The organism is Microbacterium thalli (assembly GCF_028737325.1).
Taxonomy (GTDB): Bacteria; Actinomycetota; Actinomycetes; order Actinomycetales; family Microbacteriaceae; genus Microbacterium; species Microbacterium thalli.
The window spans coordinates 57,308-114,798 of record NZ_JAQZCH010000003.1; the positions used below are offsets into that span (position 1 = coordinate 57,308).

Sequence of the window (57,491 nt, forward strand, 5' to 3'; positions counted from 1 at the left end):
TCGGCGACGGCATCCCGTGGCTCGTCTGGCCGCTCGTGGCCGTCGGTCTGCTGATTCTCGTGTTCATGCCACGTCTGACCCGCGTGGTGCCCGCCCCGCTCGTCACGATCGTGCTGCTCACCGCCGCGGTCGTGGCATTCGGATGGCGGGTGCCGACCGTGGGCGACCAGGGCGAGCTGCCCGACAGCCTGCCCGCGCTGCTGTTCCCCGACGTGCCGCTGACGCTCGAGACGCTGCAGATCATCGCTCCCTACGCCCTCGCGATGGCGGTGGTCGGGCTGCTCGAGTCGCTCATGACCGCCAAGCTCGTCGACGAGATCACCGACACCCGCTCGCGCAAGACGCGCGAGGCCCTCGGTCAGGGTGCGGCGAACATCCTCTCGGGCGCGTTCGGCGGCATGGGCGGCTGCGCGATGATCGGCCAGACGATGATCAACGTCAAGGCGTCGGGTGCGCGCACGCGTATCTCGACCTTCCTCGCGGGGGTCTTCCTGCTGATCCTCGTGCTCGTGCTCGGCGATGTCGTCGCGATCATCCCGATGGCGGCTCTCGTCGCGGTGATGGTGATGGTGACGGTCGCGACGTTCGACTGGCACAGCGTGCGCCCGAGCACCCTGCGCCGGATGCCGAAGAGCGAGACCGCCGTCATGCTGATCACGGTCATCGCGACGGTGTGGACGCACAACCTCGCCATCGGCGTCGTGCTCGGTGTCGTCGCCGCGATGGTGATGTTCGCCCGTCGGGTCGCCCACTTCGTCACCGTCACGCGGTCGGTCGCCGTCGACGCGGACGGGTCGACGGCGCACTACGTCGTCGACGGCGAGCTGTTCTTCGCGTCGAGCAACGACCTCACCACGCAGTTCGACTACGCCGCCGACCCCGAGCGCGTCGTCATCGACATGAGCCGGTCGCACGTCTGGGACGCCTCGACCGTCGCCGCGCTCGACGCCGTGGTGAGCAAATACGAGCGGCTCGGCAAGACCGTGACGATCGCGGGCCTGAACCCCGCGGCATCCGCTCTGCACGGACGCCTCACCGGCGCCGTCGGCGGGCACTGAACCCGCGCCACCAGCGGGGCCGGGGGCGCGTCCAGGGTGCGCGTGCGAGCGGGTGGGAAGATCGAGGCGTGACCGCGCCCAAATACCGCGAGCTGGCCGACATGCTCCTCGAGCGCATCGGCACGTCCGCGATCGGCGCGCCCGTGCCCAGTGAGCGCCAGCTCGCCGACGAGACCGGCGTCTCGCGCATGACCGCCCGCCGCGCGATCGACGAGCTCGTGCGTCAGGGGCTGCTCACCCGCGAGGTCGGCCGAGGCACCTTCGTCTCGCGCCCCGCCGTCTCGATGCCGCTGCAGCTGACGAGCTTCACCGAAGACATGCGGGCACGCGGACACGAGCCGTCGAGCACCGTGCTGCGACTCGAGACCGTCGACGCGGATGCCGCCGAGGCCGCGGTCTTCGGGATGGCGCCGGGCGATCCGGTGCTCGTGCTCGTCCGCCTGCGCCTGGCCGACGGTACGCCCATGGCGATCGAGCGCACCCACCTGCGCGCCGACGTCGTGCCGGGCCTCGAACGCTACGACTTCGCCGCCGACTCGCTGTACCGGGTGCTGCTCGAGGAGTACGACGTGCGATTCGACGCCGGCGAGCAGGTGATCCGCGCCGGCATCGTGCGCGACGACGACGCGGCCACCCTGCGCCTGGCCGCCGGCGCACCCGTGCTCGAGCTCATCCGGACCTCCGAGTCGCAGGGCGTCGTCGTCGAGCGGACCGTGTCGACCTACTCGGCGGCGCGGTTCGAGCTGTCGGCGCAGCTCGCGCCGATCACAGCTCGGGGATCCGCCCCGCGAAGCGCGCTGAGAGTTCGCGGTTGACCTCGTCGTTGCCCGGCACATTGGCGCTGCGCCACCGCGGCGCCTCGGGCGCGAGCTCGTAGACCCGGCGGAGCACGAGCGTCCACACGGTGTTCGTCGCCAGGCTCGACACCGGCGCCGTCACCGGGGCCTCGGGCGGCCACGTCGCGTCGCCCGGGGGTACCGCCGTGTCGATGACGATGTCGGCCACGTCGATGAGACGGTGCGCGGCGCGGCGGGGCGCCGCCTCGTTCGAACGGCGGGACGTGACCGCGATCACGGTAGCGCCGGCCGCCCGACCCGCCTCGGCGACCTCGACGGGGAACGGGTTCGTGCCCGAGTTCGAGAACACGACGACGGTGTCGCGCGCCTCGATGCCCGCGGCGCGCGCCGCCTCGGCCCCGAGGCCCACCTCGCGCTCGGCAGAGGTGGCGGCGGCCGCTCCCGTCAGCGGCAGGATGCGCGGGTGCCAGATCGGCCGTACGAACGCGAGTCCGCCGGCGCGGAAGAACGTCTCGAGCACCGCGGCCAACGAGTGACCCGCGCCCGTGGGACGGACGAGGCCGCCGGCGGCGGCGGTGTCGGCGATCGCTCGCGCCGCCTGATCGATCTGCGCGGCGTTGCGTTCGCCGACGCCGTCGACGAACTCTCCGAGGCTGGTCATCACAGCCATCCCTTCTTCTCGAGTCCTGCGCGAAGCTGCTCGCGCACATGAGCGACGTCCACGAAGTGGGTGATCGCGACCGTCACGGGCGCGATGTCGCCGACCTCGGAAAGATACGACGTCTGCCCGATCACGACATCCGGTCGTTGGCCGCGCGCCGAGCCGATGTCGGTGTTGTCGACGGATGCCGTCACGCCGAGCTGCTCGAACGCGCGCTGCGTCGTCGTGCGCAGGATGAGGCTCGACCCCATGCCTGCGCCGCAGACCGCGAGCACCGTCAGGGTCTCGGGGCGGTCGGTCACGCGCGTCGCGGCGGGCGTCGGTGCGGACTCGCCGGCGGTGGACGGACGGGACGCGGTCGCTGTGCCGGGCACGTCACCCGCGGTGACCGGCACGTCGGACGCGTCGATGGATGCCCTGCCGGGCGTCTGCCGCGAGCGGCGTCCGAGGACCAGGAGGACGGCGACCGTCGCGGCGACCACGATCGCCGCGAGGATCCATAGCGCCGCGGTCGTGCCCAGCGGAGCGAGCAGGCCGCCCAGCCCGCGCAGGGTCCACCCGACGACGAACCAGTCGGCATCGGCGAGCGTCGCCAGCTCGGGGGCCGTGCCGCCCCAGACGCCCCACCCGATCCATTGACCGAACGCGAGCACGACGCCGTTGAGGACGCCGCCGAACACGGCGCCGCGCCAGCCCGCCACCGCGTTGCCGAACACGCCGCCGGCGCCGCCGCCGAAGAACAGCATGATCATCGGCGGAACGAGCACGAACCACCCGGCCCCGGCGAACAGCATCATGAGGGCGAGGAACGTTCCGGTCGACGCGAGGAAGCCGATCATGACGGACGTCGGCGCTCGCGTGAAGGTCACCGGCAGGTCGAGGGCGGGCTTCGCGCCCGGCAGTGCCCGCTCGGAGAGTCCCTTGAAGGCGGGGACGATCTCGGAGAGGAACATGCGCACGCCGAACAGGAGGATCGCGATTCCGGCGGCGAAGCGCAGCGCCTGCAACAGGGCCCAGACGCCGGGGAGCACGGTCGCGTCGCCCATCTGCTCGGCGACGATCCCCTGATCGGCGAACACGATGGCGATCAGCATGATGACGCCGATGACGAACGCCGTCGAGACGTTGATGTCCTTGAAGAACGACAGGGCACGGGGCAGCTTCAGGTTCTCGGAGTCGTGCTTCTTCGGGTCGCCCAGTCGCAGCGCGCGCGCGCCGTACCCGGCCGCGATCGCGATCGTCGAGTCGGTGTGCGCGAGGCCCACCTCGTCGTCGCCCATGACGCGCCGCATGAGGGGCGCCGTCCACAGGGGCTGGAGCACCCAGTAGCAGCCGATCAGCAGCGACCCGACACCGGCGAGCACCCAGCGGTTGACGTCACCGAACGCCTCGACGAGGCTCGCGGCGATCACGACGCTCATCCAGTACATGAGGTGGCCCGTCAGGTACACGAACCGTGCGGCCCGGAAGATCCGCACGAGGACGAGATGCACGACGAAGCCGCCCGCGATGATGAGCGGCACGACGGAGCCCTGGCCGGCCGTGAAGTCGGAGAGCGTCGCATCCGACGTCGGCGGGTCGAGGCCGAGGGCGCTCGCGACGATCACCTGGAAGCTCGCGAGGCCCCCGGTGAAGATCTCGACGCCGATGTTCAGCACGACGACGCCGATCGTCGCTCGCAGGCCGCCGGCGATGACCTGTTCGACGGGCTTTCGCTGCAGCGCCAAGCCGACGATCGCGATGATCCCGATGAGGACGGCGACTTGGCCGAAGAGATTGTTCGTGATGACCTCGACGAGGTCCTCGAAGGTGGGCATGCTTCCCCTGACGTCGGAGCGGGTGCGGACGATGATGGAGCCTGGCGCAATGGTATAGCCCAATTCGAGACCGCGCATCATATTCGACCTGCCCCGGCCCGCCAGACGCCGCCTAGGCTGGCCCGGTGGGCAGATTCTTCTACGACAACGCGACCAACTCGGTCGAGATGGACGACCGCGCGCTCGCGCATCTGCGCTTGGTCATCATGACGAAGCTGCGCCGCGGCGAGCCCCTCATGTTCGAGACGACTTCTCCCCACGGCACGAGTCGTCGCGACTTCTGGCTGCACCCGACGATCTCGGTGCAGTTCCAGTTCGCCGGCAGCCGGCAACCGCAGATCAACCCGCGCTGGATCGACGCCCTGATGGAGTCGGCGAACAGTGCCGACGGCTTGCGGATGGTGCCCGAGCCCCAGGGCTGATCGCCCCGCGCCCCGCGCCATCCGGCCAATTTCGGCCGCACATGCCCCGTTCGGGCCACATATCGACCGTGCCTTGACCGGCGGGCGTGCACCATCGATGGAGAACGTCGATGGGGTGGTGCATGGTGAACGTCGGCGAGAACCGAACGCTCGATCTGGGACGCTGGGCGGCAGCGGCCGCCGGCGAACGTGTGCTGGGCCGGCGGCTGCGCAGCGACAGTCGTGCCGTCGACGCCGGTGACGTGTTCGTCGCCCTCGGGCGCGGCGACCGGGTCGGCACGCACATCGCGCAGGCGCTCGACCGCGGCGCAGCAGTCGTGCTCGTCGACCTCGAGGTCGTGGAGACCGGCGGCGCGAGCGGCGACCCGCGCGTTCGCGGCGTCCGGGGACTCCGTGACGTCATCGGGGCGCTCGCCGACGACTACACCGGCCGCCCGTCTGCGGATATGACGCTCGTGGGCGTGACGGGCACCAACGGCAAGACCTCGACGGTGCAGCTGCTCGCGCAGAGCTGGGACCGCCTCGGCATCACGGCCGCGAGCATCGGCACCCTCGGCGCCGGTCTGCACGGAGCCCTCGTGCGGACCGCCCTCACCACGCCGTCGGTGGTCGAGATGCACGAGCTGCTCGCCGACCTGCGAGCCGCAGGAGCCCGCGCCGTCGGCATCGAGCTGAGTTCGCACGCGCTCGCGCAAGGGCGGGGGAACGGATGCCGCTTCGACATCGCCGCGTTCACCAACCTCACCCGCGACCACCTCGACTATCACGGGTCGATGGATGAATACGCCGCCGTCAAGCGTCGGATCCTTACGCTGCGCGGCATCCGAGCGGCCGTGCTCAACCTCGACGATCCATTCGTCGGTTCGCTCGTGCCGCCCGCGGGGGTGCGACGGGTCGGAGTGTCGACGATGAGACGCGGTGCCGCCGAGGTCAGCGCCGGCGACATCCGGCTCCGCGGCGACGGCGCCGACTTCACGCTCGACATCGACGGCGAACGAATCGAGGTGCGCTCGCCGCTGATCGGTCGCTTCAACGTCGACAACATCGCGATGACGGCCGCGATTCTCCACGCCCACGGAGCGCGTGCCGCGGACATCGCGACGGCGGTCGGCGACATCGCTCGCGTGCCCGGACGCATGCAGGTCGTCCATGCCGGAGGCGACGGCGCGCCCCGGGTCGTCGTCGACTACGCGCACACGCCCGACGGGCTGCAGCAGGCGCTCGCCGCGTTCGCGTCACGGGCCGGCCGGCTCGTGCTGGTCTTCGGCTGCCGCGGCGATCGCGATCGTGGCAAGCGACCCGAGATGGCGCGGATCGCCGAGGTCGGCGCCGACCTCGTGGTGCTCACGGACGACGACGTGCACCACGAGGACGGCGACGCCATCATCGCCGACGTGCTCGCCGGATTCCGGCGGGCGGATGCCGTGCATGTCGACCGCGACCGGGCGTCCGCCATCCGTGACGCCATCGCCGCCGCCGGTCCCGACGACACCGTCCTGATCGCCGGGAAAGGGCACGAGACCTCGCGCCTTGTCGGCGACGAGGTCGTTCCGTTCGACGACGTCAGAATTGCCGCATCCGCGCTGCCCTGACCACCCGCCTGATGTGGCATATTCGTCTCGATGAGTGACGACGCGCCACGGGTTCCGGTGAGGACCAAGACACTGCTCGAGGAGTGGGTGTCGGAGTTCCTTGCGCAGGAGCAGACGCAGGAGTTGTCGGTGAAGGTCGCGATCCAGGACGGCTCCGAGGGCCTCGACACCGGCCTCGTGATCATGCATCTGCGCAATGCGCCGGCCGAGGTCTACATGCAGCCGCGCGGGATCGACGAGCTCGAGTGGGAGGCGACCCTGACGGCGCGCACGGACGACCTCACGCTCAAACCGCAGCAGATGTCGGGCCTTGCTGCCGAAGTGGCCCTGGCTGCGAACCTCTGCACCTTCCTGCAGTTCAAGTCGATCGAATGGGACCGCATGTCGGGGATGCGCTGAGCGCGTTCCTGCCCGCCCGCACCTAGACCATCGACGGTCGAGGTGCAACCGGTCCCTCGTCGCGCTCGCGGCGACCAACAATGGTCGCGAGATCGCGAGTGTCCACCGTGGATATCTCGGTGGAGGGAATCGTCATGGCTCAGGCAGAAGGACGCGGCGTCGCCGTCGTCACCGGCGGAAGCGCGGGACTGGGACGCGCCATCGTGCGCGAGCTCGCGGACCGCGGATGGGATGTCGCTGTGCTGGCCCGCGGCCGCGACGGCGTCGACGCCGCGGTCGCCGAGGTCCAGGCCGCCGGTCGTCGGGGCCTCGGCGTCTCGGTCGACGTGTCGGACAACGACGCGGTCGAGCGCGCTGCCGACGAGGTCGAGCGCGGTCTCGGACCGATCGACCTCTGGGTGAACAACGTCATGTCGGGAGCGATCTCGACCTTCCTCGACACCTCGGCTGACGATTTCGACCGCGCGACCGCCGTCACCTACCTCGGGGCCGTCAACGGCACCCGCGCGGCCCTGCGCCGCATGCGAGCCCGCGACCGCGGTCACATCATCCAGATCGGCTCGGCGCTCGCGCACCGCGGCATCCCGCTGCAGGCCGCGTACTGCGGGGCGAAGCACGCCGTCCACGGCTTCACCGACTCGGTCGTCTCGGAGCTCACGCACGAGGGCAGCCAGGTGGCCGTCTCGATCGTCGACATGCCCGCCCTGAACACGACGCAGTTCGGCTGGGTGAAGTCCGACTTCCCGCACCACCCGCAGCCGGTGCCCCCGATCTACCAGCCCGAGGTGGGCGCCCGCGCCGTCGCCGACGTGGCCGACAAGCCCCGCCGGCGCACCTGGGTGGGGGAGTCGACCGTCGGCCTCATCCTCGGCACGCGCGTCGCGGGACGTTTCCTCGACTGGTACCTCGCGAAGAATGCGTGGGAGGGCCAGTTCGCCCCGGATTCGACACCGTCGGGCGCGGCGCCGAACCTGTACGAGCCGGTGCCGGGTGACCACGGCGCGCACGGCGCGTTCGACGATCGCGCGCGTTCGGGCAGCATCCAGACCTGGGCCATCCGGCACCGCACGCCGCTGTACGCCGCTGCCGCGGCCGCCGCGAGCGGCGTCGTCGCGGGCGCGGTCTCGCTGCTGCGCCGGCGCTGAAGGGGAGCGGGCACCCGCGGGCGTCGCAGCCGAGTGGCAGGATCGGAGAGTGAGTGAACCCGGCCTGTCTTCGCAAGCACTGCCGCTCGACGTCGACGCGGCCGCGGTGATGTGGGAGCAGTACCGGTCAGTACATCCCGAGGCCGTCCGGGCAGCGCCGGAGTACACCGTCGAACACTTCGGCGACTCCGCGCGGCTCGCGGACGAACTGCTTGAGATCGTGCTGTCGGGACGCAAACGCGCCACCGCTGAGCTGGTCGCCGACTTCGTGAGCCGCGGCGATCTCGTGCCCCGCATCGGGTCGCACTGGATCGCGTGTGACAGCTCCGGCGCGCCGCGCCTCATCATCCGGACGACCGAGCTGCGGCTCGGCGACTTCGCCAGTGCCGACGCCCCGTTCGCCGCCGACGAGGGCGAGGACGACGGCACGCTCGAGAGCTGGCGGCGTGAGCACCGACGGTATTGGACACGGGTCGCCGCAGCGCGCGGCGCGGAATGGTCGGAGGACGAGGAGATCGTGTTCGAGCGCTTCGCCGTCGTCTGGCCGCCCGCGCACGCGGACGACCTGACGGCCGCGCGGCCCTAGCCGTCACGACGCGCGGACGGAACCGAACCAGAGGGCGAAGTAGTACGCGAAGTTGCGGTTGCCGTACGACGAGCACGGGCCGCCGCTCGCCCAGCCGGACTCGAGCGCCGCAGCGTCCGGCTGGTAGGGCGTGTAGTTGTACAGCGCCGCCGTCGCGTCGTTCTCGATCGCGACATCCGTGCCGCCGCAGTCGCTGTTCGGGTGGTAGGCGATGAAGTGCGTGCCGGGCTGGCGCATGAAGTTCGACGCCCGGTACGAGGCGAGGTCGGTGGTGCCGGCGACGATCTGCGCGCCGACGCCCTCGTACTGCGGGTCGCACGGAGCGGTGTCGGGGCAGCTTGCACCCATCGCCGCACGCAGCCGCGCCTCCGAGGGCGCCCGCGCCGCGCGGCCCTCGACGAGCGACTGCTCCTTCTGCAGCGTCACCAGGATCACCCGCGCCGAGATGTCGCACGCTTGCTGCACGCGGTAGATGATCTCCGAGACCGGCAGCTCGCCGCCCTCGATCGCCCGGCAGATCACCTCGCCGGTGCGCTCGGACACCCGCTCCTCGCGCGACGAGATGCCGGCGGTCGCGACGTCCAGACACTGCCCGTTGGCACAGTCCCCGATCTTCTCGTCGAGGAAGCGCTGGATCTGCTCGGCCGACAGGGCGTCGCGATCGAAGAAGAGCTCGTCGTCGATGAGGTTCCCGGGCTCGATCTGGCCGGCGTTGGGCGGCAGGGCGCGCGGTTCCTCGCCGAGCAGCGGCGTCGCGCCGAGACCGGGCGACGACAGCACGCTGGCAGCCGTGACTCCGATCGCGACGATGAGGGTCACAAGCAGCGCCGGCACCGCGATGAGCGTCGCGATGATCGCGATGCGCCGACGTCGTCGTTGCATCCCGGATCGCGCGGCCATGCATCGATCGTCGCGTACGCGCGCCCGAGAAACCTGGGAGCGACCGGATGCCGTAGCGTGGCGCCGTGGCCGCTCAGGGGCCCATCGAGAACGGGGCACCGATGACGAACAGAACCGTGATGATCCTCGCCTTCGCCGCAGCCGTGCTGTTCGCGCTCGCCGGCATCCTGTCGCTCGCGAACGGATCCACCGGGACGGGCGCGCTGAACCTCATCGCGGCGGCGCTCTTCGTCGTGGTGGGCGTCATCCGCCTGCGCGGTGGACGCCGCGGCGGACGCGGCGGGGACGGTCCGCCTCGCCGCTGAGTGACATCAGCGGCCGGCGGCGGTGGACTGCCGGACGATCAATCGCGTCGGCAGCGGAGTCGCCTCGGTCACGACGTCGGGCTGCTCGACCACGAGCAGCACCTTCTGCATGATGAGCGCACCCAGCGCGGGGAAGTCCTGCTCGACCGTCGTCAGCGCCGGGTAGAGGAACGCCGCCTCGGGCACATTGTCGAAACCGACGATCCCGACGTCCTCCGGGACCCGCAGTCCCCGCTCGCGTAGGGCGGACAGCACGCCGATCGCCATGTGGTCGTTTCCGACGAAGATGGCGTCGCCCGGAGCGATCTCGCTCTCGACGGCGATCGCGAAACCGCTCGCGGCCGACCAATCCCCGTGGACGAGCGACGGCACGTCGAGTCGGCGTGCGACGAGCTCGTCGCGCCACCCGCGGATGCGCTCGGCGGCGTCGGGATTGCGCACCGGCCCCGCGATGTGGTGGATGCGTCGATGGCCGCTCTCGGCCAGATGCCGTACGGCGCTCCGCGCGCCGTGGTACTGATCGATCGCGACGAGCTGCGGATGCGGGCGGCTGGTGGCGGCCACCGCGACCAGCGGCACGTCGAGCTCGAGCCCCTGCACGGCCGCGAGCACGTCGAGGTCGACGACGATGAGCACGATCGCGTCGACGCGCTGGCGCAGCAGCCCGTCGATGGCTGCGCGCACCGCGGCGACGTCGCTCTCGGGCGAGCTGATGGCGTCGACGTTGTAGCGCTCCGAGCGCGCAGCGAAGTTGAAGTGCGTCGCGACGGACGTCGGACCGTACTGAACGGTTCCCGGCGTGATCAGCCCGATCGTGCGGGTGCGGCGCGTCACGAGAGCACGGGCGGCGGGGGAGGGGCTGTACCGCAGCTGTGCGATGGCCTTCTCGACCCGCTCCCGCGTGGCCGGTCGCACGTTGGGCATGTCGTTCAGGACGCGTGAGACGGTCTGATGCGAGACCCCGGCGAGGCGGGCGACGTCGAAGATGTTGGCGGAACGGGGCGTGCGCGCGTCAGTCATCCGTGCCCCCAGCCCCATCGTCCCGGTCGTCGTCGTCGTCGGCGCGGGCGACGAGAGCGATGAGGCCGTCGGTCGTGAGATCGGCGCTCGGGATGACGTGGGCGATGCGTCCATCGCGCACCACGGCGACCGTGTGCGAGACCCGCAGGACCTCGTCGAGCTCCGCCGAGATGTAGACGACCGCGACGCCGTTGTCGGCGAGCTCGCCCACCAGGCGTTGGACCTCGGCTTTCGCCCCCACATCGATCCCGCGGGTGGGCTCATCGAGCACGACGACGCGCGGCGAGAGGGCGAGCAGACGAGCCAGCAGCACCTTCTGCTGGTTGCCGCCCGACAGCTCCCGCACCGGCCGATCGATGTCGGCGGGGCGGATGCTGAGCGCCTCGACCCAGCTGCGGGCGAGCTCCCGCGCTCGTGCCGCGCCGACCGGCCGCAGGATGCCGCGCTGCACCTGCAGGGCGAGGGTGATGTTCTCGAGCACGGTGAGATCACCCAGCACGCCCTCGCTGCGACGATTCTCGGAGGAGTACACGATTCCGCGCCCGATGGCATCCCGTGCGCCCCCGCCCCCGAGCGGAGCCCCGTCGAGGAAGACGCGCCCCTCGTCCACGGTGTCGACACCCGAGAGCGCCCGGGCGATCTCGGTGCGGCCGGAGCCCAACAGCCCCGCGAAGCCGATCACCTCGCCCTCGGCGACATCGAGGTCGAACGCGTGGCGGATGCGACTGGTCCGGGCGGCTCGAGCCGACAGGACCAGCGGGCCATCGGCCGGGGGAGCCGCGTCGTGATCGATCGCCGCGAGCCGTGCCGCCGACTCGCCGAGCATCTTCTCGACGAGATCGACGCGGAGCAGTTCCGTGGTGGAGTACTCGCCGACGAAGCGGCCGCCGCGCAAGACGGTGATCCGGTCGCACAGTTCGTAGACCTGGTCGAGGAAATGAGACACGAACAGCACCGCGGTTCCGCCGGCGGTGAGCTCGCGGACGACGCGGAACAGCTCGGCCACCTCGTCGGCATCGAGGCTCGAGGTCGGCTCGTCGAGCACCAGCACCCGCAGCGCCGGTCCGGACACCGCCCGCGCGATGGCGACCAGCTGCTGCACCGCGAGCGAGTGCGACGACAACAGGGAACCGGGGTCGATCGCGAGGCCGAGTGACGCGAGCACCGTCGCGGCGCGGCGCTGCATCTCGGCGTGGTCGATCAGCCCGAAGCGCCGCGGCTCGCGGCCGAGCGAGACGTTCTCGGCGACCGTGAGGTTGGGGAGGAGGTCGATCTCCTGATAGACGGTCGAGATCCCGGCGGCGATGGCATCCGCGGGGCGTCCGAGGCGTGCCGGCTCGCCGCCGATGAGGATCTCGCCCGCGTCGAGCCGCAGCGCGCCGGTGATGGCCTTGATGAGCGTCGACTTGCCGGCTCCGTTCTCGCCCATCAGCGAGTGCACCTCGCCCGGGTACAGGCGCAGATGCACGTCGGCCAGCGCCTGCTCGGGCCCGAAGCGCACCTCGGCGCCGCGCACCTCGAGCGTCGGCACCGCCTCGGGATCCATGCGCACCATCATGCCGTCCCGCCGCCACCGCCCCGGGTCGGCCGCGCCGGATGGGGGCGCGGCCGACCCGTGAACACGGTCGAGACGGTCGTCACCGCCGGGTGGCGGACCGGCCGACGATCAGGCGCTGCACCACGACGAACACGAGCAGCAGCGCGCCCACCGAGATGCGGGTCCACGACTGCTCTGCGCCGAGGAAGGAGATGATCGTCCGGATGAGGCCGTACACGAAGACGCCGATGAGCGACCCGGCGACGAATCCGCTCCCGCCCGTCAACAGCGTGCCGCCGATGACGACGGCGGCGATCGTGTCGAGCTCGGTGCCGATGCCGTTGAGCGGGTACCCCGCCCCCGAGTAAGCCGTCAGCACGATGCCGGCGACGCCGGCGCACACTCCGCTGATCACGTAGACCAGCAGCCGGGTGCGCACAACGGGCAGACCCATGAGCCGCGCCGACTGCTCACTGCCGCCGATCGCGTACACCGTGCGTCCGAACCGGGTGTAGCGCAGCACGAGCGCCGCCAGCAGGACGGTGAGCAGCGCCAGGATGCCGGTGGGTGTGATGTACCAGTCGCCCACGGCGAGGCGCGTCGACTGCAGCCACAGCAGCCCGTCGTCCTCGACCTTGATCGACTCCAAGCTGACCACGAAGGCGAGACCCCGGGCCAGGAACATCCCGATGAGCGAGGCGATGAACGGCTGGACGTCGAAGAACTGCACCAGCACCCCGATCAGCAGCCCGATCGTCCCGCCGATGGCGATCATGGCGGGAACCGCGACCGCGACGGGGATCCCCTCCGACAGCAGACGGGCGCACAGGATGCCGGTGAAGGCCATCACCGCGCCGACCGAGAGGTCGATGCCTCCGGTCAGGATGACGAAGGTCATCCCGACGGCGAGGACGAGCAGGTACGCGTTGTCGAGCAGGATCGACGACAGGATGCGCGGCAGCTGGAAGTTCGGGAAGTTGATCATCGCGCCGACGATCATCACGACGAGGATCGCGGCGGCCGCGAACACCGGCACGAGGGCGACGTGGCGCGACAGGAAGCGGTGCCAGGGGCTGAGCGTGCGCTCGTGTGCGCGGGGCGGGGCGGTCAGCGAGGTCATGAGAGCACCTTTGCGTCGGAGCGGGGCGAGGTCGATCGCGCCGAGGAGCGAGCGCCGGCGGCGAACCAGCCGCGCACGCGGCGCGACTGCAGCAGGACGACGACCAGCACGGCCGCGGCCATGAACACCGGGCTCACCGCCGGCGGCACACCCAGGAAGGTGATGGTCGTCTTGAGGGTCTGGATGGTGAACACGCCCACGACGGTGCCGGCGAGGGTGAACTTGCCGCCCGCCAGCGAGGTGCCGCCGAGGACGACCGCGAGGATGGCGTCGAGCTCGATGTACATGCCGGCGGCATTGGCGTCCGCCGCCATGATGTTCGAGCTGTACAGGATGCCGGCCACGCCGGCGAGCGTGCCGCTCGCGACGTACGTGCCCCAGATGATGCCGCGTGAGCGGACCCCCGCAAGGCGGCTCGCCTCCGGGTTGATGCCCACCGCCTCGGTGAGCATCCCCAGGGCGGTGCGGCGCTGGGCCAGCGCGACCACCGCGATGGCCGCGAGCGAGACGCAGAAGGCGAACGGCAGGCCGAACACGTAGCCCTGCGCCATGAACTGGTAGGGCTCACTGTTGATCGTCGTGATGAAGCCGCCCGTGATCAACAGCGCGACGCCGCGCCCTGCGAGCATGAGCACGAGGGTGGCGATGATCGGTTGGATGCCGAGGACGGCGACGAGGAAGCCGTTCCAGACTCCCAGGACCAACGAGGTGCCGACAGCGGCCGCGATCGCCAGGGCGACGACGCCGAGGCTGCCGGGCTCGGGTGAGGCCTCGATGATCGTCAACGCCACGGCTCCCGAGACGGCCATGATGGCGCCGACCGAGAGATCGATGCCGCGCGTGGCGATGACGAGCGTCATGCCGAGGGCGACGAGCATGAGCGGCGCGCTGTTGCGCAGGATGTCGATGAGCGAGCCGTAGAGCTGCCCGTTCTGCACCGTGACGCTCAGGAACGATGGTCGCGACACCGTGTTCACGGCGATCAGCGCCACCAGGGCGAGGATCGGCCAGACGAGCCGGTGGGTGATCAGCTTCTTCACGCGATCTTCTCCTTACCCGAGGAATTCTCGGAGTCGCCTTCGGCGATGAAGGCGACCAACGTGTCGACGTCCACATCCTGCGTCATGAGCTCGCCGATCTTGCGGCGATCGCGCAGCACGGCGACGCGTTGCGCGATGCGCAGGACCTCTTCGAGCTCGGACGAGATGAAGACGACCGCCAGCCCCTGCGCGGCGAGCTCGGCCACCTTGCGCTGGATGTCGGCCTTCGCACCGACATCGATGCCGCGCGTGGGCTCGTCGAGGATCAGCAGCTCGGGCGCCGTGGCGAGCCAGCGCGCCAGCAGGACCTTCTGCTGATTCCCGCCCGAGAGGTTGCGGACGAGTGCATGGGGATCGGCCGGCCGCACGCCCAGGGCGGTGAGGTATTCGCTGACGATGGCGTCGCGTTCGCTCTGCGGAACGCGGCGGAGGGCGCCGCGTCGGGCTTGCACGCCCAACACGATGTTCTCGGCGACGGTGAGGTCGCCGACGACACCCTCGGAGCGGCGGTCCTCCGACGAGAACGCGATGCCGCGATCGAGTGCGAGGCGGGGCGTGGTGAGGCGCGTCGGTGCTCCGTTGACCTCGATCGTGCCGGCATCCGATCGGTCCGCGCCGGCGAGCAGCCGTGCCAACTCCGTCCGTCCCGAGCCCAGCAGGCCGGCGAGGCCGACGATCTCACCGGCGTGGACATCGAGATCGGCGGCCTCGATCACGCCGCGGCGTCCGATGCCGGTGGCCCGCAGGACCGGCACCGCGGTGCGATCGATCTCGCGTTCGGCGGTGGACGAGAGTGCGTCGAGCGCGCTGAGCTCGCGCCCGATCATGCGGGCCACCAGCGCCTCGCGGCCGAGCTCGGCGATCGGGTACTCGCCGACGAGCCCGCCGTTGCGGAGCACCGTGAGGCGATCGGAGACCTCGTAGATCTGGTCGAGGAAGTGCGAGACGAACAGGATCGCGACGCCGCGGTCGCGGAGCCGTCGCATGACGGCGAAGAGCTGCTCGACCTCGCCGCGGTCCAGGCTCGACGTCGGCTCGTCGAGGATGAGCACGCGCGTGTCGATGACCATCGAGCGGCTGATGGCGACCAGCTGCTGCACCGCGATGGAGTGGCTCGCCAGGACGGATCGAGTGTCGATGTCGACGCCGAGCTCGGCGAGGTGACCCGCCGCGGCCGTGTGCGTGGCGGCCCAGTCGATGCGGCCGCCGCGGCGGACCTCGTGTCCCAGCATCACGTTCTCGGCGACCGAGAGGTTGGCGCAGAGGTTGACCTCTTGGTAGACGGTGGAGATGCCGGCGGCTTGCGCGTCGGCGGTGCTGCGGAACGAGCGCTCCTCGCCCGCGACGACGATGGTGCCGTCGTCGATGGCGTACACGCCGGTGAGGGCCTTGATCAGCGTGGACTTGCCGGCGCCGTTCTCGCCCATCAGGGAGTGGACCTCGCCCCCGTAGAGGGTGAGGTCGACGGCGTCGAGGGCTTTCACCCCCGGAAACTGGATGGTGATCCCGCGCATCGCGACCGCGACCGGGCGTTCAGTGGTCATCATCGACCCGCTTTCTGGAGTGGGGGTGGCGGCCGTTGCTCCGGCCGCCACCCGGTGTCGGATCAGTAGGGGCGGCTGTCGAGGACTTCCTTGGCCTGCTCCTGCGTGAAGCTCTGGTCTTCGACGATGTACTGCTTGTCGACCGTCTCTCCGGCCAGCACCGACTTCACGACCTCCGCGGTCTTCTCGCCCAGCAGCGGGTTGCATTCGACGATGAAGTTGAACTCGCCGTCGGCCAGGGCGGTCATGCCGTCCTTGACGGCGTCGATGGTGACGATCTGGATGTCGGTCCCGGGCGTCATGCCCGCCGCCTTGATCGCGTCGAGTGCGCCGAGGCCCATGTCGTCGTTGTGGGCGAAGAGCATGTCGATGTCGGAGCCGAACTTCTGCAGGAAGCCCTCCATCACCGTCTTGCCCTCGGCGCGGGTGAAGTTGCCGGTCTGCGAGTCGAGCACCGTGATGTCGCTGCTCGCGATGGCGGCGTCGAACCCGGTCTGCCGGTCGGTCGCTGCGGACGAGCCGGTGGTGCCCTCGAGGATCACGAGGTTGGCCGGCTCGGCGCCGACGGTCTCGGCGACCCATTCGCCCGCGGTCTTGCCCTCCTGCTCGAAGTCGAGGCCGACCCAGCTGGCGTAGAGGTCCTCCGACGCCGACACGGTGCGGTCCTCCAGGATGACGGGGATGCCGGCATCCTTGGCCTCCTTCAGCACGTCGTCCCATCCGTCGCTGACGATGGGTGCCAGGACGATCGCGTCGACGCCCTGGTTGATGAAGCTGCGGACGGCGGCGATCTGCGCTTCAGGCTTGTTGTCGGCGGCGTTGAAGATCAGGTCGAAACCGTTCTCGGCCGAGAAAGCCTCTTTCATGGACTCGGTGTTGGCGCTGCGCCAGCCGCTCTCGGAGCCGGTCTGTGCGAACCCGACCGTGATGACGTCGTCACCGCCCGAGCCGCCGGGTGAGCTGGAGCTCGCGCACGCGGTGGCGCTCAGCGCGACCACGCCGAGCATGGCGACAGCGGTGATGACGGACTTCACCTGGGACATCGGAAACCTCCTCGTTTCGTCCGGCAACGTCGCCGGATCTCTGATGCGTGTCTGCCTTGCGGCGACGCTCGAATGTTAGCGCTCACATTCCCGGTGCTGTCAAGAGTTCTCCGTATCACGAATGGGCAACGGCGGGCCCGGCAGTGCATCGCGACGCGCGAGGAACCGCTCGCGAGGTGAGCGCTCACACGGCGCTCACGCGCACCGTTGCGGGTGGACTGGCCGCGCGCGTCTACCTCATTCGCCGCGGGAACGCGAGTGGGTGCACGCGCGGATCGACGCGATCTACCGTGTGATGACCGGGATGAACCGTCCCGGCATCCGGGCATACAGCCCCGGACGCAGATCGAGGGAAGGGGCCGATTATGGGACTCGACGACAAGATCAAGAACGCCGCTCAGGACGTTGCCGGCAAGGCGAAGGAAGCCACCGGCAAGTCGACCGACAACGAGCGTCTCGAAGCCGAAGGTCACAAGGACCAGACCGCCGCCAACGTCAAGCAGGCCGGCGAGAACGTCAAGGACGCCTTCAAGTAAGACGCTCCTTCGCGCGAACACCCCGGGTCATCTCGACCCGGGGTGTTCTGCGTGTGCGGGGGTGACGGCGCCCGCGATACCGCACCACCGCTGCCCGAGGCAAGCGGGCGGCGCCCGCGACTGCCGCTCGGGAACACTGGAGTATGGCCTTCATCGGATACCACGCTTCGCACGAACAACTCGCGCCCAGCGCGCTGCTGGATGCCGTGATCGCTGCCGAACGGGTGGGGTTCGACGGCGCGTTCAGCGCCGATCACATCTCGCCGTGGACACCGCAGCAGGGGCATTCCGGGAACGTCATCGCCTGGCTCGGCGCGGCCCTCGCGTCGACGCGATTCCCGATCGGCTCGGTCGCCACGCCCGGACAGCTCCACCACCCCGTCCTCAGCGCGCACGCCATCGCGACGCTGTGCGAGATGTTCCCCGGACGGTACTTCGCCGCCCTCGGCAGCGGTGAGCTGCTCAACGAGCACGTCACCGGCGACCCGTGGCCGTCCAAGGACGAGCGCACCGCCCGACTCGGGGAATGCGTCGAGGTCATGCGGGGACTGCTCGCCGGAGAGACGGTCACGCACGAGGGACGCGTCCGTGTGCACGAGGCGCGGCTGTGGAGCCTGCCCGCCGGACCGACGACCCTGATGGCGACGGCCGCGTCGCCCGAGACCGCGCGGTGGGCCGCCGGCTGGGCCGATGGCCTCGTCACCGTGGGGACCGAACGCGCGCAGGTCGCCGAGATCGTCGACGCCTACCTGGATGCCGGCGGGCTCGGGCCGACCTGTCTGCAGGTGCACATCTCGCTCGCCGGGTCGGTCGACGAGGCGATCGCCGTCGCCCGGGACCAGTGGGTGCACGGCGTCGTCGCCCCGCCCGAGGCGTGGGACATCGCGCAGCCCGAGGAGTTCGCGGCGCGGGCGGGCAACCCGACCGACGCCGAGCTCGCCGAGCACGTCATGATCGCCGAGGAATCGGCCGAAGGCATCGCCGCGCTCGCCGACCGCCTCGGCGACCTCGTCGATGCCGGGTTCGACCGGTTGTACATCCACGAGATCGCACAGGACCAGCGCGCCTTCCTCGGCGAACGCGCGACCCGCCTGCTCGCCGCCCTGCGGGAACGCTTCAGCGGGTGAAGGTCTCGACCCGGTCGCCCGACCAGACGATCAGGATGTCGTCGAGCGCGGCGACCGCGGTCGGGACGGCGGGATCGGCCGCGTCGAGGCATCCCGCCGGGGTGACGGCGTCGTCGTCGTCGATCCACGCCAGCGCGAGACCGTCGGCGCAGGCCTCGGGGTCGACGCGGGCGACAGCGGTCGATCGGCCCAGCACGTCGACGGCGACGACCTGATCGACGGGCAGCGGCGTCCACGGGGCCGACCCGACGCGCACCTGCGGTACGCCGTCGCACACGAGAGCGGTCTGCTGCGAGCCGATGCGGATGCTGCTCGGTGCGGGGCACGGCAACGGCACGTCGCCGCCGGGCGTCACCAGCACGGCGGGAGCGTCCAGCGAGGGATACGTCGCCTGCTCGAGCAGCTCGGGGTAGAGCTCCCAGAAGTTCCCCTGCGTGAAGGTGCGCAGCCACTCCGCCTCGCACCCCGCGAGGTCGACGACCATCTCGGCCTCCGTCCCCGAGAACCCGTAGAGCGCGCGGACGCGCTCGATGCCGCGGTAGCGCGGCGTCACATCGGCCCAGGTCTGCCCGGCATCGTCGGAGCGCTCGACGAGCGGTTCCTCCCCGTCGCAGGCGCCGGCGGTGGCGCGCCACAAGGTGCCCTCGGAGGATTGGGCGAGGAACCGTTCACCCGCGCCGGAGGTCGCCGGCAGCGGCGGCGCATCGCTCGGCGTCGCGGACGGGGGCGGGGTGTCGGACCCGCGGAACGAGAAGCTCGGCACCGGAGCCGGCGTGGCGGCGGCCGGGTCGAGGCTGGTGTCGCGCTGCAGCGCGAGCACCGTGAGCGCGACGACGGCGAGCGCGAGCCCGACCACGGCGACGACCGCCAGCGCGCGCGCCGCCGGCGAGGCGCTCAGGTCAGGCCGCGCCATGACGCGTCATCCCTCGGACGTTCCCGCACGGCCGGGGTCGTTCGCGGCGCGGCTGCGGAAGCCGAGGTCGCTCAACGTCGGTGCCGGCTCGGTCGCCACCGGAGCGGACGCGGCGGACCCGCGTCGACCGCGCGGCGGCTTGGCCTTCTTGGCCTTCTTCGTCTGCGTGGCGGGGGCGCTCCGACGTGCGGCTCGCTCCTCGTTCTCACGCTCCGTATAGCCGTAGCCGTACCCGTACCCGCCGTAGTAGGCGTCGGGGCCGCGAGTGGGGACCATCGTCAGGACGATGCCGGCGACCTTCGCGTCGACGGTCTGCAGTGCATCGACCGCGCCCTTGAGCTGGTGACGCGTCGTCCGGCCCGAGGCGACACCGACGATCGCGCCGCTCGTGGCGCGTGCGAGGATCGCGGCGTCGGTGACCGGCAGCAGCGGGGGAGCGTCGCAGAGCACGACGTCAAAGTCGCGCTCGAGCACCTCGAGCAGCTTGTGCATCTGCGGTGAGGCGAGCAGCTCGCTCGGGTTCGGCGGAATCTTGCCCGACGGCAGGACGTACAGGCTGCGGCCACCCCACGGCTGCATGACATCGCCGAGACGCGCCCGTCCGATGAGCACGTCGGTCAGGCCCGCGCCACCCTCGAGGCCGAGGTACTCGTCGACCTTCGGCTTGCGCAGGTCGGTGTCGAGCAGCGCGACCTTCTTGCCCGCGTCGGCCAGGGCGATCGCGAGGTTGATCGTCGTGGTCGACTTGCCCTCGCTGGGCACCGAGCTCGTCACGACGAAGCTCGCGCGGCCGCCCATGTCGAGGAACTGCAGGTTGGTGCGCAGCGCCCGGAACGACTCGGCCCGCGGACTCAGCGGGTCGGCGTGCACGATGAGCGGCCGCTCCTTGGCCTTCGGGTCGAACGCGATCGCGCCGATCAGGGGCGACTCGGTGACCTGCTCCACATCGCGCGAGTTGCGGATGCGGGTGTCGAGGACGGTCCGCAGCACGGCGATGCCGACGCCCAGCGCGAGGCCGACGAGCAGGCCGAGAGCGAGGTTCAGCGGCACATTGGGGCTCGAGGGGGTCAGCGCGGGCTGGGCGTCGCGAACGCGGGAGAGCTGGATGGGGCTCGCGCCCGAGTCGCTGGCCGGCTCGATCGCGGGGACCGCGGCCGACAGGCTGGCCGCGAGCGCGTTGGCGATGTCCGCCGCGGCGACCGGGTCGGTGTCTTCGACGCTGATCGTGATGAGCGTCGTGTTCAGCGCGGTGCTGGCGTTGACCTTCTCGGCCAGCTGGCCCGCCGTGATCCCGAGGCCGAGCTCGGCGATGACCGGGTTCATGACGATCGGCGTCGACACGAGCCCGACGTACGTGTTGATGCGCGCCTGGGCGAACGTCGACCCCTGCTGCAGCTCGGCGACACTGCCGGAGGTCTGCGTCGAGACGAAGACGGTGCTCGAGGATTCGTAGGTCGGAGTCCGGGTGAGCGAGTACGCGGCCGCGGCGCCGACGCCCACGAGCGTCACCGCCAGGATCACGATCCAGTTCTTCCGGAGAATGCGGATGTAGTCGGAGAGCTCCATGCTGCCCTTCGGTGCGCGCCCGGGGGGCGACGGCGGAAACTCGGATCAGTCTGCCACAGGCATGTTTCCGGTCTGCGTCAGACGTCGCCGTGCGGATCAGGCCGGTGTCTGCGCCACCGCGAGGCGGACCACCCGCGCGACCGCGTCGAGCGCGGGGTCGAGCTGCGCGCCCGACAGCTCGTACGTCGCCCACGACCGCCGGTACGGGTCGATGACGTCGTCGTCGGCGGGATCGGCCGGCGGCAGGACGAGACCCCGCTGCCCCGACACCGCGGCCAGAGCGCCGCGCAGGCGCCCCGCGGCATCCTGCTCCGGCGCCGCCGCCGCGGCCGTGAGCACGGCGGCATCCGACAGGGATCCGGCGAGGCGGGCGAACTCGCGGATGGTGAAGGCCACGCGCGAGCGCGCGGGGGCCAACTCGGCGACCGCGCGCCGGTGGTCGCGCGCCATCGCGAGCACGAGATCAGCCGAGGCCAGATGCGCTTCGGTGAGGAACCGTGCCCGGTGCTCAGCGGCGGCGGCGGCCGGGATGCCGCGTGCAGCGGCCAGTCGCTGCGCCTCGTCGGTCATCGCGTGGTCGGCGAGGCCGCGGGTGCCGGCGCTGACGACCGACACGCCCAGATCGGCGAGCCGCGTGCGCAGCGCGAGTGCGGCCAGCGGCGAGCGGCAGATGTTTCCCGTGCAGATCGTGACGATCTCGACCAAGGGGACCTCCGAAGACGGGGCGCCGGTTCCGGACTGCCGGGTAACGTGGGCGCGTGCACACCCACCCTAGCGAGCCGGTTCTGGCCCCCGTCGCGGCGGAGGAGCCGGGGCGCACCTCGGGGCGCCGCCGTCGTCGCACCGATTGGCGCGAGGGCGGCTCCACCGTCCGGACGTGGCGCGAGATGCTACTGGCCTGGGCGGTGCTCGGCCTCGGTGCCGGCGTGCTCGCCGGGTACCTCGTCGTCACCCTGCAGCCCACCGCAGCCTGGGCGGGATGGGCCGCGACGGGGCTGCTCTGGCTCGGGATGCTCGTGCCCATCGTCATCGCGTTGCGGCGTTCGCGCCCCGCGGGACTGCTGCGCTTCCGGGCGTCGGACGTGCTGCTCGGCATCGGGTTCGGGGCCATCCTGCGCTTGTGCCAGGGGCTCATCCAGCAGGCGGTCACGGGCGAGGCCGCGTTCCCGGGCATGGTGCTCATGGATGGCCGGCTGCCCGTGACCTGGTGGTTCACCGATGCCCTCGCGGCGGGCGTCGTGGGTCCGGTCATCGAGGAGTTCTTCTTCCGTGTCGTCCTGCTCGTGGCGATCTACACGGTGCTGCGGCGTCCCGCGGGTCATGTCGTCGCCGGACTGGCGGCGCTGCTCGTCTCGTCGGCGGTCTTCGTCGTCGTGCATCTGGTCGACGGCAGCCTCGGAGCCGACGCGGTACTGTCGATCGGCCTGGTCGGGGTCGTGTGCGCGCTGCTCGTGCTCGTCACCGGGCGCATCTGGCCCGCCGTCCTCGCGCACGTCGTCTACAACCTCGCCGGGGTCGGCCTCGTGCTGATCGGCACCTTCGCCGCGTAACGCGTCCACGGAGCCCGGCGGCGCGCTGGTAGCATCGCGCCGACATCAGGCGTACCCGACGGCTGAGTCGTTCAGGGGAATGCGCTGCCGGCGATGAGGATCTGGTGGAACGCGGTCACCGGTGGGGCGTTCTACACCCGCTGGAGCGCCGTGCTGTCGCTGCTCGTCGCGAGCGTGTTCTCCGTCCCCTCGATCGGCGGCACCGGGCCCGAGGACTATCTGCGCGGCGTCGTCGTCGCCGCCCTCGGCTGGGCCGTGCTGGCGGCCGCGCTCGTGCCGGCGGCCGTCGCCGAACGCATGCTGCGTGCGCGATCCGCCCGCGCCGTCGCGGTGCTCGGGTCGCTCGTCGCCGTGGCGACGTGTCGGTCGAGCGTGAACGACGCCGTCAGTGTCGCCCTCTTCGGCCTCGCGCCCCACGGCATGCCGGGGGCCCGCATCGCGACGAACCTCGTGACGGCGTTCGCGCTGCTGTCGATCGTCGCGGTCATCACCTCGCGCCACGCCGCCGCGCGCGCTGCCGCCCAGCGCCTGCGCGACGCGCTCGACCGCGTCGAGGTGGCCCGGGTCCGCAGCGAGCAGCGTGCGCGCGACGCCGCCGCTGAGATCTCGCGAGCCGTGGCGGATCTGCGAGACGCCCGGGAGCGGATGCTCGCCGGGCTCGTCGACTTCGACGCGGTGCGGGGGTTCGCCGAGCGGGTGCGCGCCGTCAGTCACTCGCTCGACCGGGGGCTCCGCGAGCGCGCCGAGACGCCGGTGCCCCGGCGGGCGGCGCCGGGACGGCCGCCCGAGCCGGCACCGTCCGTATCGCACCGCCTCGTCGCGCCGCCCTGGTTCAGCGTGGCGCCGCTGTACGCGCTGGCCTGCTTCCCGTTCGCGGTGGCGGCCGGGGGCGTCGGGGTGGGGCTGGGCGGCCTCGCCGGCGGCATCCTCGTCGACCTCCTCGCCGGACTCGCCACCCGACGCTGGGCGGCCCCACCCCGGGGTGCTGCGGTGTTCGTCGCCGTCTGGCTCGTCGCCGGCGTCGGCATGGCGGGCGTGACCTACGCGTTCCTGCCCGCCATCGGTACGCTCGGGCTCGTCCCGGTGCTCGCGGTGCCGCTCGTCGCCGCGCTCGTCAGCCTCTGTCGCGACGCCCTCGCCCGGGCACGCTCCGACGAGCGCCGTGCCACGACCGGACTGGCCGACGCCGCGCGCGACGCGGCCGCCGCCGACGTGCGCGCGCAGGCGCCCGTTCGCCGCGCGGTCGACATCCTCCATGGCCGGGCGCAGGGCGCGTGCGTCGTGTTCGCCGCGCGGGTCGATGACCGTGAGCCGACGCCGGACGAGGTGGCGGACTTCCGCGGCCGGACCGAGGCGGCCTTCGACGCGCTGCTCCATCCGCCCGAGACCGACACGGCGACCGCCCGCGATGCCCTCGACGGGCTCGTGGACGCGTGGCGCTCCGCCGTTGCCGTCTCGTGCCACGTCGAGCCCGACGCCGCCGCGATGCTCGCGGCGCTCGCGGCATCCGATCGCCTCGTCACGGCGGTGAACGAGGCGCTCGTCAACGCCGTGAAGCATTCCGGCGCTCGGACGGCGGTCGTCCGCGTCGACCGGGCGCCCGCAGGCGGACTGCGGGTGCGGGTGACGTCGCCCGGACGCCTGGCGTCCTCGCGCCGGTCGGGCCTCGGGACCCGTCAGCCCGGCATCCGGATCTTCTCCGACGGCGACGACGTGGTCTTCGAGATCACTGTCGCGGATGCCGTCGCGCCCGCCGCACCGCGGTCCTGACGCGCCGCACCGACGAGGGGACGGTGCCGCTGCCCACTACGGAGGTGGCGCGCGTCGGCTACGGAGGTCACGCGTTCCTGCGCGGCACCTCAGTGGTCTGACCACTGAACCCCGCCTCTTCTCGCGTGTGCGCACGTCCCTGCCTCCGAGGCTGGATCCCAGGTGCAACACGGGAACCCGGAGGATCGGCCATGAAACGACGCGATAAGAACGCGGACGCCACGTCCCGCTCGCGCGGCTCCGCACCGCACAGATGGCGGCGTCTCGCCGCCGCCATCACGACCGCAGCGGCGGTCGTCGGCGGCTCGCTCGTCGTCGCGGCGAGCGCCCAGGCGGCGACCCACACCTTCTTCGTCGACTCGCTCGACGGGTCCGCGTCCGCGGCGGGCGTCAACGTCGGCAACGGGGTCTGCGAGACGACCGCGGGGACGTGCACCATGCGCGCGGCGATCGAAGAGGCGAACGCGCTGAACCTGCCGAAAGGCTCGGTGACCATCACCGTCGCCGATGGACTCACCGGCAACATCGACGCCCTCAACGCCGCGGCTGCGCGCATGCAGAACTCGCGTGTGTCGAACCAGGACGCCGCGGCCCATTTCGAGATCACGGCACCGGTCATCATCGATCTCGACAACCGGGTGACGATGCAGACGAGCGCCGACACGGCGGCCGCGCTGTTCCACGTCAACGGGCCCGACGTCGAGTTCCGCAACATGCGGCAGATCCTCTCCGGCGAGACGTCGATCGTCACGGGACCGCAGACCCGCGGATTCCTGCTCGACGGTGGGGAGACCTCGACCGAGCGCAACTACTTCCCCGAGCGTTTCATGGTCATCCGCGAGGGCGCGAGTGACATCACCGTGCGCAACTACCGCATCCAGGGCTTCTATCACGCGGCGAACGCCACCGGCATCTTCTACGTCAACGCACAGAACAACACCCCGATTCGCAACGTCCGCATCGAGAACGTGCAGATCGCGTATCCCACCGCCACCACCTGCAACGCCTCGAACGGTTCGGGATGCCGGACGGACATCGTGCAGTTCCTGCCCCGCAATCGCAATGTCGTCCTGGACGGGTTCACCTTCACGAACTCGTTCGTGTCGAACCTGACGAACCGAGACGCGTTCCCCTTCTCGCGAGGCACCGCCGCCACCAGCGTCACGGCCTAGAACATCGACATCTCGAACAACAGCTTCATCAACGCACAGGGCTCGGGGACCGGGGTCAACAACGCCTTCATCACCCTGCCGTTCGGTCCGATGGCGGGAGAGAACCGCATCGTCGGCAACGAGTTCGTGCGCGCGACCAGCGGACAGACCTTCGCGATCTCGTGGAACGGCACCACCACCTCGGGCAGCGCCGGCAACCTGCGCATCGCCGAGAACTACTTCGACGGGTACAGCGCGACCTCGGTGTCGCTGACCAACACCGGCGATGTCACGGTCGAGAAGAACACCTTCGGTGCGCGAAGCGCGAGCCAGGCGCGGCCGGCGATCACAGAGGAGACGCGCACCGCTGCCACAACTCTCGTGGTCAACAACACCAATGCCAACGGCCAGATCGGCACGTGGTTCCCGACCTCCGACGCCGCGGTTCTGACCGGCGCGGCGCCGTCCGGGCTGATCCCGACGGTTTCGCCCCTGGGCGACGGTGTGCCCGTCTGCCTGGCCACGCTCGAGGTCAGCGCACCCACGAGCGGCAACATCCCCGCCGGGCCCGTGGACCTCGACGCGTACTGGACGGGTGACCGGACCGCGGAGGTGTACCTCGGACGTGCGGAAGCCGTCACCGGTGGCTCCGCGCAGATCGAGCTGCGGCTGCCGGTGGGACCGCAGACCTTTCCGACCACCGAGGTCGGAGGCTCGCAGCAGGTCACGATCGTCGACGACCAGACCGGAGCGGCCAGCGGGTACATCCGACTGCAGACCCGTTCCGCGACGGGCCAGACCTCGCAGTACTCGCGCATCGTCGGGTTCAGCGGGAACTGCATGCCCGCGCTCACCATCGAACAGGCTGAGGGCCAAAACGATCCGACCCTGGCCCGCGACCTCCACTTCACGGTGACGTCGTCGCTTCCGCTCGATCCCGCGTCGGTCTCGGCCGCCTCGCTCGACCTCGCCGCGTCCCCGGTGGACGAGACGATCGATGCGGAACGACTCAACCCGCGCGTGACATCGGTGACCGCCGTGGACGGCAGCGAGAACCGCGAGTTCCTCGTGGTCGCTCGCGTGGACGACTCCGCGCGCGTGGAGGCCGCCATTCCCGCTGAACGCGTGACCAGCGTCGGCGGATTGCCCAACCACGCCGCCGCGACCGGCGAGGACGACGCGATCGTCTTCATCAACCCGATCGCGGTGCGTCCGAGCGACTTCACCCTCGTCACCGGGGACCCGACCGGCCAGCAGTACGTGTTCGACCTGCGGGTGGGAGCCCCCGCCGTGGCATCGCCGCTGCTCTTCTCCTCGGAGTTGGATCAGGACGGCGTCAACCACGGCGTCTCCATCTCGCAGACCGATCCGACGATCGCCGTGGGCGAAGCCCGGTCGGAAGCCGTCCGAGTCGTCGCCGAGGCCGGGGACGTCGCGGCGAACACCCCGGTGTCGATCACGACCACGCTGCGCTCGGAGGACGCGAACTACGACCAGCTCGTCGTGCAGCCCGTCACCGTGCGTCTGTTCTCGACGGACCCCGCGATCCGCATCGACAAGCGCGCCTTCGTGGATGTCACCGATACGTCGTCCCCCGAGGCCATCATGGCCACGGGAACCGAGGCCTTCAGCGGCACGCGCCTCACCGATGGCCAGGCCGTGTGCTTCGTCTACACCGTGACGAACATCTCGTCCGACGACTGGACGACCGTTCTCGCCGATGTCGTCGTGACCGACACCGACCGGCGTCTGGGTGACGACGGTGTCATCGGGACGATCGGGAAGATCGAGATCGGGCAGAGCGCTCGCCTGTCGGCATGCACGTCGCTGATCCCGATCGACACCACCGTCGGCGGTCTCTCGTGACGGCGCTGCACGACCCGAGCGCCGAGGCGCCCCGGGAGCCCCGACGCTGGGCCGCCGGCAGCCGGCCCACCGTCGCCCTCGTGGCCGCCGGCGGGATCGGCGCTCTCCTCATCGGGGCAGGCGCGACGACGTGGGCGCTGTGGGCGGAGTCCGCTGTCTTCGCCGGGGGGCCGGTGACCGCGGGCGACCTGCAGATCTCACGTGGCGAGGGCACCTGGCGGCAGGTCACCCCGGGCGTTCCGACACCGGCTGCCGGTGCGCTCGCGGACGGGCCCGGTGACCTGATCACGATGCCGGGGGACGTGGTCGAGATCACCGTGCCGGTGAGTACCTATCTGCGTGGCGACAACCTGCAGGCCGCCATGACGGTCGAGGCCGGAACGTCGCTCGCGAGCGACATGCCGTCCGACGCGATCGTTGCGACGTACCGCGTGCAGAGTGCCGATGCGTCACTCTCATCGTCGGACGTCGCCCTCGGACACGCGGTCACCCTCCCGGGCCTCACGGGCAGCAACGAAGGCGCGCGGGCCGACTGGGACGTCATCGTGACGGTGCGCGTCGGTGGACCGTACGCGTGGGCGCCCGAGTCCGCCGCCGGGCCGCAGCACTGGACGCTCGACGACTTCGTGATCTCGCTCGATCAGGTGCGCGGGGTCGAGGTCGCAGCCGCGGGGGAATCGCGATGAAGAACCTCCGTCGTGTGACAGCGCTGACTGCGGGGGCCGCTGTGCTCTGCCTCGGCGGCGCCCTGGCCGCCCAGGCGCTGTGGGGCGCCGCGCTGCGCACCTCGGTTCCCGTGTTCCCCGTGGGGTCGGTGGCATTCGCCGCGTTCCCGAGCGATCGCCCGGACGCACCGCAGTCCTCGGAGGACGGAGAGGCTGTGTCGCTGCGCATCCCGGGTGCGTTGCTCGCGGAGATCATCGAGCCTCCGGAGGGCACGAGCAAGCCCGTCGTCTGGCGCTTCACCGCCCAAGGGTCGACGCCGGGGATCGCCGGAATGGATTACGACGTGTCGGTCCGGGAGCAGCTCGACGACGGTGCCACGCACGACCTGTCGTCGGGGCATGCATTGCCCGGCACCGTCCTCGCCGGCTCGACGATGAAAGTGTTCCGTGCGGGCCTGGGCGGCGACTGCTCGGCCATCCCGGAGACCCCGCCCCCGAACGAGGGTGAGGCTCCCCGGAACGTGCATGTCTTCGACGGTGAGGACGTGCGTCTGCAGGACCCCGGCGCCGGTGTCCCGGGAGCGATGACGACGCACGAGTGGTGCGCCGTCGTCGAGTGGAATCACGCCGACGACGGGCGATACCGAAACGACGTCACCGTCAGCGGCGTGGGCGAGAACGGAAGCGTGAACAACGGGATCGCCGCGTGGCACGCCGTCGTCGGCGTCCCGCCGGCCCTCGAGATGGCCGGCACGTATCTGGGACGAGCCGCGGCGGACGGCAGCGGCGAGAACGGAGCCCGCGTTCGCGCTGAGGGGGAGTGGTACGCCGACCTCTATCCCGATCCGTTCGGCGAGCCGGACATCGTCATCGCACTCCAGCCCGCCGTCACCAGTCCTTCTCCGGATGTCGCCGCCGGCGACTGACGGAATCCCGCCCTCGGCGGCGTCGACGAGCGCCGACCCGCCGATCTATCCCGCGCTCATCACCAAGGAGAGACAACAATCATGACGAACAACGATCAGATCATCGTGGTGGCCGAGGACAAGAAGCGCCGCCGCGGTGTCGTCTGGGTGGCGGCGGGTGCCTCCGCGCTGCTGCTCGGCGGCTCGACCTTCGCCCTCTGGTCGGCCTCCGACACCTTCTCGGGCGGCATGATCACCGCGGGCGATCTGAACATCGCGCAGCTGCAGGACACCTCGTTCTGGGACGTCTCGAACGACCGCGCGGATGCCACCGAGGTGGTGGGCGCGACCAACGGATCGCAGCCCGGTCACCAGATCGACGATGTCGACACCTGGCGCATCGCTCCGGGCGACAAGCTCGCGGCGTCGTTCGAGACCACGGTCACGCTCGAGGGCGACAACCTGGTCGCCCGCGTGGGCCTCGACGGACTCGACCAGCTCGAGTCCAACATCTCGGGCATGTTCTACAGCTACGAGGTCTACTACGGCGGCGAGCTGCTGGTGAACGAGACGGTCCTGCCGACGGGCGCCGACGCGCCGCTGCTGTACCTCGCCGCGCCCACCGCGGGACAGGCGAGCGGCCTCGACGATGCGACGAACGGCATCCTGGGCGACACGGCGGAGGCCGTGGACGGCGTCGCGGCCCAGACCGCGGTGTTCGGTATGCCCGGGACGACCGCGGACCTGAACATCGTCGTCTACGCCTCGTTCTACGAGGACGTCGACGGTGACTTCCGTTACTCCGACACCGACATCACGGTGACCGACCGCACCGACGTGACGGTCAGCGACACGATCGCCGATCTGACGCTCAACCTGACGCAGGTGCGTGACGCGGGCGCTCAGTTCAGCTGAACCGACGCGCTCCGGGTCGCATTCGACCCCGCGCAGCCCGCCGTGCCCGACGGCGGGCTGCGCGGCCCCGGCCGATGACCGGCACTCGATCCGCGAGAGGAGGAATGATGGCCGCCGAGCTTCGCACCCGACGGCGTCGCAGCATGCGACGGGCACCGACCGCGACGCCCTGGTACGACTCGCCCTGGCGGATCGCCGCGCGGGCCCTCTCCTCGGCCGCGATCGTCGTCGTCCTGACCGCCCTGGTCGCGCTCGTGGCCGTGCCACGCCTGACCGGCGGGGATTCGTTGACCGTGCTGTCCGGCTCGATGGAGCCGACGTTCTCGGCGGGTGACGTCATCGTCGTGAAAGGCATCGACGAGCGCGACGTGTGTTCCGCCGTCTCGATCGGGTCGATCGTCACCTTCTTCCCCGAGCCGAACGACCCCACTCTCATCACCCACCGGGTCATCGGCAAGACCATCGGCAGCTTCGAGGACGGCACCGACTGCCGCCTCATCACGCAGGGTGATGCCAACAGTTCCGCCGATGCTCCCGTGTCACCACAGCAGGTGCGGGGTGTGTTCCTCTTCGGGGTGCCCGGGCTCGGCTGGGCCCGCCACTGGGTCGCCGACAACCCCCTCATCTTCGCCGCGGGCATCGGTGCCGTCGTGATCGGATGGATGCTGTTCGCGCCACGCCGTTCCCGCTCCACCGTCATCACCGTGCCGCGGCCCGCGGGATCCGAGCGTGACCGCACGCCACCGGTTCCGAGCGTGGCCGAGACAGCTGTCGACACGGCCCTGCGCGAGCGGGAGATCGCCCTCCGTGAGCGCGAGCTCGAGCTGCGCGAGCGCGAACTCGAGCTCGCCCGGCACCGGCTCGGCGTGCCAGTGGGGCCATCGCCGACGCACGGCTTCGCCGCCGGCGACGTTGACGCCCCCACCGTCGACGCGATCGAACAGCTGCTTCGCGGCGCCGCACCGGACGCGACCGCCTCGTCTTCCTCCCCGACCCGACTTTGGAGCGAGCAATGACCGCCTCCCGTGTTCCTGCCCCGGCTCGCGTCGAGCCCCCGATACCGATCGCCTCCGACGGGCTCAGCCCTCGCGGGCGGGTGATCGCCGCCCTGCTCGCCGCAGCGCTCCTGCTGGCCGCGACCGCCGGTGCCGCTGCCGCCGGCGCGCTGCCGACCCTCGGCGCCCGCGCGACCGTGGCAGCCGGCGACGGCGGGGCAGCGCCCACCGCCGAGCCGCGGGGCGCTGAGCCCATCGCCAGTGGCGGGCAGGGGACACCGGTGATCGAGGCGCGCTGGGACGGTCCCGCCATCCACCTCGATTGGCGCGGCGTCCCCTACGCCCGCGCGGAGACCAGCTTCATCGGCGACCGGGTCGCCGTCCCCGGCGACCGGACCGTGCGGACCCTGGATGTCGTCAACGCCGGTCCCGCCGCCGGAATCATGACCGTCACGATGGACTTCGACGAACACATCCCCGCGGGAGCGAACAATCCGCGCCTGGGCGACGACATCACCATCTTCTGGGAGGTCGCCGGCGTCACCGGACGGCAGAACTTCTCCACCCTCGCCGCCGACCGACGCGTCGAGATCGCCGAACTCGCCCTCGACCGCGCCGAGTCGGCGCAGATCACCGTCGGATTCGAGATGCCTCGCGAGACCGAGGGGTCGCGCTCCCTCGACGCCGCGTCCACTCTCCTGCGCTTCGACGTGGGGGTCGAGATGCGCGGCGAGGCTGCGGCCGGTCCCCGACCGCCCGGACTCGCTGTCAGCGGAGGGCAGCTCGCCCTCGCCGCCGTCGCGGCCGCCGTCGCGCTCACCCTTGTCGGACTGCTCCTTCTCGCCGCCCGTCGCCGCAACTCGCGGTGCGGCGACTGCGACCGGTCCATCCGCTCGGACGAGCCGACGATCACGGTGCGCGCGCCGGACCGCCGGACGGACGTGCTGTGCGTCGAGTGCGCGCGCGACGCGGTCATGATCTGAGGACGAAAGTGGCGCAGAATGCGGCCGAACCCCGCTGCTAACGTGAGGTTTTGGCTGTGCTCGCACCGCACGAGGAAGGGGTGCGCATGAGAGGACGGGAACGCAGCCTCGCGAAGGCCATCGGCCTGATCGAGTCGGGGCGCAGCATCGACGTGGTCGGCGCCCGGGGCAGCGGCCGCAGCGCATTCTTCACGGCGCTCAGCACGCAGATGAGCGAGCGCGGGTGGAGCGTTCTGTTCATTCGGGGTGTCGCTTCCCTGCGTGCGAGTCCGTTCGCAGCGATCGCGCTCGCGGGCGTCGTTCAGACACCGCCGCCGTCGCGCATGGACGGCGTCGCCGAGCGGGTCGCGCATCAGCTGATCGAGAGGGTCCGCGACCAGCGCGCCGTGATCTTCCTCGACGACTGGAACGATCTCGACGAGTCATCGTGGGGTGTCATCGAGTACGTCCGGGGGGTCACCGGAGTGCCCGTCGTGATCTCTCGACTGCTGGGGCTGCGTGCGCGCCAGACGCCCAGTGGGCTGTCGGCCTCGACGATGGCTCATACGTCTGCCATCGACATGCTGCCGTTGCGCTTCGAAGACCTCGACGACGTCATCCGCGCGTACCTCGGGGGTCCGGTCGATGCCGCCACCTCGCGGCGGATCTACGCGAAGTCGGGAGGAAACGTCGGTCTCGCGCTGGCGATCGTCGACGCGACGGTCCGGGACGGGCGGCTCAACAAGCTGGACGGCGACGTGTGGACAGCCGTCGGAGAACTCTGGAGCCCCGCTCTGCGGTCGGTCGTCGAGATGCATCTCGAAGACCTCGGGTCGGAGGCACGCGATGCGGTCGAGATCATCGCGATCATCGGCAACCCCGACCTCGAGACCGTGCGACGGCTCGTCGACTGGGAGACCCTGGAGTTCCTCGAGGAGCGCGCGATGATCGCCTTCGTGCGCGCCGTACCGAGCAACCTCGTCTCGGTCATCCCCCCGCTCTTCGTGAGCTACTTCCGACACGAGCCGCTCACCGCGCGCCGCATCCGCCTCACCGAGAGGATCGCCGCCACGCTCGGCGACGGGTTCGAGTCCGCGGAGGGGCTGGGCGAGTGGGGTGGCGCGCAGGTTTCCGAGACGCGCGACGCGCTCTTCGCGGGCATGCTTCGCGAGAACGCCGCCACCCGCCGCCTCGTGGCGGCGTACGAATGGGAGAAGAACCCGACCGTGCGCACCGCGACCGGCTACATCGCGGTGCTGTCGCAATCGGGCCAGAAGCAGTCGGCGGCGACGATCGCCCGCGTGCTCGCGGAGACCGATGCGCACAGCGGCGATGTCGCCTCGCGCGCGGAGTACTGCCGGCTACGGGCACGGTGGACGGCGTACGGCCTCGGCGATGTCGACGGGGCGATCGCCCTCCTGGACTCCGAGGCCGCGGAGCTGTCGAGTTTCGGCCGCATCCTCGACGCCACCCGCATCTCGATCCTCGCCGACCTGCGGTCGGTGCCGACCGGGTTCGAGGCCGAGCTCGACGTCGCGGACGGACTGCCGATCCCCGTGCAGCTCGCCCTGCTCGAGGCGCAGGTGCATGTGCTCACCCTCGTCGGTCGCCTGCGGGAAGCGCAGGGGGCGTTCCGCGAGCTGCGTCGGCTCGACCCCCACCGGGAACGCTTCGAGGCCCGTATCCTCGCGAGCGTCGCGCAGTTGGCGAGCGGCGCGTTCGAGACCGGATACCGCGACCTGCTCAACGGACTCGACGAGGCGCGCGGCGCTCTCGATCTCGACGCCTTCCGGGCGTTCTCCTGCGGCGCCGCCTATGCACGCCTCCACGCCGGAGACACGCAGGAGCTGGGGGACCTCATCGACGTGGCCCTCTCGACGGGTGCGCTCGCGCCGCTGCCGCCCGGCGGACGCGCGATGATCCTCGTGGCCGGGGCGATGCTCGCGGCCGGTCGAGGGCAGGTGGCGCTGTGCGCGAAGTACCGGACCCTGGCGCGGCAGGAGAGCGTTGTGGGCGGCGCATTCCCCGGGCAGTCGCTCGCCTGGATCGACGCCGCCATGGCCACCCTCGAGGGGCGGCCCGAGGATGGCGCAGCCCTGCTCTGGGACGACGCCCTCTCGTTACGGCGCCGGGGCGCCCTCTTCGCCGCGCAGCTCGGGATGCTTGCGGCGACCGAGATATCGCCGACGCCCGAGCGGTTGGCTGAGGCGCAGCGCGTCCTGGACGAGGCCCCCGACACCGTCGTCCTCCGAGCTCAGGCCGACTACCACGTCGCCGTCGCGAACCGGGATGCGTCGGCGTTGCGCGACGCGGGGGTGGCGCTCGAGCGTTATGGGCGTTTCGGCATGGCCGTGGCTGCCTACCGCACCCTCGGCGGCTGGGCGGCGGAGGATCAAGACCGGGCGGCCGAGGCCGAGGCGGCGCGCCTCGAGCGCGGGGTGGTCACCCGGCGCGGGAACCGGCCGGTGAACGCCATTCGCTTCGCGGCGGACGCGACGCGGCTCACCAAGCGAGAGCGGCAGGTGGCCGACCTCGTCGCGGCAGGGATGAACAACCAGGAGATCGCCTCGACGCTCGTCGTGAGCGTGCGGACGGTCGAGAGCCACGTCTACCGCATCATGCGAAAGCTCGAGGTCGGCTCTCGCGAGCTCATCGGTCCGCGCTTGGCGGGCGTCAACGGCTCGGCGTGACGGCCTCAGCCGACGGCATCCGCCTGTCCCGCGGCCGGCTCGGACAGGTCGCCGGGTAGGCGGAGAGGCAGCGAGACCGTCATGGCCGTACCGCCCGCCGCCGAGGCGCCGACGCGGATCTTGCCGCCGTGGGCGACTACGGCGTTCCGGACGACGGACAGCCCGATGCCGAACCCCTGGATGGCGTTCTCGCGGGCGAAATCGGTGCGGTAGAAGGGGTCGAAGATCCGGGAGCGCTCCGCGGCGGTCAGGCCCGGTCCGCTGTCGCTGACGGCGATGTGGATGCCGCTGTCGTCGATGCGTTGGCCCACCACGACCGCCGATGAGGGCGGGCTGAACTTCACGGCGTTGACGAGCAGCTCCTCGAGCGTCTGCCGGATGCGGACGGGATCGAGCACGACCCGATCGGCCGTCGTGCCGATCTGCTGGATCGAGCTGCCGCGTCGTTCCGCCCGCGGCGTCACCGCGCGCACCGCCGAGCCGATGATGTCGCTCAGCACCACGTCGCGCGGTGAGATCGGGCTCTCGGACGAGGCCGCCGCGAGCAGCTCGTTCATCCGGTCGCGCAGCACCAGCACGTTCCGCTCGATCATCGACAGGTATCGCGCCGCGGCCGGGTCGGCGCCGCCGACGTGCTCGGTGAGCAGGTCGAGGTAGCCCGTGACGCTCGTGAGCGGCGTGCGCAGCTCGTGCGACACCGTGCGCAGGAAGTCCTGCCGGATCTGCGCGGCATCCGCCATCTCGGTGACGTCGTAGGCCGCGACGAGGGTGCCCAGCAGGGTCCCGTCCGCGCGGCGGACGCTGTCGGCGTCGGCGATGATGGCCCGCTGCATCGCCGGGGGACCCACCCACTCGACCGCGTTGCTGATCCGGTCGCCGCGCAGGGCCCGCGGGATGAGCTGATCGTGCGGCGGCACCGGGGTCATCCGGTCGGCGGCCAGCACAGCGTCACCGGCGTACGGCGGCTCGTCGAGCGAGAAGCCCATGGCCTGCGACAGCTCTTCGGCGGTGCGGTTCGCCAGCAGCAGGCGTCCCCGGCCGTCGTAGAGCACCACGCCGCTGCGCACCGTGTCGAGGACGGTGCGCAGCACGAGCTCGTTGTCGTGGGCGCGGGCCAGGGCGCGGGCGCGGGCGTCATGCGCTGCCCGGAGGCGCGCGGCGTTGCGGCGCAGGTGCTGCGCGGCGAGGTTGACGATCACCGCGATGGCGAGGATGAGGCCGGGAAGCGTGACGACGTTGACCCAGTCCAACGCGGTCTCGGGCCACGAGCCGCGCACGAGGAACGGAAGCGAGGTCATGAGGGCGGCGCCGCCCACCGCGGCGATGAACGCCACCGGTGGGAAGGCGTACGCGATCCACAGGATCGGGAAGATGGCGAGCATCGTGACGGCGGGCAGCAGCGCGCGCAGCTCCGTGCGCAGCAGCGCGACGGCCACGATGTCGACGACCGCGACGACGATCAGCCACGTCGGCGAGAAGCGCTCCCAGGGGATGAAGACCGCCGCGATGGATGCCGTGAGGATCAGCAGTGCCGCGATGACGACGAGGGGCGCCGACAGCGCGTCCGGCACCGCGATGGCGAGGCCGGTGAACACCAGCAGCGTGCCGATGATGAACGGCAGCTGCGCGCGCATGAAGACGCGGAGGCGCCCTCGGCGTGCGCGCGCCATCTGGAACAGCGGCATGGGTCTTCCTCTCCGGTCCGGTCGGTGTATCCGAGATCGAAGAGCAGCCCCGGGGGAATGAGGTGCGGCTTTGATAACGTCAGCCGATAGCGTACGCTGTCTCTTTGGTGCCTGCTGCCAACAGGCCTGGCGCCACGAACGTGAGCCCTCCACTGGCGTGTTCTCTGCGGAGAACCACCCCGGAGCGGGATTCACGAACTCCTCCGTTCGAATCAAGAAAGCAGCACTACTGTGACGCGCACTTTCACCCCCAAGGCTGGCGAGATCCAGCGCGAGTGGCTGGTCATCGACGCTACCGACGTCGTTCTCGGCCGCCTCGCCTCGCACGCCGCGGTCCTTCTCCGCGGCAAGCACAAGGCGTCGTTCGCCCCCCACGTCGACACCGGTGACTTCGTCATCGTCGTCAACGCCGACAAGGTGGCCCTGACCGGCCAGAAGCTCCAGAAGAAGATGGCCTACCGCCACTCGGGCTACCCGGGCGGCCTCAAGTCCGTCTCGTACGCCGAGCTGCTCGAGAAGAACCCTGTCCGCGCGGTCGAGAAGGCCATCCGCGGCATGCTTCCGAAGAACAGCCTGGGCCGTCAGCAGCTGTCGAAGCTGAAGGTCTACGCCGGTGCCGAGCACCCGCACGCTGCGCAGCAGCCCACCACCTACACCTTCGACCAGGTCGCCCAGTAAGCGCCGCGAAAACACTCAAGGAAACACTGATGGCGAAGATCGCTGACTCCCTCGAGGAGACCCCCCAGAACTACTCGACCGAGACGCCCGCGTCGGAGGCTGACACCGCCGCCGCCGCTCCCCGTCCGGTGCTGTCCGTCCCCGGCGCTGCCGTCGGTCGTCGCAAGCAGGCCATCGCCCGCGTGCGTCTGATCCCCGGCTCGGGCACCATCACGGTCAACGGCCGCACGCTCGAGGACTACTTCCCGAACAAGCTGCACCAGCAGCTCATCAACGACCCGTTCACGGTGCTCGAGCTCGCCGGCTCGTACGACGTGATCGCCCGTATCTCGGGCGGCGGCCCCTCGGGCCAGGCCGGCGCGCTGCGCCTCGGCATCGCCCGTGCGCTGAACGAGATCGACGCCGAGAACAACCGCCCGACCCTGAAGAAGGCCGGCTTCCTCTCGCGCGACGCTCGCGTCAAGGAGCGCAAGAAGGCTGGTCTCAAGAAGGCCCGTAAGGCACCTCAGTACTCGAAGCGTTAAGCTCCGTGGCGCTGTTCGGTACGGACGGTGTTCGGGGGCTGGCCAACGGCCCCCTCACCGCCGAACTCGCACTCACCCTGGCCCAGGCGACTGCCGTCGTCCTGGGCCAGGGCCGTATCGCCGAGGCGCGGAAGGCCGCGGGCAAGCGGCTCACCGCCGTCGTCGCGCGTGATCCCCGCGTCTCCGGCGAGTTCCTCTCCGCGGCTGTCGCCGCCGGGCTCGCCTCGTCCGGCGTTGACGTCCTGGACGCGGGCGTCGTGCCGACGCCCGCGGCCGCGTTCCTCATCGGCGACATCGACGCCGACTTCGGCGTGATGGTGTCGGCGTCGCACAACCCGGCGCCCGACAACGGCATCAAGATCTTCGCGCGCGGGGGCGTCAAGCTGCCCGACGAGGTCGAGCGGCGCATCGAGGCCGCGCTCACGGGGCCGAAGCTGCAGCCCACGGGCGCCGACGTCGGCCGCATCCGGGTCTTCGCCGACGCCGAGGACCGCTACGTCGTCCACCTGCTCGGGTCGCTGCCGCACACCCTCGACGGCGTGCACGTCGTGCTCGACTGCGCCCACGGCGCGGCCGCGGGCGTGTCGCCGCAGACGTTCCGTGACGCCGGCGCGAAGGTCACCGTCATCGGGGCCGACCCCGACGGCATGAACATCAACGACGGCGTCGGTTCGACGCACCTCGACCGAGTCGCGGCGGAGGTCGTCCGCACCGGCGCCGACATCGGCATCGCCCACGACGGCGACGCCGACCGGTGCCTCGCCGTCGACGCCGAAGGCCGCGTCATCGACGGCGACCAGATCATGGCGATCCTCGCGGTCGCGATGAAGCAGCGGGGACGTCTGCCCTTCAACACCCTCGTCGCCACCGTCATGAGCAACCTCGGCCTGCACCGCGCAATGGCGGACCACGGCATCACCGTCGAGCAGACGGCCGTCGGCGACCGCTACGTGCTCGAGCGGATGAATCAGGGCCGCTTCGGCCTGGGCGGCGAGCAGAGCGGACACGTCATCATGAGCCGTTACGCCACGACCGGCGATGGACTGCTGACGGGACTGCACCTCGCGGCCGAGATGGCCCGCCAGGGCAAGACCGCGGCCGAGCTGGCCGCCGTGATGACGGTGTACCCGCAGGTGCTGATCAACGTGCGCGGCGTCGACCGCGACCGGGTGAACGACGACGCGGGCGTGCAGGATGCCGTTGCCGCGGCGACCGCGCGCCTGGGCGACTCCGGCCGCGTGCTGCTGCGGGCCTCGGGCACCGAGCCGCTCGTCCGGGTCATGGTCGAAGCCGAGAGCGAGGCCGAGGCGCACGAGGTCGCCGAGCAGCTCGCAGACGTCGTCCGCGAGCGCCTCGCGCTCTGACCCTCGCTGCGCCGAGCGGCCCCCTCCGTCCGAGGACGAAGGGGGCCGCTGGTGTCACGCTACGGTGACGCGGTCACGCCGGATCAGGCGGTCCGGCGTCGCGCGATCGCGATCGCACCGCCCAGCATCAGCAGCAGCGCCGTCGCGGCGAGCGTGCCGAGGCCGCTGCCGCCGGTGGCGGCGAGCGCCCCGGTCCCGTTGCCGGTCGCAGAGCCCGCCGCCGTGTACGTGAAGGCGCCGGACTCGACCGCCGTCCCGCATTCACCGGCCCCGACGACCGTGATCGACACCGCACCCGTCGTCGCCGCGGACGGCGCGATGGCACGGATGACGCTGTCGCTCACGACCACGTACTGCGCGGGCACCTCGCCGAACAGCACCTGCGTGGCACCGGTGAAGCACTGCCCCGTGATCGTGACGACCGTGCCACCGGCGATCGGACCCGTGCCGGGCGTCGCGCCGCCGATGTCGGCGACCCGGTAGTAGGCGAACACCCCGGCGTCGCTCGACCCCGCGGGGCCGGTGACCACGACGTCGGCGTCGCCGACCGCGCCGGCGGGCGTGGTGACGCGCAGCTCGGTGTCGGAGACGACCGTGAGGGCCGAGCCGGGGCGGCCGTCGAAGGTCACCGACGTCACGCCGGTGAAGTTCGACCCCGTGATGGTGACGACGGTGCCGCCGGTCTCGGGACCGCGGACCGGGTCGATCGTCCCGATGACCGGCTCGTCGGTGTACTCGTAGCCGTCCGGCAGCGTCTCGGCTCCGCAGGCCGCCGACCCGACGACCTCGACGTCGACGACGCCGGTGCCGGCGGGAACGACCGCGGTGATGCGCGTGTCGCTCTCGACGGTGAAGCTCGTCGCCGGCACGCCGCCGAAGAGCACCGCGGTTGCTCCCGTGAAGCACGAGCCCGTGATGACGACGGTGTTGCCGCCGGCCTCGGGACCGCCCGGAGGCGTCACCGCGTCGACCTCGGTGCCGGCGACGAAGGTGAAGTCGAACGGTGCGCTGTCGCCGTTCGGGTGCACCACCACGACATCGACCAGGGCCGGTGCGTGCGCGGGCGTCGTGACGCGGATCTCGGTGTCGCTGACGACCTCGAGGCCGGTGCCCGCGACTCCGTCGAACGTCACGTCGGTGGCGCCGAGGAAGCCCTCGCCGACGATCGTGACGACCGTCCCGCCGTCTTCGGGGCCGCTGCTCGGCTCGATCGACGTGATGGCGGGGACGTCGAGGTACTCGAAGTCGCCCGCGACGACCTCGCCGCCGGGGTGCGCGATCGTGACGGGAACCGTACCGGGCGTGCCCGGAGGCGTCGTGACGCGGATCTCGGTGTCGCTGATGACCTCGAGGCCGGTGCCCTCGGCGTCGCCGAAGCTGACACCCGTGGTGCCCGTGAAGCCGTCGCCGATGATCGTGACGACGGTGCCGCCGGTCTCCGGGCCCGTCACCGGGTCGAGATCGGTGACGACCGGGGGAGCGACGTACTCGTACCCGTCGGGGATCTCCGCCGTGCCGCAGTCGCCCGCGCCGATGACCGCGACATCCACGGCCCCGGCGGTGCCCGCGGGCACCACCGCCGTGATCTGGGTCGCGCTGTCGACGGTGAAGCTCGTCGCCGGGATGCCGCCGAAGGTCACGCCGGTTGCGCCGGTGAAGCAGTCGCCCGTGATCACCACGGTGTTCCCGCCTGCCTCCGGTCCGCTGCCGGGAGAGACCTCGTCGATCTCGGCCACGTCGACGTACGTGAAGTCCAGCGGAGCCGAGGCGCCCGCCTCGTTCGTGACCACGACGTCGACGACGCCGGGGGCGTGCGGGGGCGTCGTCGCCTCGATGACGGTGTCGCTGATCACGGTGAACTCGGCCGCGTCGACGCCGTCGAAGGTGACCGCGGTCGTGCCGGTGAAGTCCTCGCCGGTGATCGTCACGACCGTGCCGCCGAGCTCGGTGCCGCGCTCCGGCACGATCGAGGTCAGCGTCGGTGCGCCGGGCTCGACGTAGACGAACCCGTCCTCGACGACGGTTCCGCCGCACTCGGTCGGGTTGACGATCTCGACGTCGACGGCGCCCGCGATTCCCGCCGGCGTGGTCACCGTGAGCTCGGTGTCGCTGACGATGGTGAGGTCCTCGCCCGCGACGCCGTCGAACAGGACGGCGGTCGTGCCGGTGAGGCACGTGCCGGTGATCGTGACGGTGTCACCGCCGAGGGTCGTGCCCGATTCCGGCGCGATCGCGTCGACGGCGGTGACGTCGAAGTACTCGAACGTCAGCGACGCGTCGGTGCCGTCGATGTTGGTGACGGCGACCGGCACCACGCCGGCCGCAGCCTGCGGGGGCGTGACGGCCGTGATCGTGCCGTCGGCGTTGATCGTGAACGACGTCGCCGGCACGCCACCGAACTCGACGGCGGTGACGGAGTCGAGTCCGGTGCCCGAGATCGTGGTCTCGGTGCCGCCGGTCACCGGCCCCCGCGTGGGGTCGATGGCCAGGTCGGCGGGAAGGGCGAGGGGCACGGCCCGCACGGTGGCGGACGCGAGGTTCAGCTCGACGCCCAGCAGTGCCGGGGCGACCCCGACCACCAGTGCGCGCTGCGTGAACGATCCTTCGTCGAAGCCCCGCGGGTCGCGGAAGTCGCCCGGGGTCTCCTGCACGTTGACGGTGAGCGAGACGACGTCGCCGAGGACGTCCACGAGCGGGGCGAGCGTCGTGACGGCTCCCGTCGCGGCGGTGGTGACGAACGTCTCGACCGCGTCGGTGCTGAACACCGTCTCGATGAGGTCGCCGACCGCGGGGAGGATCGTGTCGACGACGACTCCCACGATCGGGTCGGCGAGCGGGCCGAGAGGTGCGCCGAGGATCGTGCCGTCGGCCGTCACGACCGGTGCGGCGGAGCCCGGCGTGCCGAGCAGGCCGCCGACGGTGCCGTCGACCTCGATCGTCAGGTCGCCGACGCTCGGCGGCAGGAGCGGCAGCTCGACGGCGACGCCGCTGTCGATCGTGATGTCGAGGTCCGCGCCGTTCACCGCCGCGGTGAGGGCGGTGCCGACGCGCGCCGGCAGCTGCGTGGTGAGGATGTCGCTGATGGCGGCCGTGACCTCGCCGTTGAGCGTCGCGGCGTCGATGATCTCGGTGCCGGGGGCGAGGTTGTTCAACTCGTACACCTCGTCGAGGTCGATGAGGATCTCGCCGTCCGAGAGCGTGATGGTCACCGGACCCGAGACGAAGGGGGTTGCGGTCGCGGTCTCGAGCACGCCGCTGAGGTCGAGGGCCAGCGCCGTGGTGACGGCGGGGTCTTCGAGGTCGACGAGGCCGCCGAGCGCGGTTTCGAGCACGGTGTCGATCCCGCCGAGCAGTCCGCCCACCGTCGTGTCGATCGCGCCGCCGGCCACGCCGAGCGCGGTGACGGTGTCGCCGGCGGTCGTGAGATCGGCATCCAGGGCGGCGGCGAGCGTCGCAAGAGCGGGCGCGTTGGCCGTGATCAGGCCGCTTGCGATCTGGTAGTCGCCCGAGGTCGTCACGCCGTCCGCCGCTCGTGTCGCCAGCGCCGACGCCGACACGGCGCCGAGCTCGATCGACAGCTGGCTGAGGAGCCCGTCGGCTCCGACGGCTTCGAGGACGGAAGTGAGGTTCAGCGTCGTGTTCTGGCCCGCGCCGCCGTCGCCGACCGCGATGGCGCCGTCGGCGGTGAGCAGCCCGGTCGCCGCGTAGGCCTCGCCTGCGGCGCTGCGCTGGTACTGCTCGACCGCGCCGAGCGAGATGACGCTGTTCGGGCCGAACAACTGCAGCCCGAGTCCGATGTCGATCGCGCTGAGCAGCGACACGTCCAGGGCATTCGACGTCTCCGTCGCGGGCGGGAACGCACCGTAGGTGCCCGCCAGCGCGGCGACGCCGTCGAGGTCGAGCGCTCCGCTGCTCGAGAGGAAGACCGCCTCGGACTCGGCTCGATCGGTCGGTGCCGCGAACGCGGCCCCCGCGCCGAACGAACCGGCCGCGAGGCCCAGGCTCGTGCCCGCCGCGATCAGCGGTAGCCAGCGGCGCGGTGGTCGATCCGGTGCGCGCCCCCCTCGCCGTGCCTTCGTCCGCATCGTCCTGCCCGTGCTCGCCTCGACCACCGGGTCCCCCTCGTCATTGAACGGAGCCACGCGACCACTGCCACGTGGTGAACGAGAGCCCATCGTCGGGCCGACTCGTTTCGCGGGAAACGTAAGAGGCGGTTCGCGTGCTCCACCAGGTGATTGACAGACGCTGAGTAATTGATCAGAATTCGATCAGCTCCGACTGAGTGCCGATGCGGCACCCGGTCGGGATCACGTGTGTGGGGCGCGTGATCACCGCGACATCGCGGTTCGCTATCATGGCCGCCAGCGACGAGTCGGCCCGTCGTTCGAGGGGGCGGATGTGAGCCGGGGGGATGTGGCGCACGCGATCGCGCGCCTGTGACGCGGTGCCGCCATCTGGTGGGCCGCTGTCAGCAGCGGGCGCTTCTTCACGGCATGGAGCATCGTCGTCGCCGTCCCGTTGGCGGTCATCGTGCTCGCGCCGTATCAATCGGCCGATACCGTCTTCGAGGTCATCGCGGCCGAGGCATCCGCCGCCGTCGCGGTCGCCGTGCTCATGGTCGTGCTGTTGCCGGTCGCGCTGCTCGAGCGACGCCTGCGGACACCGGTCACGCGGGCCGCGCTCGTCCTGGGTGCGGTGCTCGCCGTGAGTGTCGCCCGGCCGTTCCTCAACGACGCGCTCGCGGTCGGGGTCTTCGGGCTCGAGCCCGACACCATGTGGGCCACCCGCATCGTGACGAACATCGTCGCCTGGACGGCCCTGCTCTCGCTCGTCGCCATCACCGAGCAGCTGTACGCGAGCTCGCGCGAGGCCCGCGAGCGGTTGGCCGGCGCGTTGCGCACCGTGACCGACGAGCAGCGCCGTGCCTACCGATACGACCGTGACAGTCGCGACCTGCTCGACGCCGAGGTCGCGGCACTGCGCGCAGCGCTCGCGCGGCTGCGGCTGTCGCCGGTCGACTTCGACGCGGTCCGGGAGTTCGCTGACGAGGTCCGGTCTGCGAGCCACCGACTGCAGCTGCAGGCGGCCGTCGACCTCGCCGTCGCTTCGGCGGCCGATCCCACCGCCGGGCTGACAGCCGTGCCTCACCGGCGATTCGTCGAGCGGCTGCGCCCACCGCCCCTGTTCCTCGTGGGGGTCATCTTCGCGGCCGGCAGCATGCCGTTCGCTTACAACGCCGGGGGATGGGGCCTGCTGTTCATCGTCGTGGCGGGCGTGGTCGGCGTGGGTCTGGGCACAGACCTGCTCACCCGTCGCCTCTCCCGCCGCCTCGACCCGCGCAGCCGCGGAGCCGTCGTCCTGGGCGTCTGGACGCTCGCCGGGCTGATCGTCAGCGGGATCGGTGCCGTGCTCGTCCCGGGCAGCCTCGTCCCGGCCATCCCCGCGCTCGCCGTACCCGGCCTCGCGGTCCTCGCCGCGTTGTGCGCCGACGCCGTGCACCGCGGCCGGATCGAGGCGCGGCGATTGGGACGGGCGCTGCGCGACGTCGCCCGGGCCACCGCCGTCCGAGCGGCCGGGGCGCGTCAGGCGCTCATGCATGCGGCCGACACCCTGCACGGTCGGGTGCAGGGCACATGCGTGATCTTCGCCGCTCAGGTCGACGACGAACCGGCCACGTCCGACGCGCTCGCGCGCTTCGAGCGGTCGGTGGACGCGGCGCTGGTCGCCGTGCTCGATCCGACCGATGCTGCCGAGACGAACGTCGGGCTCGCCGAGACCGTCGCGGTGTGGCAGCCGGTCATCGCCGTCTCGACCGCCGTCGACGCACCGTCGGAGCGCGCCCTCGAGGACCCGTCGGTCTCGCTCCGCGTGGTGTCGGTCGTGGCCGAAGGGCTCGTCAATGCCGTGAAGCACGCCGCGTCGCCGCACGCCGCCGTCGCGGTCGTGGCCCTACCCGAAGACAGCACCCTGCACGTCACCGTGAGCAGCCCCGGCCAGCTCCGCGCCGACGCGCAATTGGCGGGCGGACTCGGCGTGAGCCTGCTCGGGCCCTCGGCGCGGGTGTTCCAGCGGGACGGCGAGGTCGTGCTCGAGGCGGTCATCCCGGTCGTGCAGCGACTCGCCGACACCCCTCACGCGGTCGGTGCGCTCCAGGACAGCGACTCGATGTAGCGCAGCAGCACGCCCTCGCGCAGCGCCCACGGCGAGACCTCGAGCTCGTCGACGTCGAAGGCGCGCATCGCCTCGTGCAGCACGACAGCCCCCGCGACGATCTGGAACGTGCGGTCGGCGGTGATGCCGGGAAGCTCCTGCCGGGCCGACGCGGGGATGCGTGCCAGGCGCGGGATCCACGAGCCGAGCGCGGCGCGCGGCAGCGTCATCCGCTCGATGCCCGACCAGCCGGGCACCGGGTAGCCGGCGAGCTTGGCGAGCGAGCGGATGGCCTTCGACGACCCGACGACGTGATCGGGGCGCGGCGCGCCGGACATGCCCTTCACGATCGGACGCAGCGTCTCGCGGGCGTGCTCGCGCAGCCGCTCGACCGCGCCCTCGCCTGGCGGGTCGTCGCTGAGGAACTGCACCGTCATCCGCCCGGCGCCCAGGGGCACGGATGCCGCCACGTCGGGCAGCTCGTCGCTGCCGGCGGCGACCTCGAGCGAACCGCCGCCGATGTCGAACAGCAGGATCTGTCCCGCCGACCAGCCGAACCAGCGGCGGACCGCGAGGAAGGTGAAGCGCGCCTCGGACTCGCCGCCGAGCACCTGCAGGTCCTGGCCCAGCGCCTCTTCGATCGCGGCGATGACGGCGGCGCCGTTCGTCGCGTCGCGGACCGCGCTCGTGGCCGTCGCCAGCAGCTCGACGACGTTCTCGGTGCGCGACACCGCGACCGCCTCGGTCACCGCCGACACCAGCGCGCGCACGCCGTCGTCGCTGATCGAGCCGTCGGGCTCGAGGTAGCGCATGAGACGCAGCACGGTCCGCTTGCTCGTTCGGGCCTGTGGGCGCCCGCCGGGGCGGACGTCGGCGACGAGCAGGTGGACCGTGTTCGAACCGATGTCGAGGACTCCCAGGCGCACAGCATCACAGTACCGGCCGTGTCGGGCCCGGCCTGCGGCGGGAAGCTACGATGAGCGCGATGTCCCCTGAAGAGATGCAGGCGCTGGCGCCGCTCGCCCCGTCGCTGTACCGCGAGATCGATCGCGCCGACTGGTCGCGCCTCGCGGCCGGGGTCGAGCAGCCCCTGACCGAGACCGAGATCGTGCAGATGCGCGGCCTCGGCGACCGGATGGACCTCGGCGAGGTCGCCCAGGTCTACCTGCCGCTCAGCCGCCTGCTGTCGCTGTACGCCAGCGCGACGCGCCGGCTGGGGGCCGACACCGACACGTTCCTCGGCGAAGAGGACAGCACGACCCCCTTCGTCGTCGGCGTCGCCGGGTCGGTCGCGGTCGGCAAGTCGACCGTCGCGCGTCTGCTGCGCGAGCTCATGAGCCGGTGGCCGGGAACGCCGCGCGTCGAGCTGGTCACCACCGACGGGTTCCTCTACCCCAACGCCGAGCTCGAGCGCCGCGGTCTCATGGCGCGCAAGGGCTTCCCCGAGTCGTACGACCGCCGCGCACTGCTGGCGTTCCTCACTGAGGTGAAATCGGGCGCCGCCGAGGTGCACGCGCCCTTTTACTCGCACATGCGGTACGACATCGTGCCCGATGCGCAGATCACCGTGCGGCGGCCGGATGTCGTCATCGTCGAGGGGTTGAACGTGCTCGCGCCGCCGCCGGCGCCGCACGAGGTCGCGGTGAGCGACCTGTTCGACTTCTCCATCTACGTCGACGCGGATGCCGAGCACATCAGCCGCTGGTACATCGACCGCTTCATGGCGCTCAAGGCCGGCGCGTTCAACAACCCGTCGTCGTACTTCAAGACGTTCGCCGACCTCGGCGACGACGAGGCGATCGCGATGGCCCGCACCTTCTGGAACGACATCAACCTGCCGAACCTGGTCGAGAACGTCCTGCCGACCAAGCACCGGGCCACGCTCATCTTGCACAAGGGTGCGTCGCACGCCGTCGAACGGGTGCTGCTGCGCAAGGTGTGAAACGCCCGCGGGAGTTCGTTTCCGTTACGCGCCCGTCATCGCGACCTGCTAGGTATGAAGCATGGGTTCGGGGCCTCGTCGACGCGCGCTTCCGCGCGCGTTCGTCGCTGCGCGTGAGCGGTTCTCGCGGCGCACCCGCGCATCCCGCTGGCGGCTCGCCGTCGCGCTGGCCACCGTCGCCGTCCTCGCGAGCACCGCGACCCTCGCCCCGGCCGCCGCGTCGTCGGCGTTCGCGCCCGCGAGCGGCCCTGTCTCGGCGGCCGCCGGAGACCGCGTCATCCGCTTCTCGGATGCCGTCGACACCGATGCCCGAGCCGTCCTGCTCGTGCACGGCTGGCTGAGCACGACCCTGCCGACGGCCGTCGGCGCGGGGGCGTTCGCGCGCTCGCCGTTCGCCCGCCCGGTGCAGTGGCGCGACGGCTCGGGGGCGCGCAGTGGACGGGGCATGTCGGCCTCGCTGCAGCAGCGCCTCGAGGCCATCCCCGGCACCGCCGTCTACGCGTTCGACTACTCGGCGAACTCGGCGGGCTGGGTCGGCGCCAACGGCTCGGCCGACAACCTCGCCGGTGCGATCCGGACCATCGCGGCATCCGTGCACGGACCCGTCGACATCGTCACCCACTCGATGGGCGGCCTCGCGCTGCGATACGCGCTGCGCGAGGCGCCCGACGTCGCGGCGCTCGTGGGCCAGGTCGTCACCGTCGGCACGCCGACGCAGGGCTCGGACATCGCCAACGTCGCCGTCGACATCGCCGCCGTGATCCGCACGACGATGTCGACCTTGCCGGTGCTGCAGAACCTCCTGCTGCCGTGGGTCGGCGCCGTCTGCAACAGCCAGCTCGCGAGCGACGCGCTGGACGGCTGCGACCTGCCGCCCGTGATCCGGACGGGCATCGCGGCGCTCGGACCCGGCGGCACGGCACTGCGGGCCGGATCGTCCGACCTCGCCGACCTCCCCGACTGGCCGCCCGGTCTGCGGGTGCACGCCGTCGCCGGCAGCGCCATCGTCTCCTTGCCTCTCGGACGCGACGCCACCTGGGATGTCGCGCTCGGCGACGGGCTCGTCGCCGAGGCATCCGCTGTCGCGGACGCCGACGAGGTCACGGTCGTGACATGCCGCACCGAGCTCGCGCCCGGACTGGCGGGCGTGGGCAGCGTGCTGTCGGGCGAGGTGGCCGCGCCGCCGTTCGGCGGGGCGTGCGGGCACGACGCCATCTTCGCCAACCTCGAGGTCGTCGACGCGGTGCTGAGCGCGCTGGGCCACGCGCCCGAGCCGGCGAGAGGCTAGCGCTCACCCGGGCCGCCGAGCGCCGTGCTCGCCGCGATCTAGGATGGACCCCATGTGCGGAATCATCGGCTACGTGGGCCCCCGGCCCTCGCAGGACATCCTGATCTCGGGCCTGGCCCGTCTCGAGTACCGCGGTTACGACTCCGCCGGCATCGCCGTCATCGACGGCGAGGGAAGCCTCGGCACCCGCAAGCGCGCGGGCAAGCTGCAGGTGCTCCGCGACGATCTCGCCGCCCACCCGCTCGCCGACGGCACGACCGGCATCGGCCACACCCGCTGGGCGACGCACGGCGGCCCGACCGACGCGAACGCGCACCCGCACCTGGCCGACGACGACAAGCTCGCCGTCATCCACAACGGCATCATCGAGAACTTCGCCGACCTGAAGGCCGAGCTGGTCGACGCGGGCCACACGTTCCGCAGCGAGACCGACACCGAGGTGGCCGCCGCTCTGCTCGGCCGCGAGTATGCGGCATCCGGAGACCTCGTCGAGGCTTTCCGCGCGACCGTCTCGCGTCTCGAGGGCGCGTTCACGCTGCTCGCCCTGCACCGCGACCAGCCGGGCCTCGTCGTCGGCGCCCGCCGCAACTCGCCGCTCGTGATCGGTCTCGGCGACGGCGAGAACTTCCTCGGCTCCGACGTCGCCGCGTTCGTCGAGCACACCCGCCACGCCCTCGCGATCGGCCAGGACGAGATCGTCGCGATCACCCCCGACGAGGTCACCGTCACCGACTTCTCGGGCGACGCCGTCGACGTCGAGCCGTTCGAGGTCGTGTGGGACGCCGCCGCGGCCGACAAGGGCGGCTGGTCGTCGTTCATGGCCAAGGAGGTCTCGGAGGAGCCCGAGGCCGTCGCCAACACGATCCGCGGGCGCGTCCACGACGGGATCGTCGAGATCCCCGAGCTCGACGGCCTCGATGAGTTGTTCACCGACATCGACCGCATCATCGTCATCGCCTGCGGCACCGCCGCCTACGCCGGGATGGTCGGAAAGTACGCGCTCGAGCAGTGGGCCCGGGTGCCCGTCGACGTCGAGCTCGCGCACGAGTTCCGTTACCGCGACCCCGTGATCGGCGCGCGCACCCTCGTGGTGTCCATCAGCCAGTCGGGCGAGACCATGGACACGCTCATGGCGGTCAAGTTCGCGCGCGAGGCCGGCGCGAAGACCCTGTCGATCTGCAACACCCAGGGCGCCACCATCCCGCGCGAGTCGGATGCGATCGTCTACACGCACGCCGGTCCCGAGGTCGCCGTCGCCTCGACGAAGGCCTTCGTCGCCCAGATCACCGCGCTGTACCTGCTCGCTCTGCACGTGGGCCGCGTGCGCGGTGCGCTCGACGCCGAGACGATCGCGGCGCAGGTGGCGCAGCTCGAGGCCGTGCCCGAGAAGATCGCCCGCGTGCTGGCGACCGAGCAGGAGCACATCGAGCAGTTCGCGCACTGGATGGCCGACACGCGCTCAGTGATCTTCCTCGGCCGTCACGTCGGCTACCCGATCGCCCTCGAGGGTGCGCTCAAGCTCAAGGAGATCTCGTACATCCACGCCGAGGGCTTCGCCGCCGGTGAGCTCAAGCACGGACCCATCGCCCTCATCGAGCCGGGGCAGCCGGTGTTCGTCATGGTGCCCTCGCCCAGCAGCTCGCCGCTGCTGCACGCCAAGGTCGTCTCGAACATCCAGGAGATCCGTGCGCGCGGCGCCCGCATCATCGCGGTCGCCGAAGAGGGGGATGCCGCTGTGCTCCCGTTCGCCGACGAGGTGCTGCGCATCCCGCTCGCCGAGCCGCTGTTCGAGCCGCTGCTGGCGGTCGTGCCGCTGCACATCTTCGCGATGGGACTCGCCACCGCGAAGGGCCTCGACGTCGACCAGCCGCGCAACCTGGCGAAGTCGGTCACGGTCGAGTGAGCCGGGAGCGGCGGAGGGGGATGCCGTGATCGTGGGCATCGGCGTCGACCTCGTCGACGTGCCGCGCTTCGAGCGTTCGCTCGTGCGCACTCCGCGCCTGCTCGACCGGCTCTTCTCGCCGGGCGAACGCGTGCTCAAGCCGCGCTCGCTCGCGGCGCGCTACGCCGCCAAAGAGGCCCTCATCAAGGCCCTGGGCGGGTCGGAGGGCGTGCACTGGGTGGACATCGAGGTGACCTCCGAGGCATCCGGTCGGCCCGTGTTCGCACTGAGCGGCGAGACGGCCCGCACCGTGACGGACCGCGGCGTCACCGCGCTGCATCTGTCGCTGTCGCACGACGCGAACCTCGCCACCGCCTACGTCGTCGCCGAGGCTGCGGCGTGAGTGCGACGGGCCGCCGCCGGCCGCTGCGCGAAGCGCTCATCGACATCGACGCGATCGAGCACAACGTCCGTCACCTGCGCCGGCTCATGCAGACGGAGGTCATCGCCGTCGTGAAGGCCGACGGGTACGGCCACGGCGCGGTGCGCGCCGCGGAGGCCGCGCTCGCCGGTGGCGCGTCACGGCTCGGCGTCGCCGACATCGGCGAGGCTCTCGCGCTGCGGGCGGCGGGCATCACGGCCCCGGTCGTGGCGTGGCTGCACGCTCCCGACGAGGATTTCCGCGCGGCGGCCGAGCACGGCATCGAGCTCGGCATCTCGAGCTTCGCGCAGCTGCAGGCCGCCGCGGCCGCGGCATCCGGTGATCAGCCGGTGGGGGTGCATCTCAAGGTCGAGACGGGGCTCGGGCGCAACGGCGTCGAGCCGCGCGAGTGGCGACGCGTGTGCGCTGAGGCGGCGCGGCTCGAACGCGTCGGGCGGCTGAGGGTGGTCGGGGTGTTCAGCCACCTGTCGAACACGACCGCCGACGACGACCGTGCCGCGCTCGCCCGGTTCCACGAGGCCCTGGCCGAGGCGGCCGCGGTCGGCGTCACGCCGCCGCTGCGCCACATCGCGGCCTCGCACGCGGCGATCGCCCTGCCGGAGGCGCGGCTGAACTGCGTCCGTCTGGGCATCGCGGTGTACGGGCTGTCGCCGATCGCGGGACGGGAATCGGCGGATCTCGGGCTGCGCCCGGCGATGACCCTGCGTACGGCGGTCGCGGCGGTCCGGCGGGTGCCGGCGGGCCAAGGCGTGTCATACGGCTACACGCACCGTGCCGCCGCCGAGACGACGCTGGCGCTCGTGCCCCTGGGATACGCCGACGGGGTGCCACGCCATGCATCGGGGCGCGGACCTGTCGTGATCGGCGGGCGCCGGTTCACCGTCGCCGGCCGCATCGCCATGGATCAGTTCGTCGTCGATGTGGGCGACGCCGACGTCGCCGTCGGAGACGAGGTCGTCCTGTTCGGCGACCCGACCCTCGGCGAGCCGAGCGCGGCCGACTGGGCCGACGCTGCCGAGACGATCGACTACGAGATCGTGACGCGGATCGGTGCCCGCGTGCACCGGACCACGGTGACGGCAGAGGAAGGGGAGGACCGACGATGAGCGGATTGGACGAATACCTCGGACAGCGCGAGGTGACCTCGGCCGAGGACATGGAGGCGTGGGGCCGCGAGATCGGCGAACGCCTGCGCGCGGGCGATCTCGTCGTGCTCACCGGTCCGCTCGGCGCCGGCAAGACGACGCTGACGCGCGGCATCGGCGCGGGCCTCGGCGTCCGCGGCCCGATCCAGAGCCCGACCTTCGTGATCGCGCGGACGCACCCCTCGCTCGTCGACGGCCCGCCGCTCGTGCACGTCGACGCCTACCGCCTCGGCTCGCCGGCCGAGCTGACCGACCTCGATCTCGACCTCGACGCGAGCGTGACGATCGTCGAGTGGGGTCGCGGCATGGTCGACGGACTGCGCGACAGCTGGTGGGAGATCGAGCTCGAGCGCGGCTGGAGCGGCACGGGTCTCGACAATGCGTGCGGTACGAGCGGACCCGCTGCGGCCGAGATGGCGGATGCCGCTCCGCGCATCGTCACCGTCACCCGACACCCCTGACGAGCGCGGGCCCGTCCGGGGCCGACTACCCTGGATGACGTGATTCTGGGCATCGACACCTCGATCGGCACGGCCGTCGCGATCGTCGACCCGGACGGCGCCGTTCGGGCCGAGGCGGAGAGCGCCGACAGTCGCGGTCACGCTGAGGTCATCGGCGAGCTGATCGTGCGCGCCCTGTCGGCGGCCGGAGTCCGCGGCAGCGACATCACCGCGGTCGCCGCGGGGATGGGTCCGGGCCCGTTCACGGGGCTGCGGGTAGGTATCGCCGCCGCCCGCGCGTTCGCGCTCGGTCGCGGCATCCCGCTCGTCCCGGTCGCCAGCCACGACGCCGCCGCCCTGGCGCGGATGCGTCCCGGTTCCGGCTTCGCGGCGCCGCTCGAGGGCGAGCCGATCGCCATCGTCACCGACGCCCGCCGGCGCGAGCTCGCCGTCTCGGTCTACCGGGTCGAGGGCGGGCTGCCGGTGCGCATCATCGATCCGCACCTCGTGGCACGCGCCTCGACCGAGGTCGTCCCGCTGTTCGGCGCGCCCGCCGCCGAGCTCGACGAGACGACGCGCATCAGCGCCGTTGCCCTCGCCCGCGTCGCGGCGTCGCGATTGCGTGCGGGCGACCCCGGTGACGCCGCCGTCGAGCCGCTCTACCTCCGCGCTCCCGATGTGACCCTCCCCGCCGGCCCGAAGAAGGTCGGCTCGTGACGCTGCGCGCGGCGACGCGCGACGACCTCGACGCGATCATGGCGCTCGAGGAGTCGGCGTTCCCGACCGACGCCTGGAGCCGCACCGCCATGGCCGCCGAGATCGCCTCGCCCCACGGCCGATACCTCGTCGATGACGAGTCGGGCCGCGTGGTGGGCTACGGGGGAGTCCGCGCCGTCGTGGGCGCCGGCGACGCCGACATCCAGACCATCGCGCTCGAGGCCGACGTGCGCGGCGCGGGCCGCGGCCGGGCGCTGCTGCGCGCCCTGCTCGACGAAGCCCGCGCCCGTCGGGCCCACCAGGTCTTCCTCGAGGTGCGCGCCGACAACCCGGTCGCGCAGCGCCTCTACGCGTCCGAGGGCTTCGTCGAGATCGCGCGGCGCCCCCGGTACTACCAGCCCGATGACGTCGACGCGATCATCATGCAGCTGAACCTCCCCGAGCCGGGAGCCGACGGGAAGGTCGACCGATGAGCGCCGCGATCCGCCGCGACGAGCCGCTCGTGCTCGGCATCGAGACGAGCTGCGACGAGACGGGCATCGGCATCGTCCGCGGCCGCACGCTGCTGTCGAACACCATCGCCAGCTCGATGGCAGAGCACGCCCGCTACGGCGGCGTCGTGCCCGAGGTCGCGGCGCGCGCGCACCTCGAGGCGCTGCAGCCGGCGATCGAGGCGGCGGTCGCCGAGGCCGGCGTCTCGTTGAACGATCTCGATGCCGTCGCCGTGACGAGCGGTCCCGGGCTCGCCGGCGCCCTCATGGTCGGCGTGGGTGCCGCGAAGTCCCTCGCCGTCGCGCTCGACAAGCCGCTGTACGCGGTGAACCACCTCGTGGGGCACATCGCCGCCGACATCCTGACGGGCGACGACGTCGAGTACCCCACGGTCGCCCTGCTGGTCAGCGGCGGACACACGTCGCTCCTCCTCGTGCGCGACCTGGTCTCGGACGTCGAGATGCTCGGCGAGACGATGGATGACGCCGCGGGCGAGGCCTTCGACAAGATCGCGCGCATCCTCGGCCTGCCCTACCCCGGCGGGCCGGAGATCGACCGGGCCGCCGCCACGGGCGACCCGAACGCCATCCGCTTCCCGCGGGGCATGTCGCGAGCGTCCGACATGGCGGCGCACCGCTACGACTTCTCGTTCTCGGGGCTGAAGACCGCCGTCGCCCGCTGGATCGAGCAGCGCGAGGCTGCGGGCGAGCCGGTGCCGGTCGCCGACGTCGCCGCATCGTTCCGCGAGGCGGTCGTCGACGTGCTGGTGACCAAGGCGCTCGACGCGTGCGCGCAGCACGGGGTGCCCCGCCTGCTGCTCGGCGGCGGCGTCGTCGCCAACCGGCGCCTGCGCGAGGTCGCCCTCGAACGGGCGGCCGCGGCGGGCGTCGCCGTGCGGATCCCGCCGCTGAGCCTGTGCACCGACAACGGTGCGATGATCGCCGCCCTCGCCGCCGAGCTGATCGCCGGGGGCGCCGCGCCGTCGACGCTCGCTTTCGGTGCCGACTCGACCCTGCCGGTCACCGAGATCCAGGTCCGGAGATGACCGACCCGGTGCTGCCGCGCGTCGAGTGGGCGCCCGAGCCGCAGGTGCTGCCGCGGTCCGGCGGCTGGGCCCTCACCCTCGCGATCGTCGGACTCGGGCTGTCGCTGCTCGTGGGCTGGGCGTTTCCGCTGGGCATCGCGGCGGTCGTCCTGGCCATCCTCGCGTTGCGGCGTCCGTGGGAGAGTCGCGCGGTCGGCGTCTGGGCGCTCTGTCTCGGCGCGTTGTCGCTCGTCTACAGCGCTGGCTGGCTCGTGTGGGGCGCGATGCAGGCGGGCCTCATCGGCTGAGGCCCCGGCTACAGCCGATCCGCGAGGACAGCGGCCCGCCGGTCACCGAGACGCGTGAGGAACAGCGTCGCCGCGCCCGAGCCGGAGAGCGCCAGCTTCTTACGGAACTGCGCGGGGTCCACATCCACGCCCCGCTTCTTGATCTCGAGCGTGCCGATGCCCTCGCGCCGCAGCACCGCATCGATGTCGCGCGTCTTCAGCGGCAGCACCTCGCGCACGCGGAAGGACGCCGCGAACGGCGTGGGATTCGCGTCGTCCGAGGTCATGTACGCCGTGCCGCCGGCGAGCATGCCGGCATCCAGCGTCCGGGCGACCTCGCCGATGAGGCGCGCGCGGATGACCGCGCCGTCGGGCTCGTGCAGGTAGGCGCCGAGGGGTCGTTCCTCGGCGTCGGGGGCGTCGGCGGCCGCGGTGAGCTCGGCGGCGGAGTCGCCCCGCAGCACGAGGGCGGCGCGACGGATGCCGGGCCGGGCCACAGCCCCCGACCACAGCACGAGCTCGATCGTCGACCCGTCGGCGCTGATCCACTGCGCCTCGACGTCGTCGGGGATCTCGTCACGGTCGAATGCGGGGCCCAGTTTGATGCCGGTGGGTACGCGCCGGGCCAGGTCGAAGGCCCACGGCAGCGCAGGCGTGTAGTCGGATGCCGTCAGCCGCCGCGTCTCGCCGTGCCCGGCGGTGCGGCGGGCGGGGTCGAGCCAGACGCCGTCGATGCCGTCGAGGGGCGTCTCTTCGGCGCGCCCGTGGCGCACCCGTGCCGCGTCGCCGAACGGCGCCAGGTTGTACGCGGCGATCGCGGCGGTGATCTCGTCCGCGTCGACCGCGAGCACCTCCAGGCCGATGCCGGCGAGACCGAGCGCGTCGCCGCCGATGCCGCAGCCCAGGTCGGCGACGTGGCGGATGCCGGCGTCGCGGAAGCGTCCCGCGTGACGCGCGGCGACAGCCAGCCGCGTCGCCTGCTCGAGCCCCGCGCGCGTGAACAGCATCCGCTCGGCGAACGGTCCGAACTTCGCGCGGGCCCGCTCGCGCAGGCGCGCCTGGCCGACGGCCGCCGAGACCAGGTCGGGCGAGAGGCCCTCGCGCCGCAAGCGGGACACCGCGGCGGCGGCATCCGTCGTCGACCTGATGTGCAGGGAATCGACGAGCCGCAGCCCCTCGGGGGTCAGCAGGGCGGCGAGCTCGGCGTGATCCACCCGGTCAGCCTACGCCCCGCGCCCTGCCCGATTGGCACTCGCGTTGCGTGAGTGCCAACGTCCCCCTAGACTCGGAGCTGGCACTCTCAGGGTGAGATTGCCAACGAGTCTTGTCGAAGAAAGAGGTAGACCGTGTCGGTTTCCATCAAGCCGCTCGAGGACCGCATCGTCATCAAGCAGGTCGAGGCCGAGCAGACCACCGCGAGTGGTCTGGTCATCCCCGACACCGCCAAGGAGAAGCCCCAGGAGGGCGAGGTCGTGGCCGTGGGCCCCGGCCGCATCGATGACAACGGCAACCGCGTTCCGCTCGACGTCGCCGTCGGCGACCGGGTGATCTACAGCAAGTACGGCGGCACCGAGGTCAAGTTCGGCGCGGACGAGTTCCTCGTCCTCTCGGCGCGCGACGTCCTCGCCGTCGTCGTCCGCTGACGCGCAGCTCTTCTCCGAGGGCCCGGGTGCACACCGCACCCGGGCCTTCGTCGTGGCAGGCGGGCGACGCTCGATGGCAGTCGTGGGCGCGACGCGCGTGTCATGACCGAACTAGAGTTGGCCCGTGACACCCCTCGACCCCGCCCGTGAACGCACGCTCGGCGGGGTCTACGCTTTCGCCGCCTACGTCCTGTGGGGCTTCATGCCCCTGTACTTCCTGCTGCTCGCGCCGATGGGGCCCTTCGAGGTGGTGTCGTGGCGCATCCTGTTCTCGCTGATCTTCTGCGCCGTGCTGCTCACGGTGCTGCGCACTTGGCGCAAGCTGATCGCGATCCTGCGCACACCTCGACTCGTGCTCTGGACGATCGTCGCCGGCATCCTGATCTACATCAACTGGCAGGTCTTCCTGATCAGCACTCTCACCGGACACGTGATCGAGGGCAGCCTCGGGTACTTCATCAACCCGATCGTCACCGTCCTGCTCGGGGTGCTGGTGCTGAAGGAGCGTCTGCGCGCGGCGCAGTGGGTCGCCATCGGCATCGCCGTCATCGCGGTGGGCGTCATCGTCGTCGGCTACGGCTCGTTCCCCTGGATCGCGCTGACATTGGCCGCGAGCTTCGGCACGTACGGTCTCGTCAAGAAGCAGATCGGCCCGTCCGTCGACGCCGTCAGCGGGCTGACGCTCGAGTCGCTGTGGCTCGCCCCCATCGCGATCGTGCAGGCCATCGTCGTCGCCGTGACCGGCGGGCTCGTACTCGGCACGGTCAGCCCCGGCCACACCGCGCTCGTGGCCCTCGCCGGCGTCGTCACCGCCGTGCCGCTGCTGTTCTTCGCCGCCGGCGCCCGCCGCAGCAGCCTCACGGTGATCGGACTGCTGCAGTTCGTCGCGCCGATCCTGCAGTTCATCACCGGTGCGTGGATCCTCGGCGAGCCGATGCCCCTCGAGCGCTGGATCGGTTTCAGCCTCGTCTGGCTCGCGCTCGTCGTGCTCAGCGTCGACTCGCTTCGTGCCGCGCGCCGTCCGCGCCGCAGGAACGACGCCGACGACGTCGCCCCCGTCGTCTGACGTGGCACCGGTCCCACCCGCGTCATCGCGCGGGACGCGGCGGGCCGGAAGTAACGATTCGGTCGCGTAACAGACCGTTAACACATCGCAACATCCCCGATGCAGCGGCGCCACTAGGTTTGACC

General features: G+C 71.5%; 52 protein-coding genes (1 of these 52 cut by a window edge). 36 read left to right on the forward strand and 16 right to left on the reverse strand.

The annotated features are described in order from the left end of the window. On the forward strand, nt 1–1,058 hold the 3' portion of the coding sequence (locus PUW82_RS14485) for a SulP family inorganic anion transporter (RefSeq protein ID WP_274223026.1). 469 nt of this gene lie to the left of the window's left edge; 1,058 of the gene's 1,527 nt are visible here — the last part of the coding sequence; the start codon falls outside the window, past its left edge; its stop codon occupies nt 1,056–1,058. 68 nt (nt 1,059–1,126) lie between these two features. Further along, nucleotides 1,127–1,873 (forward strand): GntR family transcriptional regulator, encoded by a 747-nt coding sequence (locus PUW82_RS14490; RefSeq protein WP_274223027.1) that lies wholly within the window; start codon nt 1,127–1,129, stop codon nt 1,871–1,873. Here PUW82_RS14490 and PUW82_RS14495 read toward each other — a convergent pair. Both PUW82_RS14495 and ulaA read right to left on the reverse strand, forming a co-directional pair. After that, entirely contained in the window at nt 1,824–2,525 is a 702-nt protein-coding gene (locus PUW82_RS14495; RefSeq protein ID WP_274223028.1) for a sugar isomerase domain-containing protein, read from the reverse strand. The two genes, PUW82_RS14490 and PUW82_RS14495, sit on opposite strands and share 50 nt — an antisense overlap. Continuing rightward, nucleotides 2,516–4,333: a PTS ascorbate transporter subunit IIC gene (ulaA, locus tag PUW82_RS14500; protein WP_274223029.1), complete on the reverse strand. Its 1,818-nt coding sequence runs from the start codon at nt 4,331–4,333 to the stop codon at nt 2,516–2,518. Before ulaA ends, PUW82_RS14495 begins: the two co-directional genes overlap by 10 nt. Before the next feature lie 125 nt (nt 4,334–4,458). Here ulaA and PUW82_RS14505 point away from each other — a divergent pair, with 125 nt between their 5' ends. The 5 genes from PUW82_RS14505 (at nt 4,459) to PUW82_RS14525 (ending at nt 8,477) form a co-directional block, all read left to right on the forward strand. Next, nucleotides 4,459–4,755, forward strand: a complete 297-nt coding sequence (locus PUW82_RS14505) for a DUF7882 family protein (protein WP_274223030.1) — start codon at nt 4,459–4,461, stop codon at nt 4,753–4,755. Between the two features lie 122 nt (nt 4,756–4,877). After that, nucleotides 4,878–6,347, forward strand: coding sequence for a UDP-N-acetylmuramoyl-L-alanyl-D-glutamate--2,6-diaminopimelate ligase (locus PUW82_RS14510; protein ID WP_274223031.1), 1,470 nt, complete (start codon nt 4,878–4,880; stop codon nt 6,345–6,347). A gap of 57 nt (nt 6,348–6,404) precedes the next feature. Beyond that, nucleotides 6,405–6,746 carry a hypothetical protein gene (locus tag PUW82_RS14515; protein ID WP_274223032.1) on the forward strand — a complete coding sequence of 114 codons (342 nt, stop codon included), beginning with the start codon at nt 6,405–6,407 and terminating at the stop codon, nt 6,744–6,746. 134 nt (nt 6,747–6,880) lie between these two features. After that, the gene (locus PUW82_RS14520) at nt 6,881–7,891 is read left to right on the forward strand and encodes an SDR family oxidoreductase (protein WP_274223033.1); all 1,011 of its coding nucleotides are present in this window, start codon (nt 6,881–6,883) and stop codon (nt 7,889–7,891) included. A 109-nt stretch (nt 7,892–8,000) separates the two neighbouring features. After that, the gene (locus PUW82_RS14525; RefSeq protein WP_274223086.1) at nt 8,001–8,477 is read left to right on the forward strand and encodes an ASCH domain-containing protein; all 477 of its coding nucleotides are present in this window, start codon (nt 8,001–8,003) and stop codon (nt 8,475–8,477) included. A 3-nt stretch (nt 8,478–8,480) separates the two neighbouring features. On the opposite strand, the gene PUW82_RS14530 is transcribed toward PUW82_RS14525, so the two are convergent. Beyond that, nucleotides 8,481–9,377, reverse strand: coding sequence for a hypothetical protein (locus PUW82_RS14530; protein WP_274223034.1), 897 nt, complete (start codon nt 9,375–9,377; stop codon nt 8,481–8,483). Nucleotides 9,378–9,478: 101 nt separating this feature from the next. Between PUW82_RS14530 and PUW82_RS14535 the strand changes: the two genes are divergently transcribed. Continuing rightward, nucleotides 9,479–9,682, forward strand: a complete 204-nt coding sequence (locus tag PUW82_RS14535) for a hypothetical protein (RefSeq protein WP_274223035.1) — start codon at nt 9,479–9,481, stop codon at nt 9,680–9,682. A gap of 6 nt (nt 9,683–9,688) precedes the next feature. On the opposite strand, the gene PUW82_RS14540 is transcribed toward PUW82_RS14535, so the two are convergent. The 6 genes from PUW82_RS14540 to PUW82_RS14565 form a co-directional block, all read right to left on the reverse strand. Then, nucleotides 9,689–10,702 (reverse strand): LacI family DNA-binding transcriptional regulator, encoded by a 1,014-nt coding sequence (locus PUW82_RS14540; protein WP_274223036.1) that lies wholly within the window; start codon nt 10,700–10,702, stop codon nt 9,689–9,691. Beyond that, nucleotides 10,695–12,257, reverse strand: a complete 1,563-nt coding sequence (locus PUW82_RS14545) for a sugar ABC transporter ATP-binding protein (RefSeq protein ID WP_420792775.1) — start codon at nt 12,255–12,257, stop codon at nt 10,695–10,697. Before PUW82_RS14545 ends, PUW82_RS14540 begins: the two co-directional genes overlap by 8 nt. A gap of 82 nt (nt 12,258–12,339) precedes the next feature. Further along, a complete protein-coding gene (locus tag PUW82_RS14550) occupies nt 12,340–13,359 on the reverse strand; it encodes an ABC transporter permease subunit (RefSeq protein ID WP_274223038.1) in 1,020 nt (339 codons plus the stop codon). After that, the gene (locus tag PUW82_RS14555) at nt 13,356–14,399 is read right to left on the reverse strand and encodes an ABC transporter permease (RefSeq protein ID WP_274223039.1); all 1,044 of its coding nucleotides are present in this window, start codon (nt 14,397–14,399) and stop codon (nt 13,356–13,358) included. Before PUW82_RS14555 ends, PUW82_RS14550 begins: the two co-directional genes overlap by 4 nt. Beyond that, complete coding sequence (locus PUW82_RS14560) at nt 14,396–15,943, reverse strand: sugar ABC transporter ATP-binding protein (protein WP_274223040.1); 1,548 nt, start codon at nt 15,941–15,943, stop codon at nt 14,396–14,398. The genes PUW82_RS14555 and PUW82_RS14560 overlap by 4 nt, the downstream gene beginning before the upstream one ends. Nucleotides 15,944–16,005: 62 nt before the next feature. Continuing rightward, on the reverse strand, nt 16,006–16,986 hold the full coding sequence (locus PUW82_RS14565; protein ID WP_274223041.1) for an ABC transporter substrate-binding protein: 981 nt from the start codon (nt 16,984–16,986) through the stop codon (nt 16,006–16,008). Nucleotides 16,987–17,351: 365 nt separating this feature from the next. Here PUW82_RS14565 and PUW82_RS14570 point away from each other — a divergent pair, with 365 nt between their 5' ends. Both PUW82_RS14570 and PUW82_RS14575 read left to right on the forward strand, forming a co-directional pair. Further along, a complete protein-coding gene (locus tag PUW82_RS14570) occupies nt 17,352–17,522 on the forward strand; it encodes a CsbD family protein (RefSeq protein WP_274223042.1) in 171 nt (56 codons plus the stop codon). A gap of 143 nt (nt 17,523–17,665) precedes the next feature. Beyond that, on the forward strand, nt 17,666–18,649 hold the full coding sequence (locus PUW82_RS14575) for an LLM class flavin-dependent oxidoreductase (RefSeq protein ID WP_274223043.1): 984 nt from the start codon (nt 17,666–17,668) through the stop codon (nt 18,647–18,649). Here the strand turns inward: PUW82_RS14575 and PUW82_RS14580 are convergent. The 3 genes from PUW82_RS14580 to PUW82_RS14590 all read right to left on the reverse strand — a co-directional run bounded on the left by PUW82_RS14580 (nt 18,639) and on the right by PUW82_RS14590 (nt 21,833). Continuing rightward, entirely contained in the window at nt 18,639–19,562 is a 924-nt protein-coding gene (locus PUW82_RS14580; protein ID WP_274223044.1) for a hypothetical protein, read from the reverse strand. The two genes, PUW82_RS14575 and PUW82_RS14580, sit on opposite strands and share 11 nt — an antisense overlap. Before the next feature lie 6 nt (nt 19,563–19,568). Beyond that, nucleotides 19,569–21,128, reverse strand: a complete 1,560-nt coding sequence (locus PUW82_RS14585; protein WP_274223045.1) for a tyrosine-protein kinase domain-containing protein — start codon at nt 21,126–21,128, stop codon at nt 19,569–19,571. Between the two features lie 96 nt (nt 21,129–21,224). Then, entirely contained in the window at nt 21,225–21,833 is a 609-nt protein-coding gene (locus tag PUW82_RS14590) for an arsenate reductase/protein-tyrosine-phosphatase family protein (protein ID WP_274223046.1), read from the reverse strand. 53 nt (nt 21,834–21,886) lie between these two features. Between PUW82_RS14590 and PUW82_RS14595 the strand changes: the two genes are divergently transcribed. The 10 genes from PUW82_RS14595 (at nt 21,887) to PUW82_RS14640 (ending at nt 34,597) form a co-directional block, all read left to right on the forward strand. After that, complete coding sequence (locus PUW82_RS14595; RefSeq protein ID WP_274223047.1) at nt 21,887–22,678, forward strand: CPBP family intramembrane glutamic endopeptidase; 792 nt, start codon at nt 21,887–21,889, stop codon at nt 22,676–22,678. A 93-nt stretch (nt 22,679–22,771) separates the two neighbouring features. Beyond that, a complete protein-coding gene (locus tag PUW82_RS14600) occupies nt 22,772–24,448 on the forward strand; it encodes a hypothetical protein (protein ID WP_274223048.1) in 1,677 nt (558 codons plus the stop codon). A gap of 191 nt (nt 24,449–24,639) precedes the next feature. Next, entirely contained in the window at nt 24,640–25,620 is a 981-nt protein-coding gene (locus PUW82_RS14605) for a hypothetical protein (protein WP_274223049.1), read from the forward strand. A 90-nt stretch (nt 25,621–25,710) separates the two neighbouring features. After that, entirely contained in the window at nt 25,711–27,465 is a 1,755-nt protein-coding gene (locus PUW82_RS14610) for a hypothetical protein (protein ID WP_274223050.1), read from the forward strand. Next, nucleotides 27,417–28,151 (forward strand): alternate-type signal peptide domain-containing protein, encoded by a 735-nt coding sequence (locus PUW82_RS14615; RefSeq protein WP_274223051.1) that lies wholly within the window; start codon nt 27,417–27,419, stop codon nt 28,149–28,151. Before PUW82_RS14610 ends, PUW82_RS14615 begins: the two co-directional genes overlap by 49 nt. Before the next feature lie 14 nt (nt 28,152–28,165). Continuing rightward, complete coding sequence (locus tag PUW82_RS14620) at nt 28,166–29,056, forward strand: hypothetical protein (RefSeq protein WP_274223052.1); 891 nt, start codon at nt 28,166–28,168, stop codon at nt 29,054–29,056. An 81-nt stretch (nt 29,057–29,137) separates the two neighbouring features. Beyond that, a complete protein-coding gene (locus PUW82_RS14625; protein WP_274223053.1) occupies nt 29,138–29,950 on the forward strand; it encodes an alternate-type signal peptide domain-containing protein in 813 nt (270 codons plus the stop codon). A 107-nt stretch (nt 29,951–30,057) separates the two neighbouring features. Next, complete coding sequence (locus tag PUW82_RS14630) at nt 30,058–30,966, forward strand: signal peptidase I (RefSeq protein WP_274223054.1); 909 nt, start codon at nt 30,058–30,060, stop codon at nt 30,964–30,966. Next, nucleotides 30,963–31,928: a hypothetical protein gene (locus PUW82_RS14635; protein ID WP_274223055.1), complete on the forward strand. Its 966-nt coding sequence runs from the start codon at nt 30,963–30,965 to the stop codon at nt 31,926–31,928. Before PUW82_RS14630 ends, PUW82_RS14635 begins: the two co-directional genes overlap by 4 nt. An 86-nt stretch (nt 31,929–32,014) precedes the next feature. Further along, nucleotides 32,015–34,597 (forward strand): helix-turn-helix domain-containing protein, encoded by a 2,583-nt coding sequence (locus tag PUW82_RS14640; protein WP_274223056.1) that lies wholly within the window; start codon nt 32,015–32,017, stop codon nt 34,595–34,597. Between the two features lie 5 nt (nt 34,598–34,602). On the opposite strand, the gene PUW82_RS14645 is transcribed toward PUW82_RS14640, so the two are convergent. After that, nucleotides 34,603–36,282 (reverse strand): sensor histidine kinase, encoded by a 1,680-nt coding sequence (locus PUW82_RS14645; RefSeq protein ID WP_274223057.1) that lies wholly within the window; start codon nt 36,280–36,282, stop codon nt 34,603–34,605. A 231-nt stretch (nt 36,283–36,513) separates the two neighbouring features. Between PUW82_RS14645 and rplM the strand changes: the two genes are divergently transcribed. Genes rplM through glmM form a run of 3 tightly spaced genes read left to right on the forward strand, consistent with a single transcriptional unit; the run spans nt 36,514 to nt 38,848 of the window. Then, a complete protein-coding gene (gene rplM / locus PUW82_RS14650) occupies nt 36,514–36,960 on the forward strand; it encodes a 50S ribosomal protein L13 (RefSeq protein WP_274223058.1) in 447 nt (148 codons plus the stop codon). Between the two features lie 29 nt (nt 36,961–36,989). Then, the gene (gene rpsI, locus PUW82_RS14655; RefSeq protein ID WP_274223059.1) at nt 36,990–37,484 is read left to right on the forward strand and encodes a 30S ribosomal protein S9; all 495 of its coding nucleotides are present in this window, start codon (nt 36,990–36,992) and stop codon (nt 37,482–37,484) included. A 5-nt stretch (nt 37,485–37,489) separates the two neighbouring features. Further along, entirely contained in the window at nt 37,490–38,848 is a 1,359-nt protein-coding gene (gene glmM, locus PUW82_RS14660) for a phosphoglucosamine mutase (RefSeq protein ID WP_274223060.1), read from the forward strand. 83 nt (nt 38,849–38,931) lie between these two features. Here the strand turns inward: glmM and PUW82_RS14665 are convergent, their stop codons facing one another. After that, nucleotides 38,932–42,990 carry an IPT/TIG domain-containing protein gene (locus PUW82_RS14665; RefSeq protein ID WP_274223061.1) on the reverse strand — a complete coding sequence of 1,353 codons (4,059 nt, stop codon included), beginning with the start codon at nt 42,988–42,990 and terminating at the stop codon, nt 38,932–38,934. A 388-nt stretch (nt 42,991–43,378) separates the two neighbouring features. Here PUW82_RS14665 and PUW82_RS14670 point away from each other — a divergent pair, with 388 nt between their 5' ends. Further along, nucleotides 43,379–45,019: a hypothetical protein gene (locus PUW82_RS14670; RefSeq protein ID WP_274223062.1), complete on the forward strand. Its 1,641-nt coding sequence runs from the start codon at nt 43,379–43,381 to the stop codon at nt 45,017–45,019. Here the strand turns inward: PUW82_RS14670 and PUW82_RS14675 are convergent. Beyond that, nucleotides 44,980–45,924 (reverse strand): Ppx/GppA phosphatase family protein, encoded by a 945-nt coding sequence (locus tag PUW82_RS14675; RefSeq protein WP_274223063.1) that lies wholly within the window; start codon nt 45,922–45,924, stop codon nt 44,980–44,982. The two genes, PUW82_RS14670 and PUW82_RS14675, sit on opposite strands and share 40 nt — an antisense overlap. A 59-nt stretch (nt 45,925–45,983) precedes the next feature. Between PUW82_RS14675 and coaA the strand changes: the two genes are divergently transcribed. From coaA to PUW82_RS14725, 10 genes are all read left to right on the forward strand, one after another. Further along, nucleotides 45,984–46,940, forward strand: coding sequence for a type I pantothenate kinase (coaA, locus tag PUW82_RS14680; protein WP_420792772.1), 957 nt, complete (start codon nt 45,984–45,986; stop codon nt 46,938–46,940). Nucleotides 46,941–47,001: 61 nt separating this feature from the next. Further along, nucleotides 47,002–48,228, forward strand: coding sequence for an esterase/lipase family protein (locus tag PUW82_RS14685; protein ID WP_274223065.1), 1,227 nt, complete (start codon nt 47,002–47,004; stop codon nt 48,226–48,228). A gap of 52 nt (nt 48,229–48,280) precedes the next feature. Further along, nucleotides 48,281–50,131 carry a glutamine--fructose-6-phosphate transaminase (isomerizing) gene (gene glmS / locus PUW82_RS14690; RefSeq protein ID WP_274223066.1) on the forward strand — a complete coding sequence of 617 codons (1,851 nt, stop codon included), beginning with the start codon at nt 48,281–48,283 and terminating at the stop codon, nt 50,129–50,131. A gap of 25 nt (nt 50,132–50,156) precedes the next feature. After that, on the forward strand, nt 50,157–50,513 hold the full coding sequence (locus PUW82_RS14695; protein WP_274223067.1) for a holo-ACP synthase: 357 nt from the start codon (nt 50,157–50,159) through the stop codon (nt 50,511–50,513). Continuing rightward, entirely contained in the window at nt 50,510–51,658 is a 1,149-nt protein-coding gene (alr, locus tag PUW82_RS14700) for an alanine racemase (RefSeq protein WP_274223068.1), read from the forward strand. Before PUW82_RS14695 ends, alr begins: the two co-directional genes overlap by 4 nt. Further along, nucleotides 51,655–52,158, forward strand: a complete 504-nt coding sequence (gene tsaE / locus PUW82_RS14705; RefSeq protein WP_274223069.1) for a tRNA (adenosine(37)-N6)-threonylcarbamoyltransferase complex ATPase subunit type 1 TsaE — start codon at nt 51,655–51,657, stop codon at nt 52,156–52,158. Before alr ends, tsaE begins: the two co-directional genes overlap by 4 nt. A 39-nt stretch (nt 52,159–52,197) precedes the next feature. After that, entirely contained in the window at nt 52,198–52,854 is a 657-nt protein-coding gene (tsaB, locus tag PUW82_RS14710; protein ID WP_274223070.1) for a tRNA (adenosine(37)-N6)-threonylcarbamoyltransferase complex dimerization subunit type 1 TsaB, read from the forward strand. Then, nucleotides 52,851–53,327, forward strand: a complete 477-nt coding sequence (gene rimI, locus PUW82_RS14715; protein ID WP_274223071.1) for a ribosomal protein S18-alanine N-acetyltransferase — start codon at nt 52,851–52,853, stop codon at nt 53,325–53,327. Before tsaB ends, rimI begins: the two co-directional genes overlap by 4 nt. Continuing rightward, entirely contained in the window at nt 53,324–54,391 is a 1,068-nt protein-coding gene (gene tsaD, locus PUW82_RS14720; protein ID WP_274223072.1) for a tRNA (adenosine(37)-N6)-threonylcarbamoyltransferase complex transferase subunit TsaD, read from the forward strand. Before rimI ends, tsaD begins: the two co-directional genes overlap by 4 nt. Next, nucleotides 54,388–54,678 (forward strand): hypothetical protein, encoded by a 291-nt coding sequence (locus PUW82_RS14725; RefSeq protein WP_274223073.1) that lies wholly within the window; start codon nt 54,388–54,390, stop codon nt 54,676–54,678. Before tsaD ends, PUW82_RS14725 begins: the two co-directional genes overlap by 4 nt. Nucleotides 54,679–54,686: 8 nt before the next feature. Here PUW82_RS14725 and PUW82_RS14730 read toward each other — a convergent pair whose 3' ends face one another. After that, nucleotides 54,687–55,871, reverse strand: a complete 1,185-nt coding sequence (locus PUW82_RS14730) for a THUMP-like domain-containing protein (RefSeq protein ID WP_274223074.1) — start codon at nt 55,869–55,871, stop codon at nt 54,687–54,689. 132 nt (nt 55,872–56,003) lie between these two features. Here PUW82_RS14730 and groES point away from each other — a divergent pair, with 132 nt between their 5' ends. Next, a complete protein-coding gene (groES, locus tag PUW82_RS14735) occupies nt 56,004–56,300 on the forward strand; it encodes a co-chaperone GroES (protein WP_023954390.1) in 297 nt (98 codons plus the stop codon). A 124-nt stretch (nt 56,301–56,424) separates the two neighbouring features. Further along, a complete protein-coding gene (gene rarD / locus PUW82_RS14740; RefSeq protein ID WP_274223075.1) occupies nt 56,425–57,366 on the forward strand; it encodes an EamA family transporter RarD in 942 nt (313 codons plus the stop codon). Nucleotides 57,367–57,491: the final 125 nt, after the last annotated feature.

Excerpts from the sequence above, each read along its gene's own strand:
- PUW82_RS14545 (WP_420792775.1), bottom strand. The coding sequence starts at position 12,257 with ATGGTGCGCATGGATCCCGAGGCGGTGCCGACGCTCGAGGTGCGCGGC.
- PUW82_RS14575 (WP_274223043.1), top strand. The coding sequence starts at position 17,666 with ATGGCCTTCATCGGATACCACGCTTCGCACGAACAACTCGCGCCCAGC.
- PUW82_RS14510 (WP_274223031.1), top strand. The coding sequence starts at position 4,878 with ATGGTGAACGTCGGCGAGAACCGAACGCTCGATCTGGGACGCTGGGCG.
- glmS (WP_274223066.1), top strand. The coding sequence starts at position 48,281 with ATGTGCGGAATCATCGGCTACGTGGGCCCCCGGCCCTCGCAGGACATC.
- PUW82_RS14550 (WP_274223038.1), bottom strand. The coding sequence starts at position 13,359 with ATGACCTCGCTGACCGCCCCGCCCCGCGCACACGAGCGCACGCTCAGC.
- PUW82_RS14565 (WP_274223041.1), bottom strand. The coding sequence starts at position 16,986 with ATGTCCCAGGTGAAGTCCGTCATCACCGCTGTCGCCATGCTCGGCGTG.
- PUW82_RS14725 (WP_274223073.1), top strand. The coding sequence starts at position 54,388 with ATGACCGACCCGGTGCTGCCGCGCGTCGAGTGGGCGCCCGAGCCGCAG.
- tsaE (WP_274223069.1), top strand. The coding sequence starts at position 51,655 with ATGAGCGGATTGGACGAATACCTCGGACAGCGCGAGGTGACCTCGGCC.
- PUW82_RS14645 (WP_274223057.1), bottom strand. The coding sequence starts at position 36,282 with ATGCCGCTGTTCCAGATGGCGCGCGCACGCCGAGGGCGCCTCCGCGTC.
- PUW82_RS14540 (WP_274223036.1), bottom strand. The coding sequence starts at position 10,702 with ATGACTGACGCGCGCACGCCCCGTTCCGCCAACATCTTCGACGTCGCC.
- PUW82_RS14615 (WP_274223051.1), top strand. The coding sequence starts at position 27,417 with ATGCACGTCGCTGATCCCGATCGACACCACCGTCGGCGGTCTCTCGTG.
- PUW82_RS14525 (WP_274223086.1), top strand. The coding sequence starts at position 8,001 with ATGTGGGAGCAGTACCGGTCAGTACATCCCGAGGCCGTCCGGGCAGCG.
- PUW82_RS14600 (WP_274223048.1), top strand. The coding sequence starts at position 22,772 with ATGAGGATCTGGTGGAACGCGGTCACCGGTGGGGCGTTCTACACCCGC.
- PUW82_RS14610 (WP_274223050.1), top strand. The coding sequence starts at position 25,711 with ATGGCGGGAGAGAACCGCATCGTCGGCAACGAGTTCGTGCGCGCGACC.
- PUW82_RS14560 (WP_274223040.1), bottom strand. The coding sequence starts at position 15,943 with ATGACCACTGAACGCCCGGTCGCGGTCGCGATGCGCGGGATCACCATC.
- PUW82_RS14495 (WP_274223028.1), bottom strand. The coding sequence starts at position 2,525 with ATGGCTGTGATGACCAGCCTCGGAGAGTTCGTCGACGGCGTCGGCGAA.
- ulaA (WP_274223029.1), bottom strand. The coding sequence starts at position 4,333 with ATGCCCACCTTCGAGGACCTCGTCGAGGTCATCACGAACAATCTCTTC.
- PUW82_RS14535 (WP_274223035.1), top strand. The coding sequence starts at position 9,479 with ATGACGAACAGAACCGTGATGATCCTCGCCTTCGCCGCAGCCGTGCTG.
- PUW82_RS14570 (WP_274223042.1), top strand. The coding sequence starts at position 17,352 with ATGGGACTCGACGACAAGATCAAGAACGCCGCTCAGGACGTTGCCGGC.
- PUW82_RS14625 (WP_274223053.1), top strand. The coding sequence starts at position 29,138 with ATGACGAACAACGATCAGATCATCGTGGTGGCCGAGGACAAGAAGCGC.
- PUW82_RS14580 (WP_274223044.1), bottom strand. The coding sequence starts at position 19,562 with ATGGCGCGGCCTGACCTGAGCGCCTCGCCGGCGGCGCGCGCGCTGGCG.
- PUW82_RS14640 (WP_274223056.1), top strand. The coding sequence starts at position 32,015 with ATGAGAGGACGGGAACGCAGCCTCGCGAAGGCCATCGGCCTGATCGAG.
- PUW82_RS14585 (WP_274223045.1), bottom strand. The coding sequence starts at position 21,128 with ATGGAGCTCTCCGACTACATCCGCATTCTCCGGAAGAACTGGATCGTG.
- PUW82_RS14520 (WP_274223033.1), top strand. The coding sequence starts at position 6,881 with ATGGCTCAGGCAGAAGGACGCGGCGTCGCCGTCGTCACCGGCGGAAGC.
- tsaD (WP_274223072.1), top strand. The coding sequence starts at position 53,324 with ATGAGCGCCGCGATCCGCCGCGACGAGCCGCTCGTGCTCGGCATCGAG.
- PUW82_RS14530 (WP_274223034.1), bottom strand. The coding sequence starts at position 9,377 with ATGGCCGCGCGATCCGGGATGCAACGACGACGTCGGCGCATCGCGATC.
- PUW82_RS14635 (WP_274223055.1), top strand. The coding sequence starts at position 30,963 with ATGACCGCCTCCCGTGTTCCTGCCCCGGCTCGCGTCGAGCCCCCGATA.
- PUW82_RS14685 (WP_274223065.1), top strand. The coding sequence starts at position 47,002 with ATGGGTTCGGGGCCTCGTCGACGCGCGCTTCCGCGCGCGTTCGTCGCT.
- PUW82_RS14630 (WP_274223054.1), top strand. The coding sequence starts at position 30,058 with ATGGCCGCCGAGCTTCGCACCCGACGGCGTCGCAGCATGCGACGGGCA.
- coaA (WP_420792772.1), top strand. The coding sequence starts at position 45,984 with ATGTCCCCTGAAGAGATGCAGGCGCTGGCGCCGCTCGCCCCGTCGCTG.
- rpsI (WP_274223059.1), top strand. The coding sequence starts at position 36,990 with ATGGCGAAGATCGCTGACTCCCTCGAGGAGACCCCCCAGAACTACTCG.
- PUW82_RS14605 (WP_274223049.1), top strand. The coding sequence starts at position 24,640 with ATGAAACGACGCGATAAGAACGCGGACGCCACGTCCCGCTCGCGCGGC.